This is a genomic window from Butyricicoccus sp. AM27-36 (assembly GCF_003480945.1).
GTDB lineage: Bacteria > Bacillota > Clostridia > Oscillospirales > Butyricicoccaceae > Agathobaculum > Agathobaculum butyriciproducens.
Window position 1 is genome coordinate 114,668 of record NZ_QUJR01000003.1, and the last position, 56,648, is coordinate 171,315.

Genomic DNA, 56,648 nt, shown 5'->3' on the forward strand with positions numbered 1-56,648 from the left:
TACCACACAATCATGGAATTGCAAGAAGAAAAATCTTACAGGGACACAGGCTGCATGCCGATGTCCCTGTTTGTTTATTGTTTGACAGGAGGAGAATTGCTGCACAAGCTTCTCACTCCTACCGCCTCACTGTTTCTCGTACCGAGCAACAATCAGGCTGGAATTCTGTCCGCCGAAGCCGAGCGAATTGCTCATTGCAGCGTTGATTTCCGCCTTGCGCGCGGTATTCGGCACATAATCCAGATCGCATTCCGGATCGGGCTTTGCCAGGTGCAGGGTGGGCGGCAGAACGCCTTCCTCGATGGCCTTGATGCAGGCGATGGCTTCGGTCAGGCCGCCGGCGCCCATGAGGTGGCCGGTCGCGGACTTGGTGGAGCTCATCGGCGGTGCGCTTTCGCGGCCGCCGAACACGGTCTTGACCGCCAGCGTTTCGGCTTTGTCGCCGAGCGGCGTGGACGTGCCGTGCGCGTTGATATAGCCAATGTCGGACGGCTGCATGCCAGCCTTCTTGAGCGCCAGCTTCATGCAGCGGGAAGCGCCTTCGCCGTCCGGGCAGGGCGCAGTAACGTGGTGTGCATCCGAGGTGTTCGCGTAACCGGCGAGTACGGCGTGGATTTTTGCGCCGCGGGCGAGTGCATGCTCCTCGGTCTCGATCAGGAGAGCGCCGCCGCCTTCACCGATAACGAAGCCATCGCGGTCAATGTCGAACGGGCGGCACGCCTGCTCGGGGGCATCGTTTCGGCGGGAAAGCGCCTTTGCCTGCGACAGACCGGAAACCACGATCGGGCACAGAATGCTCTCGCCGCCGACTGCCAGAACCGCGTCTGCCTCGCCGGAGCGGAGCAGCATCGCTGCGGTCATGATGGCGTCGCCGCCTGCTGAGCATGCCGTATTGAGTGTCAGACTCGGGCCGTGAATGCCGTGAGCAATCGCGATCTGGGCGGCAGCGATGTTGCCGATGGTCATCGGCACAAAGCGAGGGCCGACGCGCTTGCCTGCGTCGAACGCAGCCTGCGTCTGTGCAACGGTGGTAACGCCGTCCATTGCAGTGCCCATGACGATGCCGATACGGTCGCTTTCGCTCTCGATGGACAGCTCACTGTCCTTGAGAGCCTCCTCGGCCGCAACAAAGGCAAACTGCATGAACGGGTCCATCGTGCGGGCCAGCGTTTTCGGCATGTAGGCAGCGGGATCGAAGTCCTTCAGCTCTGCCGCGATCTGCACGGGCAGTTCGGATGCATCAAAGCGGGTAATTTTTCCTACACCGCATTGTCCCTCCACCAGTGCGGACCAGTATGCGTCCACACCAATACCGATCGGCGTAACAGCGCCCATACCGGTGATGACCAATTTCTGTTCTTTCATGCTTGTTCCCCTACTTACTGAAATTTATGCGAAGGCCTGTCCGATAGTGATCAGGCAAATATATAATATGCGCTACTTAATAGCATTATAGCAGAAATGCACGGAAAAGAAAAGTCACTTTACACAGTAAAGTGTTCAAATTTGTTTTGCACAGTGACCCGGATTGATGCAGTATTTGCACAAAAAAGGAGACGGTCAGGGACCATCTCCTTGCAAATGCGTTATTTCTCTTTGGGCCGGATGTCGATGGACGGGTTATAGGCATAGTAGTTCTTGGCATCCAGATTATCCTGCACAACGCGCAGCGCGTCTCCGAACCGCTGGAAATGCACGACTTCTCGTTCTCGCAGGAATTTGAGCGGCTCGCGAACATCCGGGTCGTCGATCAGGCGGAGAAGGTTGTCATAGGTTATTCTGGCTTTTTGCTCTGGTACGATGGGATAAGAACAACTTTTGAGGGGAATTTGTACAAGCCTTTTCATGCTGCGGTGTGACAAGAACAACAAAATTACCGTAAAATGACAAAAATAAAGCAGGACAAGCTGTTTCCTAAAATACAAACCATATTACGCCAAAAACTGGTAAAGCGAAAGCCGTTCTCAAAGAAGGACGGCTTTTTCATTACCCGAAAAAGGAAAAGATCATGCTTACTCAATATAAAATCTATTGTTTGTTTGCCAGACCGCCGCCGTTCAGCGTACAGATAGTATGACAATTCATGTAATAGCAGGAGGGATACTCATGTACTACAACACCTGTCCGCACTGCGGGGCACACTTGGACCCGGACGAGCACTGCGACTGCCTTGCCCGTGTGCGCGGCAAGAAAATCCGCACCGGCAACTGTCGTATCCACGGCACGATGGGCCGCACGAGGTATGCGCGTGACCGTACTTAAACTCGGCAGCCTGTTTGATGGAATCGGCGTGTTTCCGCTGGCGGCGATGCACTGCGGCATGGAACCTGTGTGGGCGAGCGAGATTGAAGCACGCCCGATCTCCATCACCAAACGGCATTTCCCGGATATGCTGCACTTGGGTGACATTACGAAGATCAGCGGTGCAGAGATACCGCCGGTCGATGTGATTACATTCGGTTCGCCCTGTCAGGACTTGTCGCAGATTGGCACGAGAAACGGTTTCGCGGGCAAAAAATCCAGCCTGTTCTATCAGGCCATGCGAATTATCGAGGAGATGAGATATGCAACCAATGGTTGGTATCCAGCTTTCTGTATTTGGGAAAACGTTGCGGGAGCGTTTTCTTCAAATGACAGGCTGGATTTTGCAGCCATGCTCCGTGCGTTCACAGGTGCCGAGGTTTCAGTGCCTTCTCGTGGATGGGCACACGCCGGAATGGTGCGAGGGGGATGCGCTGATACCGCTTGGCGACTGCTGGACGCCCAGTATTGGGGAGAACCCGCCCTCGTACAGCGCCGCAAGCGCGTGTTCGTCGTGGCGGATTTTGCAGGCCAGCGTGCCGGAGAAGTATTATTTAAGCCCCGGACTATGTTCCCGTTTTCTTCGATTGGCGGTCCGGGCGGGCTGTCCGCCACCCAAAGAGGTGGAGTACCTGCTGCTCAAACAGGGCGGCAGGTACCCATCGTCAGACCGTTTTCCCTTCGGCGGATGCGAACTATGGCACAGGTCGGAGATCGGAAAGGGTTCTGTGCCAGCTTCGGACGAGGAGGAGAACCATTCCCAACTTTGCTTGCGAGTGTAACGGCGCCGTTTTCGTTTTGGTACGAGGGTGAGGAACAAGACGGATTCCTGCGTGTGCTGACACCGCTGGAATGTGAGCGGCTGATGGGTCTGCCCGAAAACTGGACAAAATACGGCTGCATGAATGAAGAAATCAGCGATCATGCCCGTTATCGAGCACTTGGCAACTCGATTGCCCTGCCGTGCGCAGAATATGTGATGGCGGGTATCGCGGAAGTAATGAAGTAGAATTTGGAGGTCTTTATATGGAATTGAAATTTGTGATCCCTAACATGGCGAAGTCGCTCGGCAATCTGGAATTTGGCGGTCCGGCCGAGGTAAAGCGCGGCGATACCCGCCGCAACGGCACCCAGACCAAGGTGCTGTACCGCCGCTACAAGCTGTTCAGCGATGTGCAGCGTGCGGATGATATTGAGGTCGTGATCGACGGTGCGGCTGGTCAGAAACAGTTCGCATACATGGAGCCGGTCAAGCTCAAGAACCCGTCGGTGACAGCTGAGGGCTATGTGATCAACGGCCGCGCGTTCGTGGACTACATTCTACACGCGGAAGATATGGAAAAGGCGTAAACGAGAAAGGACGGTACGATTTATGAGATTCAGCAATGGTTTTTTCGGTGAAAATGAAGCAACGCTCGGCACGCTGCGTTTTTCGGCAATGCGCCGCGAGGTGTTCGAGGAAAACGCAGACGGCACGCCGTCCGAGGTGGTCAAGGAGCGCACCTACGATCTGAAAAGCGACAAGCAGGGGCGCATGATTCAGGTCAGTATTCCGGCAACCGTTCCGGTGCGCGATTTTGCGTACAACGCGGAAGTGAAGTTGGTCAACCCGATGTTCGGTGCGATCGCCCATGTGACGTTCGGCAACAGCGCCGAGGTGGACTGGTACATCAAGGCGGACGATCTGGTGCTCAAAACGCCCGCACAGAACAGCCAGCCTCACAAGGATGTTCCGGCAGATAAGAAATCGTAATGCACAGGCTGTGTAGAAATCGCGGCAGGCGGATTCGCCCGAGCGATAAAGATTTGGTGTTCCGAACGGTGTTTTTCCTGCTGTTCGCGGTGTTTGCTGTGACATTTGTATTGCTGAATATCCGCACGGACTGGCGCAATCCATCCGTGCCCTATCTGCTGTTCAGCGCGGCGATGGGCGGGAAAGTGTGTACCGTGACGGTATGGCTGCTGTACCGCCGATTTCCGGACACGCTGCACGAAATGCAGCACCGGCAAAAGCTGGCGCGTATGATACTGGAAAACCAATGGTATGAGCAGAACGATGTAAAGCAAGCGGAAGGATTTTTCAAGGACCTGCCCGCAAGTTCAAAACCGAAGATCGCCCGTTTTCCGCGCATTTATTACCGCATGGAAAACGGGCTTTTGCATATCACGGTGGAGATCACACTCGGAAAGTTTCAAGAACCGCTGCTGCGCTTGGAAAACAAGCTGGAAAGCGGTCTGTACTGTGAGCTTGTCAGCAGAGAATTGCTGGATGGATTTATAGAGTACACGCTGCTGTATGACATGATTGCTAACCGTATCCCAATCTCTGAGGTGCGTGTGGAGCATGGCAAAATGCGGCTCATGCAGAACACCTATTGGGAGTTTGACAGCCTGCCGCATATGCTCATCGCAGGCGGTACAGGCGGCGGTAAAACGTACTTTATCCTGACGCTGATTCGGGCATTGTTGGAAACCAATGCAGCTTTATACATCCTTGACCCGAAAAACGCAGACTTAGCGGATTTGTCTGCCGTCCTGCCGAACGTATGCAGCCGCAAAGAGGAGATCGTGCAGTGTATCACCGAGTTCTGCACGGCAATGCACGAACGCAGTGCGGATATGAAGCGCATGGAAAATTACAAAACCGGCGAAAACTATGCATATCTCGGACTTTCACCGCATTTTCTCGTGTTTGACGAGTACGTTGCGTTCATGGAAATGCTGACAAGCAGGGAGCGCGAAGATGTGTTGAATAAGCTGCGGCAGATTGTCATGCTGGGACGGCAGGCGGGATTCTTCCTGATTCTCGCCTGTCAGCGCCCGGATGCTAAATATCTCGGTGACGGTACCCGCGACCAGTTTAACTTCCGAGTTGCGCTCGGCAGAATGTCCGAACTCGGATACAGCATGATGTTTGGCGAAACGAAAAAGGAGTTCTTTTTCAAGAATATCAAGGGCAGAGGTTATGCCGATACCGGAAAGGGGGTGATTACGGAGTTTTATACTCCGATTGTGCCGAAAGGATACGACTTTTTGCAGGAGATTGGGAGGTGTGCAAAATAATTATGTAGCAACAATGTAGCTACATAATTGACGCATAGAATACGATGTGTTATACTAAATTTGAAAAGGAGGTCTGCAAGATGGATAATGTTATTTCTTCTGCAAAAACAGATATGTTCCGTATTCGCATGAATCCTGAAATTCGTGAAGAATTGGAGCAGATTTATGCAAAAACGGGGTTGACACTCACGGACGCAATCAATGTGTTTTTTCAGCAGTCATTAAATGCAGGCGGTTTCCCCTTTGCAGTGACAGGAGATAATGCGGAAATTGTTAAGGCAAAGGCTCTGGCACGGTTGGTGAAAGAACTGAAAAAGGGCGATGATTGCACCGAAAGCTATTCTGCCGAGCAGGCCCGGGCTATGTTGGGTATTGCTGAATGAGAATTAAATTTAAGAAAACTGCTGTTGAAGATATGCGGGCAACGAAACGATATATTAGGGAGCAGCTTAACAATCCGTCAGCAGCAGCAAAATTAACTCGTCGGGTGTATGACGCGATTATGCTGTTAGAGGATAATCCGTTTATGGGCACAGAATTGTGCAGTCGCTATGCGGTAGATACGGACATTCGGTTTTTAGTAGTAGCAAAGCAGATTGTGTTCTATCGTGTTGTGGGCAACGAATATGTAGAAGTTACCCGTGTACTTGATGGGCGTCAGGATTATATGGCGCTGCTTTTTTGAAATTAAATATGTACACGCAAAACGCGCAGAGGAAAGAACTCTGCGCGTTTTTCTATGCCCTCGCGCCGTCCGTGCGGCGGCGTGCAGCGCGAAAGCCGACGGCACGGAACGGTGCGTTGGGCGCGGCATCAGCCGCGCCCGAACGTCGGAACCCCCTTTATCTAACAGGGGGGTACAAATCGGACAAGATAGGCGAACTACGCAAAACTTTGTACAAAATCAACAGGAAACGGAGGTAAAATTGCAAAACAGGACTTGGATAACGGAGTTTCGGGCAAAACGGATGCAAATTGGCATATCCGAACAGGATATGGCAGTTGAAGCCGGACTGACAACGGAATATTACCGCCGATTGGAGCAGGAAAACCAATCCGTGCCGCAAAAGGTACGCAAGCGGCTGAAAGACGCGCTCATTCGGCTGCACCCTGAGCCGCTGACACTGCTGTTCGACTATGTGCGTATCCGCTTTCCAACAATGGATGTGAAGCATATCATCGAAGATGTTCTTCGGCTGAAAATGAAATATCTGGTGCAGGAGCCGCGTGGAATGTACGGCTACACGAGCACTTACCGGATTGGTGACGTGATGGTGCTGACCTCGCCGTTGGAAGAAATGGGCGTGCTGCTCGAACTGCGCGGCAAAGGCTGTCGGCAGTTTGAAGCGTATCTGGACGGACAAAAGCGGACTTGGTACGAATTTTTCCGCAAGTGCATGAAAGAAAAGGCGGTGTTCAAACGGGTAGACCTCGCGGTGAATGACTTGGTGGGTATGCTGGATATTCCGCTTCTCATCAGTAAATGCCGCAAGGAGGAATGCGTTTCGGTGTTCCGCAGTTTTCGGGCGTTTCGCTCGGGCGGGCTGGTCAGTCGGCAGGAGCAGGACAGCGCCCACATGGGCGCAACGCTGTACATCGGCTCGATGCAGTCCGATTTGTACTTTTGCCTTTACGAGAAAGCGTATGAGCAGCTTGTGAAAAACGGTACGCCGCTCGAACAGGCGGACATTCAGAACCGCTTTGAAATCCGGCTGAAAAATGAGCGGGCGGACAACGCCGTGTACGATCTCGTGTCAAACGAGAATCCGGAACAAACGGCGTTCGGCATTATCAACCGTTATGTGCGCTTTGTGGATAAGGAGAGCGGCAAATCGCGTGAGGAGTGGCCGTTGAATCCCGTGTGGGAAACCTTTATCGGCAAGCACCGCAATATGCTCAAACTGACAACTGCACCCGAGCCGTACACGCTGGAACGGACGCTGAACTGGTTTTCGCATCAGGTGGCACCAACGGCGAAAATGCTCATGCTGATTGACGAAAAGTGCGGGACGTCCCATGTAAAGGATATTCTGGACAACACGGAACTGCGGGACAAGCACCGAAAAATCATTCAGCAGAAGATGCGAACTGTTAATGAAATGATTCAGATGGAGGATAACTAATGAATTTTGGCGTAAATCTGTATAACTGGCTGCTGTCGAACGCCCAGCCGCTGGTGCTGGTTGCTATCGTGGTGATCGGCCTGTATCTCGGCTTCAAGCGTGAGTTTACCAAGCTGATCGGTTTTCTTGTGGTGGCCATGCTGTCGGTTGGTCTGGTGTTCAACGCGGCAGGCGTGAAGGATGTTCTGCTGAGTCTGTTCAATCAGATTCTCGGTGCGTAAGGCTGGCTGAAAAGTCAGCCTTTTCTTATGGAATGAGGTGAAATTATGGAAGAAATGCGCGTTTATATTGCCAATCTCGGCAAATACAACGAGGGCGAACTCGTTGGCGCGTGGTTTGAACCTCCTATCGACATGGACGAAGTGAGAGAGCGTATCGGTCTGAATGAACAGTACGAGGAATACGCCATCCACGATTATGAACTGCCGTTCGCAATCGGGGAGTATACGCCTATCGAGGAGATCAACCGACTGTGCGAAATGGTGGAGGACCTGCCGGACTACATTCGGGACAACATGGGTTCTCTGCTCAGTTATTACAGCGGCGTGGAGGATTTCTGCGAACACGCGGACGATATTATCCTGTGGAGCGGCTGTGACACAACAGCCGATGTAGCGGAACAGATGTTAGATGATGGTCTGATTTCAGATGAAACGCTACGACGGTATTTTGACAGTGCGCAGTACGGGCGCGACCTCTCGATGGAGGGCGATTTTGTGGAAACCAAAGACGGTGTATTTGAACTGATTCGATAAAAGGAGGGCCGCTGCGAGAATGGTGAGGGGGTGAAGCACGGCTGTGTGTAACTGCCGACAGGGAGTTATACATCAACCGTGCAGGGGGAGAGGAAAGACGCCTGCGGCTGGAACTCGTTCCTCTCCCCCTATACCCATAGGCAATACAACACAATTAAAGCTGCGGCGCTTTACGGAAATTTTGCGTCCTGACTTTGTTGCGATTTCACGGTAATACATCAAGTATTACCGCAAAAACGCGCCGCGTCAGTACGCAAAATTTACTCGTAAATCGCTCTTGTTCAATTATGTTGTATTGCCTTATATAATGTAGAAAAGTGAAAAGGAGTTGCAATTTGAAAAAACTAAGAAGTTACAGCAGTGTATGGAAAGTCGAACAGGTAATATACTCGTTCGGTGACGCAAAACTGCCGACACCTGTCACCGTGACCCAGCTGCTTTGGCTGGCGGCAAGCGGTGTGCTGGTGTTCATGCTCCGCAGAGTGCCGCCGCTGGCGTTTATTCATAATCCGCTGATTTTGTGCTGTATTCCGTTCGGTGTGACGTGGTTTATGAGCAAAAAGACCTTTGACGGCAAGAAACCGTACAGTTTTCTGCGCTCGGTGATCGCCTATGCGCTGCGCCCGAAAGTCACCTTTGCCGGAAAGCCTGTCCGGCTGAAAAAGCACCGCGAGAACGCGGATATTACCGTAGTGAGGAGTGAGATTATCCGTGCCGTATCCGATTAAATATATTGAAAATAACCTTGTTTGGAACATTGAGGGCGAGTGTTTTGCCTATTACGAACTGATTCCGTTCAACTATTCGTTCCTGTCGCTGGAACAGAAAGACGCGGTGCATGATGCTTTCCGGCAGTTGATCGCGCAGAACCGTGATGGCAAGATTCACGCTTTGCAGATCAGTACGGAAAGCAGTATCCGCGCCGCACAGGAGCGTTCCAAGAAAAGCGTGACCGGACGGCTGAAAGAGATCGCTTGCGCCGAGATTGACGAGCAGACGGAAAATCTGATTGCTTCTCTCGGTGATACACAGGTCGATTACCGCTTTTTCCTCGGCTTTAAGCTGGTTGTGACGGATAAGGAGTTGTCCGTGAAAGATGTGGGAAAACAGGTCAAGAATGTGCTGTTCGATGCGGCAAACGCTATCAGCAGTTCTTTCATGGGTGATTTCGTGAGTATGCCAAACGACGAAATCCGCCGTTATTCCCGCATGGAAAAGCTGATGGAAAACAAGCTGTCCCGCCGCTTCAAGGTGCGTCGGCTAAATAAGAATGACTTCGGCTATCTGCTGGAGCATATCTACGGCAGGACCGGCACGGCCTATGAAGATTTTGCGTTTACGCTGCCACTTAAAAAACGCAAGCGTGATACACTGGTGAAAAAGTACGATCTTATCAAGCCTGCCCGTTGTCTGATTGAGGAAAAACAGCGGTATTTACACATGAAGTCCGAGGATTCGGAAAGCTACGTTGCGTACTTTACGATTTCGGATGTAGTCGGTGAGCTGGATTTCCCGTCCAGTGAGATTTTCTACTATCAGGAGCAGCAGTTTGACTTTGCGATTGATACGTCAATGAATGTTGAGATTATCACGAACAAAGCTGCTCTTCATACGGTTCGCAACAAGAAAAAGGAGCTGAAAGACCTCGATAACCATGCGTGGGAAAACAACTCGGAAACCACCAATCAGGTGGCAGAAGCGCTGGACAGCGTAGACGAACTGGAAACCGTTCTCGATCAGAGCAAGGAAAGTATGTACAAGCTGTCCTATGTGGTGCGCGTTACCGCGCCGGATGTGGAAGAACTCAAACGCCGCTGTAATCAGGTGCGCGACTTCTACGATGACGCAAGCATTAAGCTGGTGCGGCCTATCGGTGATATGATGGGACTACATAACGAATTTATCCCGTCCAGTAAGCGGTATATGAACGATTATGTGCAGTATGTCACCAGTGATTTTCTTGCCGGTCTGGGTTTCGGTGCAACGCAAATGCTCGGTGAGCGTGATGGTATCTATCTCGGCTACAATGTCGATACAGACCAGAATGTGTATGTGCAGCCTGCAAGGGCGGCACAGGGCGTTAAGGGTTCTGTTACCAATGCGCTGTCCGGCGCGTTCCTCGGCTCTCTGGGCGGCGGTAAATCGTTGTCGTTCAACCTGCTTACTTACTACGCTGTTCTGAACGGCGCGCAGGCTCTTATCCTTGACCCGAAATCCGAGCGCGGACAGTGGAAAGAAAAGCTGCCGGAGATCGCGGACGAGATTAACATTGTAAATCTGACCTCGGACGAGGAAAACAAGGGTATGCTTGACCCGTATATCATCATGCGGAAAACCAAGGACGCAGAAAGCCTTGCGCTTGATGTGCTGACTTTCCTCACGGGCATTTCCTCACGTGATGGCAAACTGTTTCCTGTCCTGCGACGGGCGGTGCGTGCTGTCACGAACAGCGAAACGCGCGGACTGCTCCGCGTCATTGACGCGCTGCGGGACGATGGCTCGGAAACTGCGCTTGCGATTGCCGATCATATCGAATCCTTTACGGACTATGACTTTGCGCACCTGTTGTTCTCAAATGGCAAGGTGCAGCAGACCATCAGCCTTGAAAAGCAGCTGAATATCATTCAAGTAGCCGATCTGGTTCTGCCGGACAAGGATACCGCGCCTGCGAACTACACCACCATTGAAATGCTGTCTATCTCCATGCTGATCGTCATTTCCACCTTTGCGCTGGACTTTATCCATTCGGACAGAAGTATCTTCAAGATGGTCGGTCTTGATGAAGCATGGGCGTTCCTCAATGTGGCACAGGGCAAAACGCTGGCAAACAAGCTGGTTCGCGCCGGTCGTTCGATGAACGCTGCCGTTTACTTTGTCACCCAGAACGCCGGTGATGTGGCAGACGAGAATATCAAGAACAACATCGGCATGAAGTTCGCGTTCCGCTCTACGGATATGAACGAGATCAAGAAAACACTCGAATTTTTCGGTCTGGATTCCGAGGATGAAAACAATCAGAAGCGGCTTCGCAATCTGGAAAACGGTCAGTGTCTTTCCCAAGACCTGTACGGTCGTGTCGGCGTGATCAAGTTCCATGTCATGTTTGATTACCTGTTCCATGCGTTTGATACTCGCCCGCCGGTTACAGGGAACGAGGTGTAACGTGTGACAAATGCCTTGAAAGTTCAGAAATTAGCCATTACAGCCTTTGTTGCGGTTGTGATGGCTTTTCTATTTCTCAATCTGTTCACGGTGCAGGCGCACGCCGCCGGACTGCTGGACGAAACCATTGATACGGCGCACGAGTTCAGCAGGTATCCGATTGATAACTACCAGCTTGATTTTTATGTTGATTCTTCGTGGGATTGGCTGCCGTGGAACTGGCTGGATGGTATCGGCAAAACAGCACAGTATGCAATTTACCTGTTCACGAATTTTCTGTGGACACTGAATCTTTATATCAGCAATGCTGTCGGCTACCTGATTCAGCAGGCATATGACCTCGACTTCATCAGCAGCGCTGCAAGTGCAATCGGCAAAAATATTCAGTTGATTGCGGGCGTGTCAGCCAGCGGATTGGACAGCATGGGCCTGTTTCCAGGCATGATGGCGATTGTCACGCTACTGGTCGGCGTGTACTGCACTTATGCTGGTTTAATCAAACGCGAAACAACGAAAGCGTTTCATGTAGCGCTGAATTTCGTCGTTGTGTTTGTGGTGTCGGTCGGGCTGATTGCCTATGCGCCGTCCGCGATTAGCGGAGTCAACGAGTTTTCGAGCGACATTAGCAATGGGATTGTCGATGTGAGCGCGAAAATCCTTGCGCCGGACACGGCAGGTGAGAACACCGGCGTTTCTGCGATTCGGGATTGTTTGTTCGGGATTCAAGTGAAACAGCCGTGGCTTATCATGCAGTTTGGCGATTCGGATGTGGAGAATATCGGAGAAGAACGGGTAAACAGCCTGCTCGGCACTTCGCCGGACGAAAACCGCGGCAAAGACCGAGAAGAGGTCGTAAAGTCGGAACTGGAAGATTACGACAACGGCAATTTGACTGTAACCGAGGTGACAAGCCGTTTCGGCCTGTCTGTGTTCTTCCTGATTTTCAACCTGATTGTGTCGGCGTTTGCAATTATGCTGACAGGAAGTATGCTCCTGTCACAGATTTTGTTTATCATCAGCGCCATGTTTCTGCCGGTGAGCCTGTTAATCGGCATGATTCCGGCGTTTGCCGGAACGAGCAGGCGGGCGGTGATTTCGCTGTTCAACACCATTATGCTGCGCGTAGGAACAACGCTGCTGACCACGTTTGTGCTGGTGCTGTCCTCGCTGGCATACACGATTGCTAACGGCAAGCCGTTCGTGGTGGTCGTGTTGCTGCAGGTAATTGTGTTTGCGGGCGTGTATATGGAGCGCGACAAACTGCTCGGCATGATCGGTCTGCGTGATGAGGGCACGGGTCGTGTCGGTCGAGCCATGACAAACCGGCCGCGCCGGACGATCTCTCGTGCTGTGAGAAAGGCATTGCCGTTTGCGGCAGGAGTCGGAGTGGGAAAACGTTCTGCACAGCGTCGCGCCGTGCAGAGCACCCAGCGGACGGCTTCGACCTCTGCTAACCGTGAAAGTGCAAGCCGTGAAACCGTTCAGCCGGAAAAGAAGAATCTCGGTCAGAGAGTAGGGGAAACGGCAGGCAAGATTGCAGATACGCCATCTCGTGTGCGGGATAAGGCGGCAGAAACCGTGCAAAAGGTCAAGGACGCACCGACTAATGCGGAATATGCTGTCCGCAGCAATGTGGAATCTGCACGGGAAAGTGTGCGGGAAACCATGCAGAAACGTCGAGAAGCGCGTGCTGCACAGATGGAATCTCGTAGAACTACCACTGCAAGCCGCCGGGAGCAGTTATCTCAGCGAAAAAGAGAACGCAATGAGGGTAATACGGAGAAGCCCAGAACGGAAAGCACTCGTGTTGCACCAAAGGAGCGCCCAACTGTTCCCAAACAGCAGAAAACCGAACCGGAAAAGCCGTCTGTACCGCAGAATCGACCTCGGTCGGAACGGATTGAACCGACACCCAGACAGCGGGAAGATCGTCCGGCGGTCAAGGACAAGCCGCAGACTGTGGTTGCAGACCGCAAGCCGGAACGCCCGGCAGAACGTCCAACTGTACCAGATAAGCCGAAAGCACGATATACACCGACTATGCCGAAAGGACTGGATGAAGAAACCTTTGGTGCGGAGTTCAAGCAACGGAAAACCAGAAAAATCATGCGCAAACAGCGGCGTTCGGAGAGCCGAGGTGAGCGCAAGTGATGAAAAAGGCGGCAATGGCAGGTGCCCTGGGCTGCGGACTGCTGATTGCTTTACTTCTGTCGATGTTTCTGATTATTGCTTCGGATGATGAGAGCGGCGGAAGCGGTTCGGGTTTGTACATCGGCGTGAATCTCTCAGCAGAAGTGCTCGCGCATCAACCCATGGTAGAGAAATATGCGCGGCAAAACGGTATCAGCGATTATGTCTATGTCCTGCTTGCTATTATTCAGGTGGAAAGCGAGGGCAAGCTGGAGGACGTTATGCAGTCCTCGGAATCTGCCGGATTGCCGGTGAATACGCTCGGCACAGAGGACAGTATCAAACAGGGCTGCAAGTATTTTGCGGAACTGGTAGCGAAAGCAGACCGGCTCAGTTGTGATATGGACGCCATCATTCAAGCGTACAATTACGGCAGTGGCTTTCTGGATTTCGTTGCGAAAAACGGCAAACGATACACTTTTGAACTGGCACAGGAGTTTTCTCGTCAGCACTCCGGCGGCGTAAAAGTTACTTATAAAAACGAGATTTCTACGCCGATCAACGGCGGCTGGCGGTATAACTACGGCAATATGTTCTATGTCAAGTTGGTAAAACAATATCTGACACTTACAGGCGGTGATGCGCTCGGAACGGACGCACAGAATCGCATTGTCGAGGTGGCGCGAAATTCAGAAAAGTACGGTATTTCGGCTGCTGGCGGATATTGTGAAGCATGGGCGGAAGAAGTTTACCGAAAAGCGGGTGTATCCATCGACAAGCATTGCTGTGCAGGCAAAAATCGTGCGCTGTACACGGTCGGAAAGTCCAGCAAGAATATTCCGCTCGGTGCGATGGTTTACAATGACCCGGCGGTATACCAGTCCCGAACGAACGACACTTGCGGACGAAATGCGGGTCACGTCGGCATTTACATTGGCAACGGTCAGATTATTTCCAACATCGGCGGCACTACTATCGACACCGTAGAGGGTTGGACGGCGTACTATGGTTTCGGCGGCTGGGGCTGGGGCGGTGCTGTGGTTGCACAGAAATAAGACAAAGGAGAACAAATTATGTTTCAGAAAAAGACAGAAAAACAGCAGAAACCAAGGAAGTTGTGTATCTACACGGCAAACAGCCGCAAGCCGGCGGTGATTGCACTGTGGCTGCTGTTCGTCTGCGGATTTGCGTTTGCGGTATATAAGAATTTTACCGCAATCGACACACATACCGTTCACGAAAAGGAAATTGTTGAGCGCCGTGTGGAGGATACCAGCGGCGTGGAAGCGTTTGTGCGGAACTTTGCGAAAACCTACTATTCATGGAGCGGTAACAAGGATTCCGTGGCACAGCGGACTGACACGTTGACCGGCTATCTGACCGAGGACCTGCAGCGATTAACGGCTGACACCGTGAAAAGTGACGTTGCGGTTTCTTCGTCCGTACAAGACGTGCAGATTTGGTCGGTGGAGCAGAATGGCAGTGAAAACGATTTTGCGGTCGTGTTCACGGTAGCGCAGACGATCTCGGACGGCAAGAAAAAAGACACTGTATCCAGCGTGTACAAAACAGCCGTCCACAAGGACGATAATGGAGATATGGTCATTACGCAAGCGCCGACGATCACCGGCAAGCCTGCAAAATCTAACTACACGCCAAAAGCCGCAGAACCCGACGGAACGATTTCTGCGGCTGAGAGCGAAGATATTGCGGATTTTCTGATTACCTTTTTCACGCTGTATCCAACGGCGACAGAAAAAGAGCTGTCTTACTATGTCAGTGGTGGTTCTATGCCGTCGGTAAAGTGCGCGGACTATGCGTTCAATCAACTTAAAAGCACGGTGCTGAACAAGGACGGCGATACCGTAACGGCAACTGTGGCGGTGGAATATCTGGATACCATCACGAAAATGACGCAGATTTCGCAGTTTGAGCTTGCACTGAAACGGGGGGATGGGAATTGGAAAATCGTCGGGTGATGTATGCGTTTGTACGGGGAAAAGTAGCAAGTAACGAAGTGTGAAAATCGAATACCGAAGAGGAAAAAGGCTCGTCGCAGAATGTTTCGATTCTGAGACGAGCCTTCTATTCTCGCGGTGGCGAGCGCAGAAATTTTATGATGAACTTGATATTTTTATACATGGATACTTAGTTTCTTGCGTTTGTGTATTTGTTTCACACCAAACCAGATAATCTTCATCAAAAGGATATAATACATAATCAATTAGCCCAGAAACATTTTCGGACAAATCCAATACTTTATTGGTTGTTATATCCCACACATAAAGTGCATTTCCAGTAATCGGACGCCATGTTATAAAATCGTTTGAAGATTGCAGTTCAGCAAATTCTAAGGTGCTGTCAATATTGTTTGGATATAATTTCGTGGTGGCGTCTATCTGTTTTGACCATTTCTTATGAGCGAAGTCATAACAGTATAACGATTCTGATTTTTGCGGCTGCCACTCCGAAACGCCTACGATAAAAGAGTTTGTGATGCATATTTCCTGCAACGGTTCGGGCGGCTCGATACACATACGTTTATGTTTTTCTATGTCATATGTCCAAAGGGAACTGCCATTAGAATCAAATTTTAGATAAACAACATTTTTGTCATTCACAGACGATGAACCAAAAGTGGTTTGCATGGAATCTGCTGTATCTGCAATTTCCAATTTATGATTGTTCAAATCATAAATTTTTATTGCAGGGTAAATACCATCTTTATTAGCTGTATAGCTGGCGTAAACAACAAAGCTGCCATTTACCGAAAGCGACCACGGGTGCGGGTCAAAATTCCGTGTTTTAGGGAAGAAATCGTTTTCGCCGTCTACGAATATGATTTCTCCTGTACGCAGGTCAGCCGCGTATACAGCCCAATTTTCACCAATAGAACTTCCTACACGCAGTTCGGCGTCTTGGCTCTCGGACCAGACAAACCAATTATCCTTATAATCAAAGGTTGTCATGGTGCCGTTTGTTTGCGTGTCCAATTTAATAAGTTCCTGTTGCTCTTGGGTATTTAAGTCAACCGACCTGATATAGTTATCAGTGTAATTTTTATATAATATCTCATGGTCGGATTTGTGACCGATATAAATGCTTTTTTCAAAATCGATATAATCTGATAAGATTACTGCGGTTTCGGTGTATGGTTCAATGGAAGCAGGTAAACTTTTGGTTTCGCGCTCTTGATAAAAATACAGACTGAATATAGTTACTACAGCTAATAGAATACATGAAATGGAAAGGTTCTTTTTCATTACTTTTCTCCTGTAATAGCCATTATAATTTATCACAAATATAGCGGGTAAGACTATAAAATGCTTTACAGTTATTGTGAAAGATAATCGAGTATGTAAATTGTTTATTTCATATTTGCATTATACCATTAAAAGTGGAATTTGTACTGAAAATGCAAAGTTCAGTATGATTTTTGCAGTAAAATGCACAGATGACGAATGGCGTTTTGGAAAGCTGTTGTCTGTTGTTTTACATTTTTAAAATAATCGCTACGGTATATTGATTATTATTCGTTGCGTGTTATGGATTTCTTGATTATCTTTTTCATATTATAGCCGACGGCAACCTAAAGGACTATCTTACTATGTTAGCAATGATTCCATGCTTACATATATAGTCAGCCAGCTTAAAAGTATAATGTTGAACAGGCATAGCGATACTGTAATGGTAACTGTGACAGTAGAATACTGGATAATGTTATGAAAATGACGCAGATTTCGCAGTTTGAACTTGCGCTGAAACTGGTAGATGGGAATTGGGAAATTGTCGGATAGATAAAAAGCTGAGGTAATCCTCAGCTTTTTATGGTCTTGGTTTGCATTAAAAAAGTCTATCCATGTTCTGCCGCAGCATACGAACCATGCGTTCGCAGTCCAGCATAGTATTATCAGCGCCGAACATGACAGCGGTCTGGTCGACCACGCTCGTATCCGGATTGCTGCTGCCGAGCACGACCCGCCCGTTCTTCACGCGGTCCATCACGGCGTCCGCGTTATCGATGAGGAAATCCAGTTCGTTCATCAGGCTGCTGTTGTAGTAGCGGATCGGATTCTCCTGCTCGGTCATGCCGCTGCGGATGGTCTGCGCTTTGCGCTTGATGGAGTCCAGCGCCGCCATGGCGGTTGCCTTATCGGTAACTACATAGTCGGTATAGCCGCCGTTTTTCACCGCAGACGCACAATTCTTGATCTTCTGCGTATCCGTCCGCATATCAAGCAGCTGCTTCATGAGATTTGTCGCGTAGGTTTCCATTTCGGCACGCTTGCTGTCACTCAGCGGCATGCGCAGGAAGATGGCGTTCACGTCATTCTCCGCCTTGGCACTGTACCACGTTACGTCCATGCCGGTCAGCTCACCGATGTTGCGCAGCGGCAGATAGATGGAATTCTGGTAAAACAGCGGATAAATGGTCACGCCCTTCTGGTTTTTGAAGGTCTGCTGTTTGCCGTCCACGAGCACCTTCACGCCCTTATCGAGCGTAGCCGTGCCGGTCGCACCGACATATTTCACGCCTTCCTTGTGGTACGCATCGTCATCCGCACACGGATACGACTTTTCCGTAGTACCCGACAGGAACACCGTGCGCGATGCACCGTCCCACGAGATATTTTTGCCCATCCAGCGGCCAACCGTGCGCAGCGGCATGTAGGTTGAGCCGTTGTAGCTCAGCGCCGTGTAAACCGTCTTGCCGTCCTCGCTCGGGAAGGCAGCCGGAATGCCCTCTGCATAAATGTCCGCGCTCTGTGGATTGGTTTTTACGGCGGTGCGAACCTGTGCCGCAGTCTGCGCTGCAGCCTGCACCCCCGCCTTGGAAATCACGGTGGTCTGCACATTTGCTGCGCCTGCGCTCATCATCAGTGCGGACGCCATCAGGCAGCCTGCAAGTGTGCCGCTCATCATTTTTTGAAACTTATTCATCATCGTATTTTATCCCTCCATATGCAAGTGCACTCTCGATGATTGTCACCGAGTTGGTGTGACAACCATTTCTTCCTTTTATTATCTGGTGTATGAATGATGGTTTAGAAACCGCTTGCAAATTCATCAATCAAGAACTGGCTGCCGACTTTTTTGACATAAATCAAGCAGGTTGTGTTGGTTTGATTAGGGTCATACACCGAGTTTGCGGCGGGTTTCATTGCAAAAGAACACTCAAAAACGAGTTTCTTTTCTCTTGCGGAGTAATCACCGTTGTAGGTGCAGGATTTCAACTTTGCCTCTTTCATACCGAATACGCCGGAGCTGTAATCAAAACCTGCGGCATCGCCGGTACACAACGCAGCCATCTTCTGATATTGCTTATCGCCGAACAGTGTAAAGAACTCGCTGATTACATTTTCAGCAGCTGCAACTTCGTTGTCCGAAAAGACAGAATCGTTGATGAAAACCGAACTTGTGCTGCCCTGCCATGTAACCGTCTTACCCAGCCATTCGCTGACGGCACGTATCGGCACATAAGTCGTACCCTGATAGATCAACGGTTCTACCACCTTGCCATTTACATCGGTAGCTACCTGTTTCTGGCCGTTCAGGTAAATGGTGATACCTCCATAGGTTGCAGTGATCTTGCGGCCATTGACTGCGAAAGCAATCGTACCCAGCAACAGGCAGCAAATCAGGCCGATAATCGGGATGCGAAAACGCTTTTTCATATGAACTACCTCCTTAAACGATTTGTGTATCTGTATTATACATCGTGCAGAAAAGCACGCAATAGGAGTGCAGAGTTTGGTAGGTCTGGTGCAGTAAAATGCACAAAGAAAGGACGACAGCTTTTAAAACCGTCGTCCATGATTTTACAAATTCAAAATAATCTCTACAGTATATAGATTATTCTCTTGATTGATTTGCATCGTGCCGCCAATTTGTTCTACTGTGGAACTGACGTTTTTCAGCCCATAACCATGAATACCCTCGCGTTTCTTAGAAGAAAATTCTGGGTCATAGGGATTGGAAATGCGGTAATACAGAATACTGTCCTTTTGTCTTAAAGTTAAACTTACGATTTTAGGCGTATCGGCAGATACACCGCTGCACGCACGAATTGCGTTATCCAATGTATTTCCGAGAATAACACTTAAAACCAGCGGGGACAAGGCAAGCTGAGGGGAAACAAAAACGTCGATTTTTAAAGTAATACCAGAAAGCGAGGATTTTCCCAGTGCATCATTCAAAATTGCGTTAATAACCGGATGGTCTACATCAACGATTTTGCTAAGCGAATTAAATGATTTGGTAATGGTTTCGAGATATAACTCTGCTTGTGATACATCACTGTCCTTGACTAATGCAGTAACAGCAGTTAATTGCTTTTTTATATCATGCCACAGGCTTCGCGTTTGCTCGTTAGCGGATTTCATCTGTTCGTAATAAGACAGCTGAGTTTCGAGTTGCTGTTCAGCCAAACGCCGCTGCTGCTCGTTTTCGTAATTTGTACGAATAGATCGCATATATACGAAGAATACAATGTTGATGTACAAAATTCCGGCAATAGAAAGTGTTAATAATATTAAAAGAAAGTGCGATACGGTTCCGACCAATTCCAATGATACAATGCAGATAAATACACTGACGAGCTGGCAGGTCGTCAGTGGGAGCAATTCTTTGAATGGAATATCAAGTAAACCTTTTTTGCCGAACAGTGTGACAATAAAAAGAATGAGCAGCAAGTTTATCAGCTTTGCAAAGATGATAAATATGCAGCGTGCTAACCCCTGTCCGAGGATAACCGTTCGTGAAATGCCGGAGAGATAAAAAGGATATTCACATATTACGTCAACCAACACACTGAGGGTTATAAATGCTGTTGAAGTTAAAAGTGCCTTGCGAACAGTGGATTCAAAAATCGCATATGTTGATACACTGATAATGCTCCAGCTAAGTAGGATACGAAGTATACCCGGCATAGGGATACAGCTCATCACGATAATAAAAATACCTACAAGCAAGTATAAATGTCCTTTGTATTTAGTGCTGCGATATTTTGAGTAAAATCCAGATGCAAAAAGATAGAGTAGAAAGGTGTCTAATACACCACTGAGGGCTTCAATTAGCAAAGTCATATGTTTTCCCTCGCAAACTTTGTAAAAGCTGCAATGACCTCTTTCTTTCGGTTTCTGCTGATTTTGATCAGTTGATGGTTCTGCATTTCTACATCGTCTTTTGTTATGCGAACTACATGATGCAGATTGATTAGGAAACTGGCATGAATACGAAGAAAATTTGCAGATGATAATTGTGGTTCAACCTCTTTTAAGCTCAATCGAGTTTTATAAATCTGCTGCTGTGTATGAATGAAAAGCATATAATTACGGGACTCGAAATACAGAATTTCTTGTGCAGGGATACGATACAGTTCGCCATTCGAGGAGAATGAAAAATACTGCGGAATGATCAGACGCAAAGCGCGCTTGAGAACCTCATAGAACTTTTCCTCATTAAGAGGTTTTACAAGATAATGAAAAGCCACGTCATAACCACGAATCGTATATTCGGTGCTCTTGGTTACAAAAACAATAAGCGGTTTTGCGCTTCCTGACATAAGTTCTTCTGCAGCATCAAAGCCATTTGTATCATCCATTTCAATATCCAGAAAAATCAATGGGAAAAATGTCGTTTTTGCTGCTGTCAACAGTTCGTCTGCTGACGAAAAAAGGACAATAGATAATTCGGGGGCATATCGTTTGACTAATGCTTCGATATTGAGCCGTTCCTGATCTTCATCATCACAAATTGCAATTCGCATAAATACTCCTGTTAAAAATCACATCTCGAAATAAGTTTTAACATTCCAAGGGCTAATTGTTGCTGTTTCTTTGAGAGTTTGGAATAGAGTTGTGCGTATTCTTGCTTCAGTTTTGCGCTTTCTTCGAGTGTTGATGTGCAGAATAAAGATTGTACATCAAGCTCTAATGTTTCAATCAACTGTAATAAAACCGGATAAGATGGATAACTGAGCCCGCGTTCAATTTGGCCGATGTATCCAGCGGTTTTCCCGATTTTTTTCAGCAAGACGTTCTTGCGTCAATCCTAACTCTTTACGTTTGACTTGAATAATTTCTCCAAGACCTATCATCTATAATCACCTCAGGTATAGCGATACTATTATTTTAAGTAGTATAGATACCAATTAGAAGCGATTTATACTATTATTTTATAATAGTTATACTATCTTTTCAACTAATTACTGCAAAAACGGGACTAAACTCTGCAAGGACATTGAAATACATCAAGGGCTCGATATAATAAGGAATATCAGGTATAGTGAAGTGAATAAGCGAGAATAGAGTATTTTTATGAAGAAGTTTGTCGATTCTTATTGTAATTATCTCAAAAAGAAGGGGATTATTGTATCGGATGAACAATTGGAAATCTGTGCGTACGGTTTAGAATTGATCGTTTCGGCAATTCTGAATATTGTAATTTTGGTAATGTGCTCATTTGTACTACATGAAGAAAGGTACGCGGATCGCGGTCAACAATGTATCCTAATTGCTCCTGTGTCATTCCGCTGGCTTCTCTTGCCCGCTTAATGGCAAGGCCGATCCCGTGAAAGTTAAATCTGCGTTCGTCCCGTTCAATTTTCATAGCATCACCACCTAATGTAATTTTACATTTCGGGTGTTATTATTTGAACAATGTATAATTTCATTTGCCTGACTATCTGATTTCGCTCTCTTTGCTGCTTGTACCTTTGGGCGAAAAAGATTATAATATAATTGATTTGTAAAATTCAAAGATAATAGTGGAGAACCATCATAATGAGTAAAATATTATTAGTAGAGGATAATCCAGATGCAGTAAAAAGGATAATCCGATATATCAATAAAATATTCGCTGAATTGGACGTGGTTTCTTTTCCCGAAGCAGGCGATGCCCTGCAATATGCAAAAGCGAACGATGTTTCCCTTTTTATCCTTGATATTCAGTTAGAGGACTATAAAGGAACCAGCTTAGCAAAGCAGCTCCGCGAATTGCCTGAATATAAATATACGCCGATTATTTTTGAAACGGCATTGGCAGGAGAAGAACTTTCAGCTTATCGAGATGTGAAGTGTTACAGTTTTCTTGTAAAGCCATTTGGCGAAGAAGAATTTGTAACGGCATTTCGTGACGCGTTGGGATTGTCTAAACAGATGAGCCAACAAGCAAAAACCATTCAGATTGAGCAAAAGCAATTTATCTTAGAATATGTTACACAGGATATTGCCTATATCGAAGCCTTTGGAAAAAAACTTGTGATCCATACCAGTAGCCGTCTGTCCGGCATCAAAGAAGATACGATTTCCGGGTACACTTTGTCTGGTTTATTGGCGTTGCTTGATGATCCAGCATTTGTTCAGTGCCATAAGAGTTATGTCGTGAACAAATCCCATATTGAGAAAATTGACAAATCCGAGCGGAAGATTTTTCTGAAAGGATTTACAGATACAATCCCCATCGGAAATAAATATCAGGCCGAATTATGGGGGTAAACATGAACTTTCTAATGAATCTGATACAGTTAGGATTGGATGTGGGAATACTGGCTCTCTGCTGTGAAGCCGTTTTCCGGCAAAAATCAGAAATAAAGGCAAAAGATTTTTTCATTTTTCCCATTCTTCTTGTTCTTTGTGTTGTACCGAGAGTGGATTTTTCTGTCGGAGCAAATATGACGGCATCTTTCCGCAGTGAAGGCTTTGAAATACTACCAGCAGACAATATTGTTGGATTGCTGTTTTTGATTTTTGCAGTATTGTTGTTGAGCAGTATTTTCTTCGGCTCCAAATCCAGCGGAACGGTTTTCTGCGGCACAATGGCGGCCTTCTCCATTTTCCTGTTCGTCAAATGCCTGTGCGCGGTTCTTTTTGCTGTCTGCGGAGCTACGGATATTTTACTCCTGTTGGGCAGCCGTATAGCGGCGTTGTGCCTTATAGTCGTACTGGAGTTCACGCCACTTTTCGGCTTGATCCATCAGCTCGTCCAAAGAAGCGATTTCACAGTTCTGATCGTATCTGCCAATATCGCTGTCCTTCTCATGGCAGTGCTTTCTATCCTCTCTTTTGATGTGGATAGAATTCTTTCCCATCTGTGGGTGATTATAATTCTGATCCTTGCGGTGTTGCTGCTGGACAGTATATTGCTGTTCCTACATCAGCGTCGGACGCAGGAGCAAAAGCGAATCCACATGATTGAGCAGTATGTGCCTATTGTAGAAGAATTGATCTCACAGGTTAGGGCAAGACAGCATGAATTTAATAACCGGATGATGGCGATTGAAGCTGTCGTTACCTCTGCTGATACTTTAGAAGAAGCCCGGAAAGAAGTGACGGCTCTCACGGGAAGCATTGGAATCAGTCTTAATGACCGGGAACTGCTCTCATGCGACAGCAAAATGATTGCCGGGATGCTGTTTGGAAAAATAAAGCAGGCAGAAGTGGCAAATCTTCACATAGAATTATCCTTACACGGTCTTTTCAAGAAAACCGTCACCCCGGAAACAGAATGGATCGAGGCCATTGGAATTTTATTGGATAATGCAATCGAAGCTTCACCGAAAGGAAGTACAATTTTTTTATCCAGTAAGAAACAGGGCGACTTTCTGGAATTGACAGTTTCCAATCCAGCTCCGCCGCTGTCAAATACTGAATTTATGGCCTTGTTTGGAAAAGGCGTAACAACAAAGGTAAGTCGGGACGGCCACGGATTTGGCCTGTATAATATCCTGCGCATGACGGAACGGTATCATGGGAAAATCCTGGCCCGCAATGAATCCATTTTGAATGAAAATTATGTTGTCTTTGGCATACTCATGCCATGAGAAAAGGGTATGAACGAGGGTTTTAAGGGAACGAAATTTATCTTGTTCCCTTAAAACCCTCTCTTGTTTCCGGCCTATTGAAGCGCCCGAAAGAGTTCGATATACTGGGAAAAACAAAGAAAGGGATGAATGAAATATGATAGGCCTTGTGAGAAATGAGTGGAAAAAAGTTTTTCTGCCGGTGCTATTGACAACGGTTCTTCTGGCAATCGCCATGAGTGTGTTGTCCTGCACAATTTACCAAAATTATGTACTGCACTACGATTTAGAGGCATGGGAAGTTGGAACAGAACTGTTTTCTCTGCTTTATCCGCTATTTGTTGTGGTGCCGCTATGCTGGAATTTGTATTACGAGCGCAAAAACAACTTCCTGCTCTATGTCATGCCGCGAGTGAAAATTAAGAAGTATCTGACTGCCAAATGGATTGCGTATGCGCTGGGAACCCTTTGTATTATTGTGATTCCTTATATACTATCGGCGGTGTTTGCCCTCTATGTAAAAACGCCCGTGGTTCCTTTCGTTGAAAATCCGTTTAGCCATATATTTGAAAACGCATTTATAAAGGCCCCGCTGTTATATGCAGTTGCCCTATCCCTTTGGAGGGGCATAGTCAGCCTTTTTGTAATGACCTTCGGATTTGTCCTCGCTTTATACTGCAAGAACATTTTTGTAATCCTTACCGGACCGTTTATGTATTCCATTTTAGAAAATTTTGTCCTGGCTATTCTCCGCTTGGAGAGACTGCGACTGGTCGTAGCTTTTGATCCCGCAACAGTCGATACAAAGGTCGTATCGATCTCCTCTTTCCTCTTTGGCCCGATTGTTTTAAGCATTGTGATTGGCCTGACAGCGTTTCTTCTTTCTAAGAAAAATGCTGTCGTAACCATTTAGGAATCCGTTATGATTACACTTATCAGAAAAAATCTCCGCTTGTGGGGATATGGAAAGTCGCTTGCCCTATTTGCCGGATGTATACTTTTTTCCATCAGCGGGAGGTTAAACGGAGGTATTGCATACGAGCGGCACATCTTGTCGGCGGTATCAGACCATTACTATCTGACCTATTTTGTGCTGCCGATTGTACTGTTAAGCTGCTTTTCCTTTATTGATGACGACGGAGAGCCAGTAATCTTACGGTTTCAAAGTTACCATTCTTATTTTCTGAAAAAATGGATTGGGGTCGGTTTGATTGCAGTCATTCTGACGGCTGTTCAAACTGGGGCAATTCTTCTGTCTGGTATAGGATTACCTTTAGGCAACGAATGGAACCTTGCTGCGGGTGCAACGGAAGCCGAGTTATTTTCCACTCTGGAACAGCTTTTTGCCAGTCCCTTGCAGGCGTTTGTCTGTTTTACCCTCTATCAGCTTATTGGAAGTTGGCTGATATTTGGAATCTGTATGTGGATTGGACATTTCACTGGGAGAAAGTGGACGATTCGAATTGTAATCGTTCTTTATGTCCTCTCGGCTGTGTGGATCAAGCTTCCGGCAATTCAAAATATTCCGCTGACGAGTTTTAATCATTTGCTGATTTTACACCACAATTTGGTCGTGCTCCATCGTTTTGAGATAACCGCCTGTACCTTGCTGCTCCTTGTTTTGATAATTGCTATATCTATTCGGTTTGCGTGGCGGGGGCAGTTGCCGCATATACCGTTGTCCCGCCGTGATATAGCTGGCTACTATTTTCACGCGCTCATGATCCCTCGCAATCTGCTGATTCTTTTAGGTGTTGTGTTGGGAGTTTCGATTTACAAGGCGATGGGTAATGGTGCCGCCATATCAGGCGTAGAATGGATATATTCGCTGTTTGCGGGACACGGAACAGGATATTTTCAGGTGTTCCCATTTCTGGAACTGCTGATTACCAGCGGTGTACCGCTATACCTGCTGGCAGCTTTTGTGGAACATACGGTAAACGGACAATCTATTTTTATTTCTGTGCGTGCAAAAAGCCGTAGACATTTAGTGAAGGGGATCTTATCAGTCAGTACAAAATTTCTCATAATATATGCATTCTTTTGGCTTATGGCTGGCCTTATAGGGGCATCCCTATTCAGCACTGGATTAACAATCGTTTCTTTCAGGCTTATGCTCTATGCGGTTTTAATGAAGTGCCTTGATATATTGGCGCAATATCTGATTGTGCTCGACATCTACATTGCCACAAGACAGGTTACAATCGGTTTCCTTGTGGTAGTGGCGGGAAATCTGCTCTGTATCCTTCCGGGGAATTGGGTAGCTTATTCGCCCTTTGGCCTTTCCAGCCTGACAAGAATTTCTGTTGTGGAACCGGGAATTGGAATTTCCGCTGTGTCCGCCTTTGGTATAGAGGCCGCCATTTTAACGCTGATGATTGCAGGAATTCTTATGTGGGGCTACAAGAAAATATTGAATTAGGAGGACAGAATATGAGTTCATATATTGAAGTGAAAAATGTATCAAAAAGTTTTAGCGGCAGGGCAATTCTTCAGAATATTTCCCTGCCTGTAGAACAGGGAACAACTGTTGGTTTGGTTGGCGCTAACGGCAGCGGAAAGTCGGTGCTGTTCAAGATTATATGCGGCTTTGAGAAGCCAGATCAGGGCAGCGTATATGTGCGCGGAAACCAGCTTGGTAAAAATGGCTGCGACTTCCCCGAAAGTTTGGGAGTATTTATCAATTCCCCTGGCTTTATCGGTATTTACAATGGTTTTCAAAATCTGAAATTCCTTGCGGACATTCAAGGGAAAATTGGAGAAAAAGAAATCCGACAGGCCATGAGCAAAGTGGGGCTTGACCCTGATAATAAAACGAAAGTAGACAATTATTCTCTTGGCATGAAGCAGAAATTGGGGCTTGCACAGGCGATTATGGAGGGGCAGGATATTCTGATTTTGGATGAGCCTTTTAATGCATTGGACTACAAAACCTATGAGGATGTAAAGGCCATCATCCGTATGCTGAAAGCGGAAGGCAAGACCATTTTTCTGACTTCACACCATTATAAGGATATTGAGCAGTTATGCGATCAGGTGTATTCGATTGAAGATTGTCAGCTACTGCCGATTACAGAAGAAATCGCGGCGCGGTATCGAGAAATGGAGTAGCTTGCAAAAGTATATAGAACATAACTGCCGCACGACAGCAAAAGAAAAAAGCCGTCGTAACGTAGATGCATTTTCACGCGCCCATGAAGCGGCGGCTTTGATTTTCAGAGCCGCCGTTTCTTTTCGTCTATCCTAAACCGGCGAAGCCCCGACACCGTGTAACTCCACGGCGGCACATAGGGGGATTGCCGCCGTGTCCATTTTCCTTTTTCGTAGCGTCCATGATCTGCACCAGCTAAAAAAAGCGTAGCCCCTCCATCGGAGCAGTTCGGCCTTAAAAGTGAAATTGAACATCATGTAACACGAATTTCGTTTACTTACGCCCGCATAGCGTCATGCTGTGCGGGCGTTTTTGTATGCCCCTGCTTCTGGTCACGGTGGCCAGAGGCTCCAAGGTGCCGTGGGCCACCTGTTCTCCATTTCAATCCGCACTCACCAACCACCTTTTGAAACGGAGGACAATTATGACGACTATCAATCTGAAACGGTATTACCCCTATATGACCGAAAATGTGATGCTGGAAGTTTCGGACGAGATCGCCGCCACCCTCTCGATGGGAGGCCGCCTGTGCGACAGCTACAAACGACAGAAGCGCAGAAATGGCGAGTGCTCGCTGGACACCGATCTCGGCTTTGAGGCCGACGTGCTCCGCCAGCCCATGCCCCCAGACGAGTACATTGAGGCACGGGAAACCACCTTTGCCCTCTATGACGCGCTGGCCCAGCTCCCGCCTACGCAGGTCCGGCGTGTGTACCAGCACTATCTTCTCGGCATGAGCAAGGCCGAGATCGCGACAGCCGAGGGCGTTGGCCGGAGCCGCATCTGCTGCTCCATTGAGCGCGGGCTGGCCGCTATGAAAAATATTTTGAAAAAATCTCTGTAAGAGGGAGTACATTTGCCCTCGAAACCTCCTGATAGGTGAGAGGAGTTTTCTTCCTCACCTTGAAAACTGAATAGACAGTATTCCCGATACGAAATCCGCGTGATAGCGACGTAAGGTGCGCCGCCACGACAGCCAGTTCAGGAGGTGATGGACAAGCTGGCCGAGCGATCAACGCAGCCTTTGACCCGGCGCTGGCAAACCGGGCGCGAGGACAGCGCGGAGGATAATGAAACTTGCTCACGCCCTCCCACAGACTTGAGGGGGAGTCCCTGCGGTATGCGCCAGCCCTCCACGGGCAGCGATGCTGTGGGGCTATGCAGCCGAGGCCATCGGCGGTCTGGAATACTCCCCGTGCCGGGGATGCGTGGCAAATACGGCACACAACGATCATACAGGGAGCCATCAAACCGGGCCTTTCTGTCTTATGACAGCCCAAACCATTCCGGCGCGGCGGCTCCCTCTTTTGTGGATTGAAACGGAAAACAACTGTCCCGCTGCTTCTGGTCATCGTGGCCAGAGGTGGGGCAAGGTCAAAGGACGGCGCTTTTGTGCCGTCCTTTCACGTTTCCCCACGGACGACGGGAAACCATCAAATCTATTCACACCGCTGATTTTTATAGGAGGTTTTCAGATGACGGAGGCAAGAGTCGGCTATCACAAGGAAGTCAAAACCGCATCTTTTCAGGGCAAATCCATCACCGTGGAAAACCTGACCCCGATGCTCTCTCCCCGAGCACGGGACAAGCGCAAGCGTGAGATTGAAAGCTGTCTGTATGAGGTCTTTGTGAAGTATGCGCCGGGACGGGCGCAGATGCACTAATGCGGGACATCCTTGAGATGCGGGGCTACCAGAGATATAATATAGGTGTAAGGTTTGGTAGCTCCTACACGGAAAGGAGCACCAAATGATTATTCGTGAAGATGCCATTTATGGCAGACAGTCCGTTGACCGCAAGGACAGTATCAGCATTGAAAGCCAGATCGAGTTCTGCAAGTATGAATTGAGAGGAGGCAATTTCCGCAAGTACACCGACAAGGGCTATTCCGGCAAGAACACCGACAGGCCCAAGTTCCAAGAAATGATGGCCGATATTCGCCGGGGCCTGATCAAGCGCGTGGTGGTCTACAAGCTGGATCGTATTAGCCGTTCCATTCTGGACTTCGCAACCATGATGGAAACTTTTCAGGAATACAATGTCGAGTTCGTATCCTCTACGGAAAAGTTTGACACGTCCACCCCGATGGGGCGGGCCATGCTGAATATCTGCATCGTGTTTGCCCAGCTTGAACGTGAAACCATCCAGAAGCGCGTGACCGACGCCTACTATTCCCGCTGCCAACACGGTTTTCACATGAGCGGCGCGGCCCCCTATGGCTTCCAACTGGAGCCGACCACCATTGAGGGCATCCGCACAAAAATGATGAAGCCTGACCCGGAAACGGCAGATATTGCAAAGTTGATGTTTGAAATGTACTCCCAGCCCGGAACCTCTTTCGGGGACATCGCCCGCTACTTTGCCGACGAGGGCATCCTGATCTACGGTAAGGAAATGAAACGGGGCTTTATATCCCAGCTTTTGAGAAACCCCATTTACGCACAGGCTGATCTCGATATGTACGAGTTCTTCAAAAGCCAGGGTACGGTAGTAGTCAATGAAGCGACGGATTTTGCCGGGACAAACGGCTGCTATCTCTACCAGGGCCGGGACATGCAAGAAAGAAAAAACAAGCACCTGAAAGATCAGATACTTGTTCTGGCTCCCAGCGAGGGGCTGGTATCGTCTGATACATGGCTGCGCTGCCGGAAAAAGCTCATGGCAAACAGGACGTTCCAAGGCGGGCGCAAGGCAAAGAACACATGGCTTGCCGGAAAGGTCAAGTGTGGCCGCTGTGGGTACGCGCTTATGAGCGTCGGCAATCCTACAGGTGTTCAGTATCTCCGCTGCTCCAAGCGGGCCGACAGTAAAAGCTGTGACGGCTGCGGGACGCTCCGCACACGGGAATTTGAAAGATTTCTATACGGCGAGATGGTCAAAAAGCTGTCCGAGTTCCAGACGCTGACGGCAAAGCGGGAAACGGTCAATCCCCAATTGACCGCGCTGAACATGGAGCTTGCCCGCGTGGAGGACGAGATTGAAAAGCTGCTGAATACTCTGACCGGGGCTAATGCGGTGCTGTTGTCCTATGCCAACAGCAAAATTGAGGAGCTGGACACACGCCGCCAAGCTCTGACAAAAGAGATCGCGGCGCTGTCGGCGGAAACCATGTCCCCGGAGCAGATTGAGCGGTTGTCGGTCTACCTCAACCAATGGGAAGAAATTGACTTCGAGGACAGGCGGCAGGTTGCCGACGGCCTGATCTCACAGATCCGCGCAACCGACGAACACGTTTCGATTGAGTGGAAAATTTGACTTTTACTTATCTATCGCACACGACAAAGGGCTGTGTGCCCTTGTCAAGCGATGTAAGCAAAGCCGTTTGTATAGCTTAATAGCTGTGCGAAAGGCTTTATTTTTTTGCCCTAAAATCCCAAAGTGCAGGGGGTTTCGCTCTTTTTCAGACTGCTGGCAAGCTAATATTGCCCGCTATCCATAAGTTCCAATCTTAAACAAAAACTTTGAGATTGGAGCTTGAAAATGATAAACTGGCAGAAAAACCGCAACTACAAGCGGGTTAGGGATAAGGACGGCAACGTGGTTGCAAACATCATCACTGTGTTCGGACAGGATGTAGAGGTTTCAGACGAGATATTTGATACATACTCGCAGATGGACCGGCGTGCAAGATATATCGGAGAGGATATTCCCGCAGAGAGCGAAATATCGCTGGAACGCACGATTGAGGATGGTATACATATCGAAACGTTGGAAAACGCAGAACTGAGTGCGGAGGAATATTGCTTGCTTGAGGAAGAAGCAGAACATGAAGCAAAAATGCTGGATGAGTTGCCTAAAGTTATTGAATCTCTGCCGGAAAGTGACAAAAAGCTGATTAAAACGCTGTACTATGACGGCTATTCGACCCGAGAATATGCACAAAAATTGGGTATTACGCAGACTGCAATGCTTAAGCGCCGAAATCGTATTTTGAAGTATCTGAAAAAATATTTTGAAAAATTCTGATTTTCAGGGTGTTCAGTAGGCGCTTTTCTTGGGGGTACAGTGAGGGGATAAATATTCTCTCGCTGCTCCTTGGCAACTAAACATCAAACATCAGGTACAAATTCTGTGCGGAGAGCTGCGGCGTAAAGCCGCGAACTGTCGGGCGGCTCCCGACAAGGCGATGACCCACATAGATGATAATGATACTCCCGATCAGTCACAGTCCGAGCGTTAAAAGCGTCACAGGCCATGAGATCGGACAACAAGATAGGTGCAATGCCTGTGAGGTCGGTACGCCGCCGGCCGCCTGATGTTTCCCGGCAGCCGGGGGTGAGGACGAATAGGCTGCCAGAGAAATGCGAGGTGATGATATATATGATAGTGTAAAAATCCGGACAACAGAATAATCACAAACCGGAAGAATCGCATGGATTCCTCCGGTTTTGCTTTTGGAGGTTATCTATGGAATGGAAAAACGCAAATAAGATACTGCCGGAGCGCGGTCATCGGGTTCTGTGCCTGTATCCGAACGGCAAAATGGACGTACAGCTTTACTTAGGCCGTGAGAGTTTCGTTCACGATCTGTACGGCCGCTGTATTTTCTGGACGGAACTGCCGGAACGCCCGAAAGCCTACTTCAAGCTGATGGGGCGCAATGAATAAGGAACAGCAGGCAATCGCTCGTCTGGCAGCGCGGGGAAGAAGTGCTGCACTGGTGGCTGCAGGACGGCGTGCTGCCGGGGCAGTTGAGCATTTCAGATTACTTATCAGAAACGGAGTGAAACAATGTCGATTATAAAGCGAATCACCTCAGTGGGACTGGCGTTGGCGATGGCGGCAACGATTATCCCAAGTTCGTTTGCCGCCAGCACGAAATCTGCAAGCACGCTGTCCTCGGTGACGGCAAAATATCTTGACGCAGAAAACGGCAAGGAGATTGCCAAAAAGCAGACATACAGCGTCACACACGAGGAAAAGTCCCCGCAGACGATCACAAACTACACCTACGCAGATTATACCGAAAGTGTTGAGTATGTGTATTCGCATAAGGACTTGACCTACATCATCGGTTATCCCGACAAGGGCGTACACCCGAACGGTGATCTGACCCGCGCCGAAGCTGCTATGATCTTCTACCGCCTGTATGACGGTGATTATCCCAGCTTTACGCGGTGTATGTCAAACGGCACTTTCAAGGATGTCAGCGCAAAGAACTGGTTCTATGAGCCGGTCGAAACGTTGTACAACATCGGGCTGCTGGAAGGCAAGCCCAAGGACAGCTTTGCACCGAACGCACCCATCAGTCGTGCGGAGTTTGCTGTACTGGCGGCGCGTTTCCAGAACCTCAAATACACCAGCGGCAAGGTTTTCTCGGATGTGGAGAAAGGTCACTGGGCGTACAGCTATATCAATGCTGCCAGCGAAGCAGGCTGGATTCAGGGCTACCCGGACGGCACTTTCCGTCCCGACAAGGAGATTACCCGAACCGAAACCGTAACGCTGGTAAACAGCATGATTAACCGCACTGTTACCTGCGAAAAGCTAAAGGCACTGCATGTGCGAAATCCGTACAACGATCTTGCAGAATCGTTCTGGGGCTATACAGACCTCATGGAAGCAACGGTATCCCATACCGCCGAAGAATGGCATGACGCGAAGTACAACGATGGCAAGTACAACATCATTGTCGAGAAATTCGTAGACACGAGCGGCAAGGAGATCGCAAAGTCTGTCACTACGGCGGGCAAGGCAGAATCTGCGCCCAAGTCCATTCCGGCGTATGAGTATCGCGGCTATATCCGCACGATCACTTATAAGTACAGCACCGGTGACGCGCTCCCGTCCATCGAAAAGACGGCAAGCGTCAAGGACGCTAAGGTAGGTGACGAGATCACCTACACGATCAAGCTGTCGAACGATAAGAAAGCAAGTTCCGCATGGAAAAGTGTCGTGCTGACCGATAAAATCCCGTCCGGCATGACCTTTATCGAGGGCAGCGTCTATGTGAACAATGCAGCGGCTACCCATACCGTCAAGAACGGTACGCTGATCGTAAACCTTGGTGATATTGCTGCCGGTAAGACCGTAACTGTCACTTTCAAGGCAAAGATCAATGGCGATATGTACAATCAGACGATCTACAACACCGCTGTTGCCAAGGGTACGAACGGTTATGTGACTGCTGCGGATGGCAAGAAAACCAATATTTACGAGGACAAGGACGATGGCGTGTATGTCAAAAAGGGCGATACCGCGCCGTATGTGACCAAGACTGCGGATAAGGCAACCGCGAATGTCGGTGACAAGATCACCTACACCGTTAAAGTTGGCAACGGTGACGGTGCTGTTTACGAGATCGAAAACGCTAAAATGGCAGATACCATTCCGGCTGAATTTGACTTCGTAGACGGCAGCGTGCAGGTGGATGGCAAGTCCTATCCATACAGCTACGACAACACCAGCCGTAAGCTGTCTGTGCAGATCGGCAATTTGAAGCCGAACGCTGCCCGCACCGTAACTTTCGCTGTGACCGTCAATAAGTCGGCTTACGGCAAGACCGTACACAACACCGCTGTCCTCTCCGGCGATAACATCAAGGACACCGAGGGCAAGGACAAGGGCGTTGAGATCGGTGACGGCAAGACCAAGCCGGAAGTCACCAAGACTGCGGACAAGTCCGCTGCCAATGTTGGCGATAAGGTGACTTACACCATCAAGCTGGCAAACGGCGAGTTCGCAAGTGTAGCAATCAAGGACGCTGTGCTGACCGATACCATTCCGAACGGACTGGATATTCAGTACGGCTCGGTTACGCTGAACGGCAAGCTGACCAACGATTACAGCTACGATGAAGCGTCCCGCGTTCTGACTGTCAAGGTCGGTGATCTCGGTATTGAGAAAAGCGCGACGGTAACTTTCGTTGCGGTAGTGAATACCGCCGCTTACGGCAAGACTATCTACAACACCGCTGTTATGAAGTCCGACAACATGCCGGACACCAGTGGCAAGGACAACGGCGTAACCGTTGGTGACGGCAAGGCCAAGCCACAGATCGACAAGACTGCAAACAAGTCCTCTGCCCGCGTGGGCGATAAGATCGCATACACGCTGACCGTCAAGGATGATGATACCGCAACTGTTCCGGTTGAGAACGGCGTTATCACCGATGTTCTTCCGGCTGGACTGACTTTTGAATATGGTTCTGTCACGCTGAACGGCAAGAACACGAACGATTACACCTACGATGAGAATACCCGCCTGCTGACCGTCAATGTCGGCACGATTGAGCCGGACGCAAAGCAGGTTATCGGTTTCACTGCAACGGTAAACGAATCCGCATACAACACCACCATCCAGAACCTTGCAACGCTGACCTCTGATAATGCAGACCCGGTGCAGGACAAGGACGATGGCGTAGCAATCGCGGACGGTGATGTGCTGCTGACCGTTTCCAAGTCCGCAGACAAAACCACTGCCAAGATTGGCGATACGATCACCTACACCGTAAACGCAGCGAATGCGACCGGTGCGGATGTGAATATCCGCGACGCGGTTATGACCGATGCCATTCCGAACGGACTGACTTTCCGCGGCAATGTAACCGTAGACGGCTACTCCGCAGAATATCAGTACGACAATACCGGCAAGACCCTGACCGTATCGCTCGGTGAGATCGCGCCGAACCAGACCAAGGCGATTTGCTTTGATGTAACCGTCAACAGCGACGCTTACGGTATGCACATTGAAAATACCGCCCTCGTCAGCGGCAGCAATACGCCGGACAAGAGCGGTACAGATAACGGTGTGGACATTGAAGATGGTAAGACAGACGGTCATGCGGGCAATAAGACCGCAAACAAGACCACCGCAGCAGTTGGCGATACGATTACCTACTCCATTCGCCTTTCCAATGGTACAGCAGCTACCGCTGATTGGGAAAACATGAAAGTGATTGACGTTCTGCCTGACGGCGTAAGTTTTGCAGGAAACGTGCAGGAGAATGGTTCGGCAACGGTAAACTACTCCTACAACGCCGACACTAAGACGATCACCTTCACGCCGGATGCTATCGCAGCAGGCGCACAGATCGTTCTTAGCTTCGATGTAACCGTAGATGATGGTTCGCAGGGCAAGTTCATTGTCAATACCGCTATCCTCGATGATAATGGCAAGGAAACGCCCATGCCGGACGGCGGCGTTCAGATTGACGAGGGCGAAGATGCTCCGATTGTCAACAAGTCCGCAAGCGTCACGACTGCTAATGTAGGCGATACCTTCACCTACACGATCACTGCAAAGAACGGCAACAAGGCAACTGCCGCATGGAAGAATGTCGTAATGACCGATACGCTCCCGACTGGTGTTAAGCTGGTAGGCGGCGTGTATATCAACAACGAATTTGCGCTGTATCATTTGAGCGGCAATGCGCTGTCTGTGCTCGTAGGTGATCTCGAACCGGGTGAATCGGCTGAAATCACTTTTGACGTGCAGGTGCTTGAAAGTGCGGCTGGCACAACGATTACCAACACTGCTTCGCTTGATGGCGATAACGGTCACGGCACTGCAACGGACAAGGGTGTAACGATTCCTGACACGGCAGAACAGCCGGACAACACCACAGCGTTTTATGTAACCAAAGAGGTTGATAAAACTGTGGTGAATGTAGGCTCCGGCGTTCCAGCAGACTGCAAGCGTGCTATATTCACTATCACGATTGGCAACGATTCCAACCAGATGTGGAAACGGGTTATTCTCAAAGACACGCTGGATACCACACTGGTAACGCCGGTTTTGAAGAACAACGTCTATATGGACGGTGTTTTGAACAGCAAATGGAGTTTTCGGAGCAAAGTGTTTACTCTGGAGCTCGGTGACATTGCGCCGAACGAAAAGCGCGTGGTGAAAATCACGGTTGAGTTCAAGACCGATGCGGGCGGCAAGACGTACACCAATCTTGCCGCGGCTACGGGTGACAATGGTTCGGCTTCGGGCCGTTCGCCGGAGATTGAAGTCGTTTCGTCTGGTTCGTCCGGTACACCGGTGCTGACGGATATTCACTATCAGCTGTTCGGTGGTTACGCGGACGGTCTGTGGCGGCCGAATGATCGCGTATCCCTGCAGGAAGCCTGCACGGTTGTATATCGTCTGATTGCTAACGGCGGCAACACTTGGCTGCCGCGCGGCACGACTACCGTTCCGAAATACCAGTATGATATTCCGGAAGAAGCAAAGTATTTTGTTTCTATCGGCGTTCTGCCTGCGTCCGCATTTGATACCGCTCGCATGGATGAGGGCGATGATTACGAGATCAACTATACGATCTCGAAGAATGGCTATCTGCGTATTTGGGCTGCATCTGGTCAGCTGAATTCGCTGGTTTCGTATGTGACCAAAACGAATGCGGGTTTGAGTGGTGATGTATCCCGTCTGACGTTTGCAAAGGCAATCTGCCAGATTACCGGCCGCGACACCTCGCCGGATGTTTCCGATTACAGCGGCAATCTCCGCACATGGGCGGACGCGCCCTCGTCTGTTGTGACCGAGGTTTCGCACGAACATGATTTCATCATGGACAGCGACCGCAACGAATATTGGATTTGAGAGTAGAATGAGAAACCCCGCCTGTTTTGCAGCAGGCGGGTTTTACATTAGCAGAGAGCAACATAGGCTATTCTGAAAGGAAGGGTGAAGCCGTATGGCAAAACAGCAGATCAAAGCGGTTTGCACACACGTTTTTCAGAATGGAGGGGAAACCTGCGACCGGAAACGATTTACAGAGAAATGGGTAGAGATGATCAATCGTATCGAACGGACAGAAACGAAAATTACGGAGAAAAGGCAATGACAAAAGTGCAGTTATGCGTTACACTAAAAGTAGGAAACAGCTTGTTCTTATCTGAATGAGGGATAGAACATGAAAAAAGCAGCAATTTATTGCCGTTTATCCGAGGAAGATAAAAACAAGCTATGTGCGACCGATGATTCGGGCAGCATTCAGAATCAGAAAGCAATGCTGGTGCAGTATGCAGAAGAACAGGGGTGGGAAGTTTATCAGATTTACAGTGATGATGATTATACTGGTGCAGACAGGCGGCGGCCGCAGTTTAAGCGGCTGCTGAAAGACGCAGAACAGCACAAGTTCGATATTATCCTCTGCAAAACACAGTCACGTTTTACCCGTGAATTGGAACTGGTGGAAAAGTATATCCACGGTCTGTTTCCCATCTGGGGTATCCGTTTTGTCAGCATTGTAGATAATGCGGATACGGACAATAAGGGCAACAAGAAATCACGTCAGATCAACGGTCTTGTAAACGAATGGTATCTGGAAGATATGTCGGATAATATTCGCAGCGTACTGACCAACCGCCGTGTCAACGGTTTGCATATCGGTGCGTTTGCACTGTACGGCTACCGCAAAGACCCTGATCGCAAAGGGCATTTGCTGATAGACGAAGAAGCGGCAGCAGTAGTCCGTGAGGTGTTCAATCTATTTGCACAGGGATATGGGAAAACTTCGATCGCCCGTATTTTGAACACACGCGGGATTCCCAATCCCACCGAGTACAAACGACAGCATGGCTTACGCTACAAGCAGGCGGTGAGCAAAAACAGCACCTTGTGGAAATACTTTGCGGTTGCGGATATGCTGGAAAATGAAATTTACATCGGCAATATGGTGCAGGGCAAGTATGGCAGTGTGTCGTATAAAACCAAGCAGTGTAAGCCGCGTCCGAAAGATCAGTGGTATGTTGTGCGTGGTACGCACGAGCCGATTATTGACCAGGAACTGTGGAACAAGGTATGTCGGCGGCGAGCAGAGCGCAGCAGACCGTTCAGTGATGGAAAAATTGGTATTTTCGCACGCAAAGCACGGTGCGCATATTGCGGCTATACGCTTCGGTCCTCCAAGACGCAGGACCGGCACTATCTGCAATGTCCGAATCGGCATATCTCTGTGGAAGCCTGTCCCGGTGCGTTTATTGCGGTCAGCCATTTGGAGGAAGCTGTACTGGAAGAGCTGAACCGGATGGCGCAGGAATTTCTCGATAAGGATGAAGCGGCCGAGAGCGTAGCGTTCTGCAAGGATTTGCAGAAACAGAAGAAATGCCTGCAAAAGGAGATCAACACCTATCGTCAGAAGCAGGAGGAATATACAACAGGCATTCGCAATCTGTACCTCGACAAGGTAAAGGGACTGCTGACAGAGCAGGACTATCTTGCTATGTCGAAAGATTTTGCCGGAGAGCGTGATCGGCTGGAGCATGTGATCGAGGATGGCGAAAAGCAGATGCGAGAACTTGAGGAGCGAATCGCTATCGGAGATAACCGACGTGCACTGGTCGAGAAGTACATGAACATTGAGCACCTGAACCGTGAGATGGTCGATACGCTGATTGACTATGTGACTGTCGGTCGGCGCGCAAAGGGCACGAAAACGGTTCCCATAGAGATTCATTGGAATTTTTGATCAATTATCATTCAATGAGTATACCGCGTATGATAATATACAGAAATGTGGCGATATATACGCTAAAATGGTGCGAAAAGCCTAAAGGATTGTTCTTGTAAAGGTGTAGCTTCTGCTGCCATATCCTCAAACAGATCAGTGATCGGGTCTCCTTTGGACTGGAACGTTGCGGCGCTCCACGGCACACCGGAGGCCGACTGCGGGTAAATGCCGGTCGTGTGATCGACAAAGTAGGCGTCAAAGCCGCCTTCCTTGATCTGCTCAGGTGTGAGATTACGCGTCAGCTGGTACACGATAGCGGAGATCATCTCCATGTGCGCAAGTTCTTCCGTGCCGATGTCCGTCAAAATGCCCTTGCATTCCTTATACGGCATGGCGTACCGCTGGTTGAGATAGCGCATGGACGCACCCAGCTCGCCGTCCGGGCCGCCAAGCTGAGAGATAACAATTTTGGCGGTCTGCGGATTCGGATTCTTGATCTTTACCGGAAACTGCAATCGTTTATCGTATGACCACATCAGTCCTCAGCTCCTTCCCACGGCCACGGATCGTCGATCCACGTCCAATGTCCGCTGCAGGTATCCACCTCGCGGGCGGTCAGCGGACCGAATGCATCCTCGTACTCAGCGGCGGCCTTGTCAAACGCCGTGCGCATTTCGTTGTAGTATTTGAGCGCGGCAGCGTTGTCCGGATGGCCGTCGAGGTACTCGATCACCTCAACAAGCGCGAAATCGTACATGCGCACGCGCCCGAGCAGTTTGGCCTTGTCGGTCATTGCGGCACTGCCTCCTCTCCGAGAAACGGCTTGTCGAGTGCCGGGAAGATCGTGCCGCGCGAGAACGCCAGCACCGGATCATACGGCGTATCAAATTCCTGCGTCGGCACAAAGGCCATCGCAAGCGAAAGCAGACCGGCAGGAATACTCTCCTTGGTCTGTAAATGATTCTGCATGGTTATGCTCCCTTCGTATAAGGTAGGAGTTAGGAGATAGGAGTGGATAATGATTCACCCCGCCCTGCAATATCATCACGATACCTCCTAACTCCTCACTCTCAACATACGCCGTTGGGTCTTAACAAGTTCCGACATTTATGTTATACTAATAGTACTCTTATAAGGGGAGGCATGAAAAATGGAGCTTTCTGAAATCAGAGAACAAAGTGCGAAGGCGGCAGAGCAGGTTTGCGAGGCAGCCAAGCTGAAGATCGGCGACCTGTTTGTGGTCGGCTGCTCGTCAAGTGAGATCCTGGGCGAGAAGATCGGCACGCATTCCAGTGTAGAGGTAGCCGAAGCGGTATTCGAGGGCATTCACAGCGTACTGCATGAGCACGGCGTGGAACTGGCGGCACAGTGCTGTGAGCACCTCAACCGTGCGCTGATCGTGGAGCGTGCTGTGGCAGAGCAGTTCGGTCTGGAGGAGGTCAACGTCGTTCCGCAGCCCAAGGCAGGCGGTTCGTTCGGCACGACCGCGTACAAACGCTTTGATGATCCGGTGGCGGTTGAGTCGCTCAAGCAGAGTGCTTCTGCAGGCATGGACATTGGCGGAACGCTGATCGGCATGCACATCAAGCCGGTGGTCGTACCGCTGCGCATTGAGACCAAGAAGATCGGCGAAGCCGTTCTGCTGTGCGCACGCCGCCGTCCGAAGTTTGTAGGCGGCAGCCGCGCAGTCTATAACGAAAAACTTTTGTGAGGATTTTATGGGATTAAAAGCAGTTTTTTTCGATCTGGATGACACGTTATACACCAGCTTTCAGGCCGGGGACGCCTACGCCTACGAAAAGCTGGAGGAGTGGGCCATCAGCACGTTTGGAGACAAAGGCAAGGGGTTCGCGGACGCATTCCGCGTCAACCGCAAGCGTCTGGCACGGCAGCAGCCTGCCATGCCGCCTACGCATGACCGTGTGCTGTTTGCACAGGGTGCACTCGAGCGCATGGGCCTGAACGCCGTTCGCTATTCGCGCGAGGCATTCCGCGTGTACTGGAATGCGGTGTTCGCTAAGATGACCTTGCGCCCGGGCGTGGCTGAGTTTTTGGACGAGCTGCGTGCGGTGGGCGTTAAGGTGGCCATCTGCACCAATATGCTGGCGGATATCCAGATGGAAAAGCTGGAGTACCTCGGCATTGCCGACAAGGTGGACTGCCTTGTTACGAGTGAGGAAGCCGGTGTGGATAAGCCGGGTTCGGCGATTTTCTGGCTGGCGATGCACAAATGCCGCTGTCTGCCGGAGGAGACCGTCATGGTCGGCGACAACTTCACGCACGATATTCAGGGCGCACTCGATGTTGGCATTGACGGCGTGTGGCTCAACTGGACGGACAAGCCGAAACCGGTCGGTGAGCTGTCCTACACCGAGGTAAGCACATTCGAGCAGGCAGCGGCGCATATCCGCACTTTGCTCTGATAAGTTAGGGAGGACAAGGAAAGACATGCAGCATTTTGACTACAAGCCGCACGGCGTATGTCCGATGAACATCTCGTTCGATCTGGACGGCGATACCGTGCACAACGTATCCTTCAAGGGCGGCTGCAACGGCAATCTGCAGGCAATCAGCCGCGTGGTCGAGGGCATGACCGTGGAGCAGATTGAAGGCTACTTCAAGGGCATTTCGTGCAGCGGACGCGGCACAAGCTGCTCGGATCAGTTGGCAACAGCGGTCCGTAAGGCGAAAGACGCGGAATAACATAAAAAGAACCGATATCCTGCGATATCGGTTCTTTGAGACTGTCGAAAAACTAACGTTTTCCGAGCAGTCTCTCGCTCGAAACCACGCTTTCAAGCGAAATCGAAGAAAAACCGCGCCCTGACGGGCACATTTTTTCTTCCCTTGTATAAATTCCGAGATACACAAGGTGAATTGCCGCATAGCGGCAAGAGAGGGTGGTCTGGACCATGCTCCCGGAATTTATGAATTTGCTTCGCAAATTCTATTTTATGCGTGCTGCCGCACGAAGCGTAAAAATTAAAATAATACTTTTTTGACAGACTGAAAGAACCGATATCCTGCGATATCGGTTCTTTTTTACGCTTTACTCGGCGGAAATATTCCGCAGAACGGTCAGCTTGGGCGCTTCTGCGCCGGTTTCGCGCACGCATACGCCGAGCCTGTAGGCGGGATCGGGGAAATCCGGCACAAAGAGGGAGCCGGGTGCGCCGATGGTGATTGCTGGCGGCTGACAGGCGATATCTACGCAGAACTGCCGCAGCAGCCGCAGACCGCGGCCGTCAGCCTTGACGTAGCTTTCCTTGAGCGCCCACAGTGTGTAGAACGCGTTTTCGCGCTCGGCAGGCGAGAGCGAGGACAGGTACCGTACCTCATCAGGGTGGAAGAAGCGGTCGGCAATATTGGGTTTGAAGGAGCGGCATTGCTGAATGTCTATGCCGACCGGATGGTCGCTCACCGCACAGACTGCCCATGCAGCGGAATGCGACAGGCTGAAATGAACAGCCGGCACGGCGGTTAGATACGGCTTGCCGTTCTCGTTCGCGGCAATGTCGAGCGGGCGCGGCACGGACGGGAAACAGCGGCGCACCGCCTCGTCCAGCAGCAGGGAAGCGGTGAAGCTCTGCTGACGGGAGGCGCCGTGCAGGCTGTCGATATACGTCAGCCGCGCGGCGGACAGGCGGGAACGAAGCGAAATGCTCATAATATCGGTGGTCGCCGCGGACAGGGCAAAAAGATGGGTCAAAGTAATGCTCCTCTTGTAACATTCATGTAATTCGCTGTCTGATTAACGAATAAATGCATCAGTTCGGTATTTATAATACCGGTTTGCGTCTGGTTTCTGTGTAAACCAATATACATCCAACCGGTTTTGCTGTCAACAAGTTTCGGCGTTACTTTGTATCGCGTCTGCCTTTTCGTCATCCAGTCCGACCAGCGGGGCAACGCCAAGACTGCCGTGATGGATTCCCTCGTTTTGAATACCTGAAAGGCTTCGTAGAGGATGGCTGCACCGCCTTGCATTACAGTTCAAGACGGCAGCAAAGCGAGCGCTTTCTCAATCTTTTCAATCAGCCCTGAATCAGCCGGCAGCCAATCCACGCTTTTCAGTGTTTCCTTGGTCAGCCATCGCGCTTCGGCGGCCTCTAACAGTTCAAGATTACCGCGAATCAGCTGACACCAGAAGCAATCCATTGAAAGGTGAAAGGTCGGATAATCAAATTCAACGGTATCAATCAACTCGCCAACCGAAATCTCGGAGGCCAGTTCTTCCCGGATTTCTCTTTTTAAGGCCTCCTGCGGTGTTTCGCCGGGCTCGATTTTTCCGCCGGGGAACTCCCACAGTCCCTTAAAGTCACCGTAGCCGCGCATGGTGGCAAAGATTTTTTCGCCATCACGAATGACTGCGGCGACGACTCGAATTGTTTTCATAAAATGCCTTCCTTATCCAACTACCAGCTTGTTCGTCTTGCGAAGATACTTCGCCGGAATCGGCTGGTCCAGATGCCATGTAATATTCATTGGCTTGCTGCCGGTGTGCTTCACATAGACTGCCGTTCCAAGACAGGTATACGGTGCAGCGCCAATGCTGTCCTGCTTGAACTCCCGCACAAAGAGAACGACCTTGCTGCCGCGCTGCCGGTGGTTGATATAACGCTGACCGGTGCCTGCCGTATCGGAGGTCATGCTTTGACTTTGCCAATGGAACAGGCTTTCGTTGATCGAATAGTCGTTGTACATGGTAGTCGGGGAGTAGTCCTTGTCCGCCTTGTTGAGCGTGATAAAGAACACATCGACCTGCTTGTCCGGCAGCCATTTGACACCTTCCCGTACATTTTTCGGCGTCATATAGTCCATTGCAATCAGAATTTGATCTCTGGTATAGGTGCAATGCAGGTCCAGCGGACAATCAAAGCCAAGCGGGACAGGCTGATCGATAAAGTCAATACGTTCCAGATTGAACGACAGAAGCTCGTTCAGTTCGTGCATCATGATCGGACTGTCCGCGAGCAGCTGCATGTTGGCTTGCGTAGTATGGGAACGCCAGTCTGCCGCCTCCTGAAATACGGTGATGTAGAACATTTGAAGCATACGTTTTTCAAAATCGGAAAGCGAAGCCGCAAGTTCACAGGAGAAGCGAGGAAGAATATCCATCAGGAACGTAATCCAGCGCCGGGAATCCACGGCAACCAGCTTGCTGAATGCCTTTGTCAGAATGCTTTCGGCAGGTTCGATAAAATCATCAAGGACGCCTGCATCTGCACAGAGACGGGAGAAAGAGAATTTACCGTAGATAGACCGCGGGTCGAGGTGATAGTAGCCGATGAAATTCTTCAAGGAAAGGGAAAGGCCGCTGTCCTGTGTGAAGCTTTCGATACGCGCAATCAGACCGGCACGGTCACCGAAGGAGCGGCGAATATTCGCCAGAATGACTTCGGAAGCCTTCTTTTCCAGCTGGATATAGCAGCCCTTTGGCAGTGATACAAAGCTCTTTTTCACCTCGTACTGCATGCTGTGATTGCTGTGAGAGAGCAGTGCAGCAAACTTTTCTTCAAAATTGTATTTCTTGTTTGCCTGACCGATAAAGTCCAAAACGGTCAGGCAGTCTTTTCCTTCCGAGAGACGCAGACCGCGGCCGAGCTGCTGTAGGAAAATCGTGAGCGACTCGGTAGGGCGCAGAAAGAGAATGGTGTCAATTTCGGGAATATCAACGCCCTCGTTATACAAATCTACAACAAAGATAAAGCGGATTTCACCGGAGACCAGACGCTGTCTGGCTTCAGTTCGTTCCTTATCGCTGGAATTAGCGGTAAGCGACATGCAGGGAATACCCTTTGATAGAAAATACGATTCCATGAATTTAGCATGCTCGACAGAGACGCAAAACCCAAGACCACGAACCGTATTGATGTCGGTTACATACCGGTAGAGAGAATTGACAATATGGCCGGCGCGCTTTTCAGCGACAGCACGGTTCAGAGAAAATACGTTGTTAAGCTCAGCTTTATCATAACCGCCGCGCGTCCAGCGAATATTGGACAGGTCAACATCATCGGAAACGCCGAAATATTGAAATGGGCAGAGCAGCTTGCGCTCGATCGCCTCCGGCAGTCGGATTTCAGATGCAATGCGGCCATTGAAGTAATCCAGAACGTTTTTTCCATCCATGCGTTCCGGCGTTGCGGTCAGACCCAATAAGATTTTCGGCTTGAAGTGGTTCAGCAGTCCTTGATAGGTAGGTGCTGCTGCATGATGGAACTCGTCCACAATGATGAAATCGTAATAGTCCTCCGGGAGAAAGTCATACAGCTTCTGAGAAGCTAATGTCTGCACTGAAATAAATAGATGCTCCAGACTGCCCGGCTTGAAGCTGCCCACAAAAAGCTCTCCGAAATTGGGGTCCTTTAATACAGCGCGGAAGGCACTTCGGCTCTGTTTCAGAATTTCCTCTCGATGAACGACAAACAGCAAACGGGGCTTCGAACCGGAGAAGGCTTTGCAGAACCGTCGGTAATCAAAGGCAGAGATTAAGGTTTTTCCGGTGCCGGTTGCTGCAACGACAAGATTGCGGTAATAGCCGCGAACCTCGCGCTCTGCCTGCAGGCGATCCAAAATCTCCTGCTGGTATGGGTAGGGTTGAATATCGAAAACGAACTGCATCTCGCTTGTCGGATTGGCATTTCCGTTTGTTGACAGTGCACGCTCCAGTCTTTCCCTGCACCCGTCCTCATAGACTTCAAAACTGGCGGTGTTCCAATAACTATCGAAGGTTGCTTCCATCTTCTGAATGGTTGGCAGCATATCCTTGGTTGTCAGCTTAACATTCCATTCCAGTCCGCTGGACATAGCCGGATTGGAGAGGTTGGAAGAACCGACATACGCCGTAGTAAAGCCGGTTTCACGATAGAACATATACGCCTTTGCATGAAGTCTGGTACGCTCGGTATCGTAAGATACACGGATTTCTGTGTTGGGGAGCTTGCGAAGCGCCTCCACCGCTTTCACATCCGTTGCGCCCATATATGTTGTCGTAATAACGCGGAGCCTGCCGCTGCGTTCCGCAAAATGCTGAAGATCATCGATGATTAAACGAAGACCGCTCCATTTGACAAACGAAACCAGCATATCAATGCGGTCTGCGGAGGCGATTTCTTTCTTCAGCTCGGAAAACATCTGCGGCTCATGAACTGCTCCGGTAAATAAGCTGCTTTGCGCAATCGATGTTTCGGGGCGAGGGAGGTCCTTTGCTTTTTTCTGGCCGATGCGCATCATAGGATCATCGCGGGACAGCAATGCGAATAACTGCTCGCCCTCATCGTCCACAGTAAAATCGCGCAGGTCGTCCTGCGCTGTCTCCTGCGAAATCAGATCAACAATTTTGTTGACCAGATTTAGCTGCGCAGAAATATCGTCACCCGCAATGCGGTCAAGACCTTTGTGAACGACTTCGGACAGGTACTGCGTTAAGACCGCGGAGGACTCGGCAGCATCGATTTTCTCGATATGCTTGCTGCCTTCCGGAAGCTGACGCAGCTCATCTTTGATTTCGGTATTCACTACTTGCTCGTAAAGGCCTTGTTTAAGCATGAAAGCAGTCTCCTGTGCGATAGCGTAATTCGTAATAGGTGTTATTCCTTGAACTGTTTTGAGTAATTTCGACAATTTTATTGTACTCTAAACCGCAAGGAAAATCAATCCATTCATCAGCGTCCAACCTTCAAGCTCTCTGTGGCAGCACTGTGTTCGCTGACACGGTGTTCCAAATCTTCAAGGGAATAAATGCCGTTTGCCCGGAGATAATTGAAGGTATCGTTCAGCTCCTTTAGGTTGCTGATTTTGCCTTTCTGGGAATACGCCCTGGCTTTGCGCTGGGTGTAATAGGCGTTCAGCAGAGAAACAAGGTCGGGTGCCTGCGGCTTGGCAAGCTCTGCTTTCATATCCGCTATCCAGCCCATAAGCGAAGTGATTTTCTTCTTGATGTCTCGAATAACGGCGTTGGTGGCTTTGATTCAGCGGTTGAACTCGCCCTTTCCGGTGCGTATGCCTTTCTTCTCCATCGCCCGGACGGTTGCGCCCTCATGGACGGTGGAAAGTAAATCCACGCCTTGCTGACCGTAAAAATAATCAAAACTCACACGGCTTCACCACCTTCTTTCTACGGAAAACTTTCTGTTGTCAGCGGAATGCTGCGGAAAGCCATATCCGTCTTTTCGTCAGGACATCGGGCAAAATAGCAGAAGCGGCATTCTTGTTCATACGCATCCATATCAACGAAGCCCCACTTTACGCATAACCTTCTTCGTACACCAACCAATGCACGGGTGATCTCGCCCATACCGTTTTCTGCTAAACATTAGCTGGCGTTTTTGACTTATAACAACCGTTCGATTCTGGAGGGGTTGTCAAAAATCAAATTTTGGAGTAGAATTTTATCCCATACAGTGAAAGAACTTTTTCACAGCTTTTTATATAAGAAAAGCCGAAAACCCTTGAAAACAAAGGCTTTCGGCGTTGTTAGCTGGCGTCCCAGAGAGGATTTGAACCTCCGGCCCCATGCTTAGGAGTATGGCTTACCATGTGATACACGGTTCGGATGTAACTTCCAATATCATCCCTTACGCAGAATGACTTGTAGTAAACGAACTTTATGGTGCAAAACACCTATTCTGACGCAGTTTTATGTGTCCGTTGGGTGGTCCTATTAGCAAATTCTTAGCAAGAGGACACCCAGCCAAAGCCGATTGCTACTGCCATTCTTCACTCCCTTAGTCAAAATGACAAGGCAAATACATGGAGGTTACTATGGACAAGAAAGAGAAAAAGTCACTGCCGGAACCGCGCACATATACCGTGGAACAGATTGCGGCCATGCTCAACATTGGCCGCACAACCGCATATCAGCTCGTCAAGCAGGAGGAGTTCAGAATCGTCCGCATAGGAAATGCGATCCGCGTCTCCAAAAAATCTTTTGACGAGTGGCTGGAAAGTTTGGAATTGTGAATATCGCAAGAAACGCTGTAGGCTCAAAAAACCTATGGCGTTTTTTTATACCCATTTTGAAGGAGGCTGGCAATGAAATTGACAGAAGCAGAAATGAGGATGGTGCTTCAGATTGAAAGTACCAATCAGAACGCTGCCCTGAATGAGATTTACATGACATGGCGCTATGCGCCGAACCAGGCAGTAAAAGAAACGGCAGAAAGCCTTCTGGACAAGCTCCGCCCACTGTCGGATCAGGAGTGCATGGATTTAATCCGCAAGGTGCAGGCCGAATACCGTCTGCCGGAGAAAGCCCGCACCATCGGAGAAATGCTGGCAGAGGCCAGACAGCAATCCGGGGCGCAGAAGTTATCCGGCCATGACATTATGGCTTTGGAGCGTTTCGACCCGGCGACCAGACACATGATCGTCTTTGATGTTCTTACCCATGACTCGCCTGTTGGCTGGAAGGGTGAGAAAATGCGCCTGTTCCTGACTGACGCCGGATACAGCAAGGCTTTGGAGAATCAGGAAAAGGGTCATATCAAAATCCGTAACCATGCGAAGGTGCTTTCTGGCGATCTCCACTATGACCATAAAGGCCGTGAGAGGTAGCCGACTGAAAACTGTATCAAAATCAGTGGGATATCTTCTGTTTCTTCCTCTGTGGCTTGCGTTCTGAACAGGGCGTGGATGTTTTCCTATGTAGAAGGTAACGGAGGCATACAGACGGATAAACCGCTTAAAATCAACACTTTTTATTTTCACAGGAAGGAGGTGCGAAGATGGCTGTTTTTCGTATTGAAAAGACCCGTGATTATACGGTCATGTCGAACCATCACTTGAAAGATCGGACGCTGACCCTGAAATCCAAAGGGCTGCTGTCCATGATGTTGTCGCTCCCTGACGAGTGGAATTACACCACCAGAGGTCTTGCGGCGATCTGCCGGGAAGGTGTGGACAGCATCGGTGCGGCATTGAAGGAGCTGGAAAACCACGGGTATATCCGGCGCACCCAGCTTCGGGATGAAAAAGGCAAGATCACGGATACCGAGTATGTGATTTACGAAATGCCTCAGTGCGAACCGCCGTCAAGCCCAGGTACGCCTTTGCCGGGTACGGCAAAGCCATATACGGAAAACCCGGATATGGGTGTCCCGGATACGGCAGAACCGTGTACGGAAAACCCCGCACAATTAAATACTAATCAAACAAAGACTGATTTATCAAGTACGGAGATATCAAATCCTATCCAATCAAATCCCCCTACCCCCGCAGGGGCAAGGATGGGAACGGATCGGATGGGAGCCAGAGAATGTTATCGTGAAGTGATTTTGGATAACATCGAGTACAGCTATCTGGTGCAGGACAGCCACATCGACCGTGAGCAGCTTGACGAGATCGTTGACCTGATCGTGGATACCGTGTGTTCTGCCCGCAAAGTCATCCGCATTGCCGGAGACGATTATCCGGCGGAGGTGGTAAAGTCCCGGTTTATGAAGCTGGACAGTTCCCATGTTCAGTATGTTATGGACTGCATGAAGGACAACACCACCTATGTCCGCAATATCAAGAAATACCTTCTGGCGGCGCTGTATAACGCTCCGACCACCATCAACAGCTACTATTCTTCCCTGGTGCAGCACGATATGTACGGGGACGGGCAAAGGGGGCGAGGCTAAATGCAGGAGGAAGTAACGCGGGGCGCCGTAACACTCATTGTTGACGGAGCCAAGTTAAGCGAACAGGTCTTTGAAAAGGCCGTTAAAAAATTTCTGGAGGAAATTCAGAAAAGCCAGAAGCCAAAAATCTATCGCGGCAGGCAGAGCCTTAAACAGCTTGCCAGCCAGAACGCCGGTCTTGCCAATATCGAGATCAGCGACAAGAATATCAAGGCTTTCTCCCGTGTGGCGAAGAAATACCATGTGGATTTTGCCTTGAAGAAGGACACCGCCGCAGAGCAGCCCCGTTACCTGGTCTTTTTCAAAAGCCGGGATGCAGACGCCATCACAGCGGCATTTCAGGAGTTTGCCAGCCGGAAAATAAGCCGTGAGGAAAAGCCCTCCATTCGGGAGCGGCTGACCCAGGCGAAGGAACAGGCCGCGGAGAAAACGGAACACCGCACCATTGACCGGGAGAAAGTAAAGGTCAAAGATCGGAGCGTGCAGAGATGAACATGAAAAAACTGTTTTTGCTGAATCTCCCGTATCTTCTGTTCGTGTATCCCTTCGATAAGCTGGCACAGGCTTTCCGGCTTGCGCCCGGTGCTGACCTTTCCGGCAAGCTGCTCTCCATTGGGGACGGCTTCACGGCAGCCCTTTCCTCCCCGTGGCTCAGTTTCCATCCCACGGACCTGCTGATCGGCATAGCCGGTGCGGTGATCCTTCGCATGGCGGTCTACCTGAAAGGCAAGAACGCTAAGAAGTATCGCCACGGGATCGAGTATGGTTCTGCCCGCTGGGGTACGGCGGCAGATATCGCTCCCTACATGGACAAGGACTTTTTCCAGAACATCCCCATGACGCAGACGGAACGGATTACGATGGCGAGCCGTCCAAAGCAGCCGAAGTATGCCAGAAATAAAAACATTCTGGTGATCGGCGGTTCCGGCAGCGGCAAGACGCGGTTCTTCTGTAAGCCGTCGCTGCTGCAAGCTCATTCGTCCTATGTCTGCACTGATCCGAAAGGAACCTTGCTGCCGGAGATCGGCGCTTTCCTGGAACGGAAGAAATACCGTATCAAGTGCCTCAACCTGATAAACTTCCGAAAATCCATGAAATACAATCCGCTGGCTTATATCCGATCAGAGAAAGATATCTTAAAGCTGGTGAACGCCCTGATTATGAACACGAAGGGCGAAGGCGAAAAATCTTCGGAAGATTTCTGGGTCAAAGCAGAACGCCTCTATTATTCCGCACTGATCGGCTACATCTGGTATGAGGCCACGGAGGAAGAAAAGAACTTCATCACACTTCTGGACCTTATCAATGCCAGTGAAGCCAGAGAGGATGACGAAACTTATCAAAGCCCGGTGGACCTGCTCTTTTCTCAGTTGGAGGAACGGGAGCCGGACCACTTCGCCGTCAAGCAGTACCGCAAATTCAAGATGGCGGCGGGCAAAACCTTAAAATCCATCCTCATTTCCTGCGGTGCCCGGCTTGCTCCCTTCGATATCAAGGAGCTGCGGGACCTGATGGAATATGACGAACTGGAACTGGATACCCTGGGCGACCAAAAGACGGCGCTGTTTGTGATCCTGTCAGATACGGACAGCACTTTCAATTTCGTGGCCGCCCTCATGTATAGTCAGCTTTTCAATCTGCTCTGCGACAAGGCGGATGACTTCTACGGCGGGCGGCTGCCTGTCCATGTCCGTCTGATCCTGGACGAGTTTGCCAACATCGGCCAGATACCGAACTTCGATAAGCTGATCGCCACCATCCGAAGCCGTGAGATATCGGCTTCTATTATTTTGCAGTCGCAGAGCCAGTTAAAGACCATCTACAAGGATGCGGCGGATACCATCGTCGGTAACTGTGACAGCACTTTGTTTTTGGGAGGCAAGGAGAAATCCACGCTCAAGGAAATTTCGGAGCTGCTGGGGAAAGAGACCATTGATCTCTATAACCAGTCCGAAAACCGGGGCAGCCAGGTTTCCCACGGCCTCAGTTATCAGAAATTAGGAAAGGAGTTGATGACCCAGGACGAATTGGCAGTGATGGACGGCGGCAAGTGTATCTTCATGCTGCGGGGCGTGCGCCCGTTCCTTTCGGACAAGTACGACCTCACCCGACACCCGAATTACAGATACACGGCCGACGCCGACCCTAAAAATGTCTTTGACATGGAACGGTACATGAAGAAGCAGCGTACCGTGGTAAAACCCACGGACACCTTCGATGTGTACGAGATTGACGCAACAACTTAACCCAAAATCAAAAACATTTTTTAGGAGGATTATTTTATGGCATTTTTCAACAGTGCAGTTGGTGTTTTGCAGACTCTCGTAGTGGCCCTGGGCGCAGGTCTTGGTATCTGGGGCGTTATCAACCTTCTGGAAGGTTATGGCCAGGACAACCCTGCTTCCAAAAGCCAGGGTATGAAACAGTTCATGGCTAATTAAAGGGAACAAAAAGAAAGGAAAAACACAATCCAGACGGTATCAGCGGCAGGATGCAAGAATAAATTGTGATTTCACAAGATTGGTGCTATAATAAGAGAAAAGTTCCTGCCGGGGCAGCCGCCCCGGTGGTATGGATAGAAAGGCAGGAAAGCAATATGCACATCAGCTATAAACCACTCTGGCACACACTGTTAGAGCGTGATATGAGGAAAGAGGATTTAAGGCTTGCCGCTGGTATGACAACGAATATGATTGCCAACATGAGCAAAGAGGGAAAGCACATCAGCATGGACACATTAGCCCGTATCTGTGAAACGCTGAATTGTGAGATTACCGATGTGATTGAGTTAGTACCAGACGAGCCTGCTTCCACAGGAGGTAAGGAACATGAGAGAATTGAAACCAAGAATAACGGAAAACGGAATTGATTATATCCTTGTCGGAGATTACTACATCCCGGACTTGAAACTGCCGGAGGAACACCGCCCTATCGGAAAGTACGGACGGATGCACCGGGAATATTTAAGGGAAGTCCACCCAGCCAGATTGAATACATTGATACTGACCGGAGAATTGTGGACATATCTTGCAGACCTGAACGAACAGGCACAGGAACGGTTAGACACTATCATGGAGCAGATGAAAGCCACCGAGGGCGTGACAGAGGAATTGAAGCGAACTCAACAAATGGAATGGGTGCAGCGTTGTAATAACATTCACAACCGGGCAGAAGAAATTGTTTTGCATGATATAATTTATTCATACGGGAGTAATTAAATCGGAGGTATATAAGATGATTGAAATTGTATTTGGTGAAAGTGCCTGTGGAAGTTTGAAAATTGCCCAAACTTACGGTAAGGGAAAGTATAGAGGAAGTGCAGTTTCGGTCTTTATGAGGCACGAAGATGGGAGTGTTCCATCTTCAGATGAAATGAAAGAAGCACAAATTCAAGCACAGGAACAAGAACATATTGCTTGGGAGAATGCTATTCCATTGGGAGGCAAGAGCAGTGATGTTTATTGTTTTGATATGGCTCTTAGTGTGGGAGATATTTCTGATAATGGAATTGGCGAACAGCGGAAAAATGTTCTCAAGAAAATGCTGTCTGTCTGGTTTGTAGAGGATTTAGACTATCAGGTTGAAGAAAAAATACAGAAAATTAAAACTACATTGTCTTCGGTTATTGAACGATATGTAGCTGGGGAAGAAGTTCGTATTTGGTATAGCTATAATCCGGATGAACTTTGCGGTATGTACTGGCTTATGAAACAACTTCGACCATTAAACTGTCAGACAACAATTTATTTGGTTAAGTTACCTGCCTGGGAATATGGAAAAGAAAATACTATGACATCCAAAATAGCATGGGGTGAGGTTTCTCCTGGCGAATGGGGAAAATATATAACTCTACAAGAAAAAGCTAAGCCTGTATTTCTTTCAGCTTGTGCTATGAAATGGAATCAACTTCAAAATGAAAATGCACCTTTGCGTGCAATGCTAAATGGTAAATTGCAAAGTGTTTCAGAAGATATATATGATAGTTTCATTCTTCGTGAAATTGCGGAACAGCCAGAGCAATTCAAAATGGCTATTGTTATAGGTAATGTTTTAGGAAAATATCAACTTGGAATTAGTGATGTATGGATTTCTAATCGCATTGATAAAATGCTTGAAGATGGTGTGTTGGAAATTATACAGGACGCACCAAAGGGAGAAACAAATTATCGCCGGATATTAAGAAAACGAATGAAATAATAACCACAGCAAAAACCGCTGCTACATGGAAGCTAACAAACCATGCAACAGCGGTTTTTCTTTATCGTTTTTTCCTCTGGCTGATAGGCGTTCCCATTTTCTTTGATTTTTTGAGAATCCGAATCAGCCAGCGAAATTCTTCGTCTGACAGATTTTTATAGTTGATACCAAGCTGCTTGCAGTAAAGGACAACCAGCTTTTCATCCCGGCTGCCCTTGAAATTTTCGACTGCTTCGAGATTTTCTTTCAATTCATCGGCAACGGTGGTCTGGGGCGCACTCTCACTGTCCTTTTTGTGGGCTTCCCGAATATCCCGGATAATCAGGTTGAGGTCATCCAGAACCATGTGACTGAAATACTCATCATCACTGATATAGGCGGCTTGCAGCACTTTCAAATGCGGGTCATCTTCGCCTGGGCGATACCGTTCAATGATTTCATGCCGGACGGTATCGACAAGTGCATTGAGGTTTTGAATCTGCATGGTAGCAATCCCGTCCACATAAATCTCAATGTCTGCAAGAAACTTGATGAAATCTTTATGTGTAGCAAGCTCACAGAGCAGACGGTTGTTAATCCGACCGCTTTTCAGCAGTGCCACCATCTCATCATTCAAATGCAGCTCCGTCAATGGTGTGTTGATCTGCTCCCTGTTCTCTGTCCGGCACAGTAGATAATCAACAGAGACCCCATAGAAGTCTGCCAGCGTGATAAGGTTGCCATGATTGATTTCCTTAAAATCCTCTTTTTCATAACTTCCAAGAGCTGATTTGGAAATGCCTGTCAGCTTTGATAGTTCTTCCAGATTTAAGCCTTTGTCCTTGCGGAGTTCCCAAAGGCGTTCCTGTATGCTTGTTGCTCCTTTCATGGGCGCGCGCTCCTTTCCAATGGTTTCATTGCTGCCGCTTATCTGGATTATATCACACTTTCCGCAATCGTGGAAATTTCTGATTTTTACCCCTAATTCCTACTTTGTGGACATACGGCACAGGGCACAAAAATGTTCTATGATACAGGTAGTTCATCGATGGATTATTCCAATCGAATGACCAGCCTGTGTGGGATATGCTTCCCCGGCGATGTAGTGCCATGACTTTTGGCAGGGATGTGGAGGAACCCTGACCGAAACGAGCGTACCAAAGGGAGCGATACGCCGCTGTGAGATTCAGGGGAGGAACGACACCGGGGAGAACTGGCGAACTGACACCGAAATGATACCGAAACACGACAATCTGATAGGGGGATAGTCTACCCTATCGCTGATACTTCGGGAGATTTTAATCGGCTCTATGGCTGTAATTTTGCCGAAAATCGCCCCGAAACCATACACTAAAACGGGAGGAAACACAATATGCCGAGAATGAGTAAAAAGAGGAAGCATGAGCTTTCCTTTTACCTCAATGACCGGGGGCGTGTCACTTACAACGAATTATGCCGGAAATGCCAGCATGGGTGCAGGCAGAGCTTCCGGGCGGTTGTGATTGACTGCCCCCGTTATTTATCCAAACGAGCAAAGAAAAAGGAGGAGCACACCGAATGAATTTTGAATTTATGACGATAGACACACCATTGCCGCCCTGTATGCCCTTTCCCAGAGCGTTGACAGGATTTCCAGTCAGCAGCACCGCAAAGGTCATGTACTGCCGGATGCTGGACGCTATGCTCTCCAAAGGTCAGGAGGACGAGAACGGAATCCTGTTTGTCTGCTTCCCTGTCACAGCCATTGCCGCAGTCCTGTCCCGCAGTCCCATGACGGTCAAGCGTTCTCTGAATGAACTGGAAACCGCCGGACTTATCATGCGGGTGCGTCAGGGCGTTGGAGAACCAAACAGGATTTATGTGCTGATACCGGGAAAGGAGGACGCTGCCCTTGCCTGATACCTCAAAGCTGGAAAAGATAAACCGGGAGCTGGAGAAAAGCGAAAAGAAACTGCGGAAAGCCATCAATGATGAAAAGGCATTGCAGCACCAGTTAAAGCAGCTTACCCGAAAGGAACGGACGCACCGGCTCTGTACTCGTGGCGGTATGCTGGAAAGTTTTCTGCAAGAGCCGGAACGCCTGACAGATGATGATGTCATGCTGTTGTTGAAACTCATTTTTCACAGGCAGGACACGCAGGAACTATTGAAAAAACTGTTGGAACGGGAGAAGCTGGAAACCCCTTAGTTTACTAAGGGCGCAATTATACACCACCCAGAGGTTGGTGCATTGCGTTCTCCGAAGGCTCCTAGCCGGAGGGCTGTGATTTTCCGCAGTCATGGTCTGCTCCAAATCATACAGGGGACGCTACGCTTCCCCTGCGCTGGCTGCCGCCAGCTACCCTTTTGTGGACTTGCCATCTGGGGACACCTTGCGTTGCAAGCTGTTCCCAGCCGACAAGTTTCATAAAATATGCTATCTTTTCGATAGGCAATGAAGTATAATGAAGTCAGCAATAAATCAGGAATTTGAGGTCAAGGCTTAAACGGGAGGTTTATATGAAAAAATACCAATGTCCTTGCTGCGGATATTTTACCTATAATGTTCCGGCAAATGAAGATTGTGGGTATATCTGTCCCGTTTGTTTTTGGGAGAATGACCCGTTCATTGCTTCTGATAACGAACCAAGCGACTCTAATCATGGAATAACACTAAAAGAAGCGAAATCCAATTTCTCAAAATTTGGTGCTTGTGAAAAAGAAATGTTATGTTATGTCCGACCACCGAGAGATGATGAAAAGAAAATTTCATAGCAACAATGTCGAAGTTATGGAGGGAATAAAAGTGAAGGACACTGCTAAGAGAGCAATAGTTACAGTTATTGTGTTTGTTATAATTTATGTTTTATCTGGTCCAATTATCGGATATACAAACTACGATATGTATTTGAAAGGAATTGAATTTTTATCAGCGGTAATCGGAGCAGGATGTTACTGGATAGGAAGCAATAAAAAATAGTTCT

The 56,648-nt window shown here is 49.1% G+C and carries 60 protein-coding genes and 3 pseudogenes; 46 read left to right on the forward strand and 17 right to left on the reverse strand.

Annotation, left to right across the window (positions count from 1 at the left end; translation table 11 throughout):
• Positions 1-126 precede the first annotated feature (126 nt).
• Positions 127-1,365 carry a beta-ketoacyl-ACP synthase II gene (gene fabF / locus DW724_RS05680; protein WP_118760927.1) on the reverse strand — a complete coding sequence of 413 codons (1,239 nt, stop codon included), beginning with the start codon at positions 1,363-1,365 and terminating at the stop codon, positions 127-129.
• A 221-nt stretch (positions 1,366-1,586) separates the two neighbouring features.
• Positions 1,587-1,847 (reverse strand): manganese catalase family protein, encoded by a 261-nt coding sequence (locus tag DW724_RS05685; RefSeq protein WP_442861254.1) that lies wholly within the window; start codon positions 1,845-1,847, stop codon positions 1,587-1,589.
• Positions 1,848-2,106: 259 nt separating this feature from the next.
• Here DW724_RS05685 and DW724_RS15565 point away from each other — a divergent pair, with 259 nt between their 5' ends.
• The 15 genes from DW724_RS15565 (at position 2,107) to DW724_RS05755 (ending at position 15,513) form a co-directional block, all read left to right on the forward strand.
• The gene (locus tag DW724_RS15565) at positions 2,107-2,262 is read left to right on the forward strand and encodes a hypothetical protein (protein WP_158557278.1); all 156 of its coding nucleotides are present in this window, start codon (positions 2,107-2,109) and stop codon (positions 2,260-2,262) included.
• A complete protein-coding gene (locus DW724_RS05690) occupies positions 2,249-3,310 on the forward strand; it encodes a DNA cytosine methyltransferase (RefSeq protein ID WP_118760928.1) in 1,062 nt (353 codons plus the stop codon). Before DW724_RS15565 ends, DW724_RS05690 begins: the two co-directional genes overlap by 14 nt.
• A gap of 17 nt (positions 3,311-3,327) precedes the next feature.
• The gene (locus tag DW724_RS05695) at positions 3,328-3,651 is read left to right on the forward strand and encodes a YdcP family protein (protein ID WP_116704820.1); all 324 of its coding nucleotides are present in this window, start codon (positions 3,328-3,330) and stop codon (positions 3,649-3,651) included.
• 22 nt (positions 3,652-3,673) lie between these two features.
• On the forward strand, positions 3,674-4,054 hold the full coding sequence (locus DW724_RS05700) for a YdcP family protein (RefSeq protein WP_116704821.1): 381 nt from the start codon (positions 3,674-3,676) through the stop codon (positions 4,052-4,054).
• On the forward strand, positions 4,054-5,364 hold the full coding sequence (locus DW724_RS05705) for an FtsK/SpoIIIE domain-containing protein (RefSeq protein ID WP_118760929.1): 1,311 nt from the start codon (positions 4,054-4,056) through the stop codon (positions 5,362-5,364). Before DW724_RS05700 ends, DW724_RS05705 begins: the two co-directional genes overlap by 1 nt.
• An 80-nt stretch (positions 5,365-5,444) precedes the next feature.
• Entirely contained in the window at positions 5,445-5,747 is a 303-nt protein-coding gene (locus DW724_RS05710) for a type II toxin-antitoxin system RelB/DinJ family antitoxin (RefSeq protein WP_110437267.1), read from the forward strand.
• The gene (locus tag DW724_RS05715; RefSeq protein WP_116704823.1) at positions 5,744-6,049 is read left to right on the forward strand and encodes a type II toxin-antitoxin system RelE/ParE family toxin; all 306 of its coding nucleotides are present in this window, start codon (positions 5,744-5,746) and stop codon (positions 6,047-6,049) included. The genes DW724_RS05710 and DW724_RS05715 overlap by 4 nt, the downstream gene beginning before the upstream one ends.
• A 283-nt stretch (positions 6,050-6,332) precedes the next feature.
• Entirely contained in the window at positions 6,333-7,487 is a 1,155-nt protein-coding gene (locus DW724_RS05720; protein ID WP_243105695.1) for a replication initiation factor domain-containing protein, read from the forward strand.
• Complete coding sequence (locus DW724_RS05725; RefSeq protein WP_117491625.1) at positions 7,487-7,708, forward strand: hypothetical protein; 222 nt, start codon at positions 7,487-7,489, stop codon at positions 7,706-7,708. Before DW724_RS05720 ends, DW724_RS05725 begins: the two co-directional genes overlap by 1 nt.
• 42 nt (positions 7,709-7,750) lie before the next feature.
• Positions 7,751-8,242, forward strand: a complete 492-nt coding sequence (locus DW724_RS05730; RefSeq protein ID WP_442861263.1) for an antirestriction protein ArdA — start codon at positions 7,751-7,753, stop codon at positions 8,240-8,242.
• A gap of 335 nt (positions 8,243-8,577) precedes the next feature.
• The gene (locus tag DW724_RS05735) at positions 8,578-8,970 is read left to right on the forward strand and encodes a conjugal transfer protein (protein ID WP_118760931.1); all 393 of its coding nucleotides are present in this window, start codon (positions 8,578-8,580) and stop codon (positions 8,968-8,970) included.
• Positions 8,954-11,404, forward strand: coding sequence for an ATP-binding protein (locus DW724_RS05740; RefSeq protein ID WP_118760932.1), 2,451 nt, complete (start codon positions 8,954-8,956; stop codon positions 11,402-11,404). The genes DW724_RS05735 and DW724_RS05740 overlap by 17 nt, the downstream gene beginning before the upstream one ends.
• 15 nt (positions 11,405-11,419) lie before the next feature.
• Positions 11,420-13,555, forward strand: a complete 2,136-nt coding sequence (locus DW724_RS05745) for a CD3337/EF1877 family mobilome membrane protein (RefSeq protein WP_158580225.1) — start codon at positions 11,420-11,422, stop codon at positions 13,553-13,555.
• On the forward strand, positions 13,555-14,589 hold the full coding sequence (locus DW724_RS16375; RefSeq protein WP_118760934.1) for a lysozyme family protein: 1,035 nt from the start codon (positions 13,555-13,557) through the stop codon (positions 14,587-14,589). Before DW724_RS05745 ends, DW724_RS16375 begins: the two co-directional genes overlap by 1 nt.
• 18 nt (positions 14,590-14,607) lie before the next feature.
• Positions 14,608-15,513 (forward strand): conjugal transfer protein, encoded by a 906-nt coding sequence (locus tag DW724_RS05755; protein ID WP_118760935.1) that lies wholly within the window; start codon positions 14,608-14,610, stop codon positions 15,511-15,513.
• 135 nt (positions 15,514-15,648) lie between these two features.
• Here DW724_RS05755 and DW724_RS05760 read toward each other — a convergent pair whose 3' ends face one another.
• From DW724_RS05760 to DW724_RS15425, 6 genes are all read right to left on the reverse strand, one after another.
• Complete coding sequence (locus DW724_RS05760; RefSeq protein WP_118760936.1) at positions 15,649-16,797, reverse strand: hypothetical protein; 1,149 nt, start codon at positions 16,795-16,797, stop codon at positions 15,649-15,651.
• Between the two features lie 580 nt (positions 16,798-17,377).
• Positions 17,378-18,478, reverse strand: a complete 1,101-nt coding sequence (locus DW724_RS05765; RefSeq protein WP_118760937.1) for a stalk domain-containing protein — start codon at positions 18,476-18,478, stop codon at positions 17,378-17,380.
• A gap of 101 nt (positions 18,479-18,579) precedes the next feature.
• Positions 18,580-19,209, reverse strand: coding sequence for a copper amine oxidase N-terminal domain-containing protein (locus DW724_RS05770; protein ID WP_118667912.1), 630 nt, complete (start codon positions 19,207-19,209; stop codon positions 18,580-18,582).
• Positions 19,210-19,353: 144 nt separating this feature from the next.
• Positions 19,354-20,619: a sensor histidine kinase gene (locus DW724_RS05775; RefSeq protein WP_118760938.1), complete on the reverse strand. Its 1,266-nt coding sequence runs from the start codon at positions 20,617-20,619 to the stop codon at positions 19,354-19,356.
• Entirely contained in the window at positions 20,616-21,302 is a 687-nt protein-coding gene (locus tag DW724_RS05780; RefSeq protein WP_118760939.1) for a LytR/AlgR family response regulator transcription factor, read from the reverse strand. Before DW724_RS05780 ends, DW724_RS05775 begins: the two co-directional genes overlap by 4 nt.
• Positions 21,303-21,313: 11 nt before the next feature.
• On the reverse strand, positions 21,314-21,568 hold the full coding sequence (locus tag DW724_RS15425) for a helix-turn-helix domain-containing protein (RefSeq protein ID WP_147358643.1): 255 nt from the start codon (positions 21,566-21,568) through the stop codon (positions 21,314-21,316).
• Positions 21,569-21,852: 284 nt separating this feature from the next.
• Between DW724_RS15425 and DW724_RS16380 the strand changes: the two genes are divergently transcribed.
• The 14 genes from DW724_RS16380 (at position 21,853) to DW724_RS05850 (ending at position 38,902) form a co-directional block, all read left to right on the forward strand.
• Positions 21,853-22,089, forward strand: coding sequence for an accessory gene regulator B family protein (locus DW724_RS16380; RefSeq protein WP_118760940.1), 237 nt, complete (start codon positions 21,853-21,855; stop codon positions 22,087-22,089).
• Between the two features lie 228 nt (positions 22,090-22,317).
• A complete protein-coding gene (locus DW724_RS05790) occupies positions 22,318-23,031 on the forward strand; it encodes a LytR/AlgR family response regulator transcription factor (protein WP_118760941.1) in 714 nt (237 codons plus the stop codon).
• 2 nt (positions 23,032-23,033) lie between these two features.
• Positions 23,034-24,356, forward strand: a complete 1,323-nt coding sequence (locus DW724_RS05795) for a sensor histidine kinase (RefSeq protein WP_243105696.1) — start codon at positions 23,034-23,036, stop codon at positions 24,354-24,356.
• Between the two features lie 136 nt (positions 24,357-24,492).
• Positions 24,493-25,248, forward strand: a complete 756-nt coding sequence (locus DW724_RS05800) for a hypothetical protein (protein WP_118760943.1) — start codon at positions 24,493-24,495, stop codon at positions 25,246-25,248.
• Between the two features lie 9 nt (positions 25,249-25,257).
• The gene (locus DW724_RS05805; RefSeq protein WP_118760944.1) at positions 25,258-26,757 is read left to right on the forward strand and encodes a hypothetical protein; all 1,500 of its coding nucleotides are present in this window, start codon (positions 25,258-25,260) and stop codon (positions 26,755-26,757) included.
• Positions 26,758-26,768: 11 nt separating this feature from the next.
• Positions 26,769-27,446 carry an ABC transporter ATP-binding protein gene (locus DW724_RS05810; RefSeq protein WP_118760945.1) on the forward strand — a complete coding sequence of 226 codons (678 nt, stop codon included), beginning with the start codon at positions 26,769-26,771 and terminating at the stop codon, positions 27,444-27,446.
• A 464-nt stretch (positions 27,447-27,910) separates the two neighbouring features.
• Positions 27,911-28,330 (forward strand): sigma-70 family RNA polymerase sigma factor, encoded by a 420-nt coding sequence (locus tag DW724_RS05815; protein ID WP_118760946.1) that lies wholly within the window; start codon positions 27,911-27,913, stop codon positions 28,328-28,330.
• A gap of 631 nt (positions 28,331-28,961) precedes the next feature.
• Positions 28,962-29,150, forward strand: a complete 189-nt coding sequence (locus tag DW724_RS05820; protein WP_021886981.1) for a hypothetical protein — start codon at positions 28,962-28,964, stop codon at positions 29,148-29,150.
• Positions 29,151-29,235: 85 nt separating this feature from the next.
• On the forward strand, positions 29,236-30,741 hold the full coding sequence (locus DW724_RS05825) for a recombinase family protein (protein WP_118760947.1): 1,506 nt from the start codon (positions 29,236-29,238) through the stop codon (positions 30,739-30,741).
• Between the two features lie 282 nt (positions 30,742-31,023).
• Positions 31,024-31,452, forward strand: a complete 429-nt coding sequence (locus tag DW724_RS05830) for a sigma-70 family RNA polymerase sigma factor (RefSeq protein WP_158580226.1) — start codon at positions 31,024-31,026, stop codon at positions 31,450-31,452.
• Positions 31,453-31,893: 441 nt separating this feature from the next.
• The gene (locus DW724_RS05840; protein WP_118760949.1) at positions 31,894-32,094 is read left to right on the forward strand and encodes a hypothetical protein; all 201 of its coding nucleotides are present in this window, start codon (positions 31,894-31,896) and stop codon (positions 32,092-32,094) included.
• A gap of 123 nt (positions 32,095-32,217) precedes the next feature.
• Entirely contained in the window at positions 32,218-37,032 is a 4,815-nt protein-coding gene (locus DW724_RS05845; protein WP_118760950.1) for an isopeptide-forming domain-containing fimbrial protein, read from the forward strand.
• Positions 37,033-37,126: 94 nt separating this feature from the next.
• Entirely contained in the window at positions 37,127-37,276 is a 150-nt protein-coding gene (locus tag DW724_RS15775; protein WP_188885711.1) for a hypothetical protein, read from the forward strand.
• 69 nt (positions 37,277-37,345) lie between these two features.
• Positions 37,346-38,902, forward strand: coding sequence for a recombinase family protein (locus DW724_RS05850; RefSeq protein ID WP_118760951.1), 1,557 nt, complete (start codon positions 37,346-37,348; stop codon positions 38,900-38,902).
• 110 nt (positions 38,903-39,012) lie between these two features.
• Here the strand turns inward: DW724_RS05850 and DW724_RS05855 are convergent.
• From DW724_RS05855 to DW724_RS05865, 3 genes and pseudogenes are all read right to left on the reverse strand, one after another.
• Positions 39,013-39,420, reverse strand: a pseudogene (locus DW724_RS05855) (manganese catalase family protein); the annotation flags it as partial.
• Positions 39,420-39,677: a spore coat protein CotJB gene (locus tag DW724_RS05860; RefSeq protein WP_118285050.1), complete on the reverse strand. Its 258-nt coding sequence runs from the start codon at positions 39,675-39,677 to the stop codon at positions 39,420-39,422. The pseudogene DW724_RS05855 and the gene DW724_RS05860, both read right to left, overlap by 1 nt.
• Positions 39,674-39,853: a spore coat associated protein CotJA gene (locus tag DW724_RS05865; RefSeq protein ID WP_117491585.1), complete on the reverse strand. Its 180-nt coding sequence runs from the start codon at positions 39,851-39,853 to the stop codon at positions 39,674-39,676. Before DW724_RS05865 ends, DW724_RS05860 begins: the two co-directional genes overlap by 4 nt.
• A gap of 181 nt (positions 39,854-40,034) precedes the next feature.
• Here DW724_RS05865 and DW724_RS05870 point away from each other — a divergent pair, with 181 nt between their 5' ends.
• Genes DW724_RS05870 through DW724_RS05880 form a run of 3 tightly spaced genes read left to right on the forward strand, consistent with a single transcriptional unit; the run spans position 40,035 to position 41,587 of the window.
• A complete protein-coding gene (locus DW724_RS05870; RefSeq protein WP_117491574.1) occupies positions 40,035-40,595 on the forward strand; it encodes a TIGR01440 family protein in 561 nt (186 codons plus the stop codon).
• A gap of 7 nt (positions 40,596-40,602) precedes the next feature.
• Complete coding sequence (locus DW724_RS05875; protein WP_118285047.1) at positions 40,603-41,307, forward strand: HAD family hydrolase; 705 nt, start codon at positions 40,603-40,605, stop codon at positions 41,305-41,307.
• A 25-nt stretch (positions 41,308-41,332) separates the two neighbouring features.
• Positions 41,333-41,587 carry a TIGR03905 family TSCPD domain-containing protein gene (locus tag DW724_RS05880; protein ID WP_118760952.1) on the forward strand — a complete coding sequence of 85 codons (255 nt, stop codon included), beginning with the start codon at positions 41,333-41,335 and terminating at the stop codon, positions 41,585-41,587.
• 346 nt (positions 41,588-41,933) lie between these two features.
• Here the strand turns inward: DW724_RS05880 and DW724_RS05885 are convergent, their stop codons facing one another.
• The 5 genes and pseudogenes from DW724_RS05885 to DW724_RS05910 form a co-directional block, all read right to left on the reverse strand.
• Positions 41,934-42,593, reverse strand: a complete 660-nt coding sequence (locus tag DW724_RS05885; protein WP_118760953.1) for a 4'-phosphopantetheinyl transferase family protein — start codon at positions 42,591-42,593, stop codon at positions 41,934-41,936.
• Positions 42,594-42,877: 284 nt separating this feature from the next.
• On the reverse strand, positions 42,878-43,279 hold the full coding sequence (locus tag DW724_RS05895) for a (deoxy)nucleoside triphosphate pyrophosphohydrolase (protein ID WP_118760955.1): 402 nt from the start codon (positions 43,277-43,279) through the stop codon (positions 42,878-42,880).
• A gap of 12 nt (positions 43,280-43,291) precedes the next feature.
• The gene (locus tag DW724_RS05900) at positions 43,292-46,435 is read right to left on the reverse strand and encodes a DUF3427 domain-containing protein (RefSeq protein WP_118760956.1); all 3,144 of its coding nucleotides are present in this window, start codon (positions 46,433-46,435) and stop codon (positions 43,292-43,294) included.
• A 128-nt stretch (positions 46,436-46,563) separates the two neighbouring features.
• A pseudogene (locus tag DW724_RS05905) lies at positions 46,564-46,965 on the reverse strand (MobQ family relaxase); the annotation flags it as partial.
• 38 nt (positions 46,966-47,003) lie between these two features.
• Entirely contained in the window at positions 47,004-47,183 is a 180-nt protein-coding gene (locus DW724_RS05910; protein WP_118360171.1) for a hypothetical protein, read from the reverse strand.
• A 467-nt stretch (positions 47,184-47,650) separates the two neighbouring features.
• On the opposite strand from DW724_RS05910, the gene DW724_RS05915 reads away from it, so the two are divergent.
• The 9 genes and pseudogenes from DW724_RS05915 to DW724_RS05955 all read left to right on the forward strand — a co-directional run bounded on the left by DW724_RS05915 (position 47,651) and on the right by DW724_RS05955 (position 53,706).
• A complete protein-coding gene (locus DW724_RS05915; RefSeq protein ID WP_114000934.1) occupies positions 47,651-47,848 on the forward strand; it encodes a helix-turn-helix domain-containing protein in 198 nt (65 codons plus the stop codon).
• Positions 47,849-48,127: 279 nt separating this feature from the next.
• Positions 48,128-48,442: a DUF5720 family protein gene (locus DW724_RS16385; protein ID WP_442861264.1), complete on the forward strand. Its 315-nt coding sequence runs from the start codon at positions 48,128-48,130 to the stop codon at positions 48,440-48,442.
• 170 nt (positions 48,443-48,612) lie between these two features.
• Positions 48,613-49,509 (forward strand): DUF6017 domain-containing protein, encoded by an 897-nt coding sequence (locus DW724_RS05925; RefSeq protein ID WP_118760958.1) that lies wholly within the window; start codon positions 48,613-48,615, stop codon positions 49,507-49,509.
• Positions 49,510-50,001, forward strand: coding sequence for a PcfB family protein (locus DW724_RS05930; protein ID WP_118760959.1), 492 nt, complete (start codon positions 49,510-49,512; stop codon positions 49,999-50,001). It begins immediately after the preceding gene.
• Entirely contained in the window at positions 49,998-51,755 is a 1,758-nt protein-coding gene (locus DW724_RS05935) for a VirD4-like conjugal transfer protein, CD1115 family (RefSeq protein ID WP_118760960.1), read from the forward strand. Before DW724_RS05930 ends, DW724_RS05935 begins: the two co-directional genes overlap by 4 nt.
• A 36-nt stretch (positions 51,756-51,791) precedes the next feature.
• Positions 51,792-51,944 (forward strand): annotated as a pseudogene (locus DW724_RS05940) (Maff2 family mobile element protein); the annotation flags it as partial.
• A 71-nt stretch (positions 51,945-52,015) separates the two neighbouring features.
• A complete protein-coding gene (locus tag DW724_RS05945; RefSeq protein ID WP_330426315.1) occupies positions 52,016-52,378 on the forward strand; it encodes a helix-turn-helix domain-containing protein in 363 nt (120 codons plus the stop codon).
• Positions 52,338-52,727 (forward strand): TnpV protein, encoded by a 390-nt coding sequence (locus DW724_RS05950; protein ID WP_009296082.1) that lies wholly within the window; start codon positions 52,338-52,340, stop codon positions 52,725-52,727. The genes DW724_RS05945 and DW724_RS05950 overlap by 41 nt, the downstream gene beginning before the upstream one ends.
• Positions 52,728-52,743: 16 nt before the next feature.
• Positions 52,744-53,706 (forward strand): DUF3658 domain-containing protein, encoded by a 963-nt coding sequence (locus DW724_RS05955; protein ID WP_014078537.1) that lies wholly within the window; start codon positions 52,744-52,746, stop codon positions 53,704-53,706.
• Between the two features lie 61 nt (positions 53,707-53,767).
• On the opposite strand, the gene DW724_RS05960 is transcribed toward DW724_RS05955, so the two are convergent.
• The gene (locus DW724_RS05960) at positions 53,768-54,574 is read right to left on the reverse strand and encodes a helix-turn-helix domain-containing protein (RefSeq protein WP_118760962.1); all 807 of its coding nucleotides are present in this window, start codon (positions 54,572-54,574) and stop codon (positions 53,768-53,770) included.
• Between the two features lie 483 nt (positions 54,575-55,057).
• On the opposite strand from DW724_RS05960, the gene DW724_RS05970 reads away from it, so the two are divergent.
• The 5 genes from DW724_RS05970 (at position 55,058) to DW724_RS05990 (ending at position 56,644) form a co-directional block, all read left to right on the forward strand.
• A complete protein-coding gene (locus tag DW724_RS05970; RefSeq protein ID WP_005930722.1) occupies positions 55,058-55,246 on the forward strand; it encodes a hypothetical protein in 189 nt (62 codons plus the stop codon).
• Positions 55,243-55,584, forward strand: a complete 342-nt coding sequence (locus DW724_RS05975) for a DeoR family transcriptional regulator (protein ID WP_003020305.1) — start codon at positions 55,243-55,245, stop codon at positions 55,582-55,584. The genes DW724_RS05970 and DW724_RS05975 overlap by 4 nt, the downstream gene beginning before the upstream one ends.
• On the forward strand, positions 55,577-55,873 hold the full coding sequence (locus DW724_RS05980) for a DUF3847 domain-containing protein (protein WP_117517545.1): 297 nt from the start codon (positions 55,577-55,579) through the stop codon (positions 55,871-55,873). Before DW724_RS05975 ends, DW724_RS05980 begins: the two co-directional genes overlap by 8 nt.
• 311 nt (positions 55,874-56,184) lie before the next feature.
• The gene (locus DW724_RS05985; protein ID WP_117541237.1) at positions 56,185-56,439 is read left to right on the forward strand and encodes a CPCC family cysteine-rich protein; all 255 of its coding nucleotides are present in this window, start codon (positions 56,185-56,187) and stop codon (positions 56,437-56,439) included.
• Between the two features lie 31 nt (positions 56,440-56,470).
• Positions 56,471-56,644 carry a hypothetical protein gene (locus tag DW724_RS05990; protein WP_227093999.1) on the forward strand — a complete coding sequence of 58 codons (174 nt, stop codon included), beginning with the start codon at positions 56,471-56,473 and terminating at the stop codon, positions 56,642-56,644.
• Positions 56,645-56,648: the final 4 nt, after the last annotated feature.

What these genes read in the sequence shown, in the direction of transcription:
- DW724_RS05950 (WP_009296082.1), top strand. Translation starts at nt 52,338, where the DNA reads ATGAGAGAATTGAAACCAAGAATAACGGAAAACGGAATTGATTATATC.
- DW724_RS05875 (WP_118285047.1), top strand. Translation starts at nt 40,603, where the DNA reads ATGGGATTAAAAGCAGTTTTTTTCGATCTGGATGACACGTTATACACC.
- DW724_RS05820 (WP_021886981.1), top strand. Translation starts at nt 28,962, where the DNA reads ATGACGGAGGCAAGAGTCGGCTATCACAAGGAAGTCAAAACCGCATCT.
- DW724_RS05840 (WP_118760949.1), top strand. Translation starts at nt 31,894, where the DNA reads ATGGAATGGAAAAACGCAAATAAGATACTGCCGGAGCGCGGTCATCGG.
- DW724_RS05715 (WP_116704823.1), top strand. Translation starts at nt 5,744, where the DNA reads ATGAGAATTAAATTTAAGAAAACTGCTGTTGAAGATATGCGGGCAACG.
- DW724_RS05725 (WP_117491625.1), top strand. Translation starts at nt 7,487, where the DNA reads ATGAATTTTGGCGTAAATCTGTATAACTGGCTGCTGTCGAACGCCCAG.
- DW724_RS05825 (WP_118760947.1), top strand. Translation starts at nt 29,236, where the DNA reads ATGATTATTCGTGAAGATGCCATTTATGGCAGACAGTCCGTTGACCGC.
- DW724_RS15775 (WP_188885711.1), top strand. Translation starts at nt 37,127, where the DNA reads ATGGCAAAACAGCAGATCAAAGCGGTTTGCACACACGTTTTTCAGAAT.
- fabF (WP_118760927.1), bottom strand. Translation starts at nt 1,365, where the DNA reads ATGAAAGAACAGAAATTGGTCATCACCGGTATGGGCGCTGTTACGCCG.
- DW724_RS05915 (WP_114000934.1), top strand. Translation starts at nt 47,651, where the DNA reads ATGGACAAGAAAGAGAAAAAGTCACTGCCGGAACCGCGCACATATACC.
- DW724_RS05975 (WP_003020305.1), top strand. Translation starts at nt 55,243, where the DNA reads ATGAATTTTGAATTTATGACGATAGACACACCATTGCCGCCCTGTATG.
- DW724_RS16380 (WP_118760940.1), top strand. Translation starts at nt 21,853, where the DNA reads ATGAAGAAGTTTGTCGATTCTTATTGTAATTATCTCAAAAAGAAGGGG.
- DW724_RS05755 (WP_118760935.1), top strand. Translation starts at nt 14,608, where the DNA reads ATGTTTCAGAAAAAGACAGAAAAACAGCAGAAACCAAGGAAGTTGTGT.
- DW724_RS15565 (WP_158557278.1), top strand. Translation starts at nt 2,107, where the DNA reads ATGTACTACAACACCTGTCCGCACTGCGGGGCACACTTGGACCCGGAC.
- DW724_RS05815 (WP_118760946.1), top strand. Translation starts at nt 27,911, where the DNA reads ATGACGACTATCAATCTGAAACGGTATTACCCCTATATGACCGAAAAT.
- DW724_RS05850 (WP_118760951.1), top strand. Translation starts at nt 37,346, where the DNA reads ATGAAAAAAGCAGCAATTTATTGCCGTTTATCCGAGGAAGATAAAAAC.
- DW724_RS05770 (WP_118667912.1), bottom strand. Translation starts at nt 19,209, where the DNA reads ATGAAAAAGCGTTTTCGCATCCCGATTATCGGCCTGATTTGCTGCCTG.
- DW724_RS05790 (WP_118760941.1), top strand. Translation starts at nt 22,318, where the DNA reads ATGAGTAAAATATTATTAGTAGAGGATAATCCAGATGCAGTAAAAAGG.
- DW724_RS05925 (WP_118760958.1), top strand. Translation starts at nt 48,613, where the DNA reads ATGGCTGTTTTTCGTATTGAAAAGACCCGTGATTATACGGTCATGTCG.
- DW724_RS05860 (WP_118285050.1), bottom strand. Translation starts at nt 39,677, where the DNA reads ATGACCGACAAGGCCAAACTGCTCGGGCGCGTGCGCATGTACGATTTC.
- DW724_RS05900 (WP_118760956.1), bottom strand. Translation starts at nt 46,435, where the DNA reads ATGCTTAAACAAGGCCTTTACGAGCAAGTAGTGAATACCGAAATCAAA.
- DW724_RS05710 (WP_110437267.1), top strand. Translation starts at nt 5,445, where the DNA reads ATGGATAATGTTATTTCTTCTGCAAAAACAGATATGTTCCGTATTCGC.
- DW724_RS05775 (WP_118760938.1), bottom strand. Translation starts at nt 20,619, where the DNA reads ATGACTTTGCTAATTGAAGCCCTCAGTGGTGTATTAGACACCTTTCTA.
- DW724_RS05865 (WP_117491585.1), bottom strand. Translation starts at nt 39,853, where the DNA reads ATGCAGAATCATTTACAGACCAAGGAGAGTATTCCTGCCGGTCTGCTT.
- DW724_RS05955 (WP_014078537.1), top strand. Translation starts at nt 52,744, where the DNA reads ATGATTGAAATTGTATTTGGTGAAAGTGCCTGTGGAAGTTTGAAAATT.
- DW724_RS05930 (WP_118760959.1), top strand. Translation starts at nt 49,510, where the DNA reads ATGCAGGAGGAAGTAACGCGGGGCGCCGTAACACTCATTGTTGACGGA.
- DW724_RS05700 (WP_116704821.1), top strand. Translation starts at nt 3,674, where the DNA reads ATGAGATTCAGCAATGGTTTTTTCGGTGAAAATGAAGCAACGCTCGGC.
- DW724_RS05805 (WP_118760944.1), top strand. Translation starts at nt 25,258, where the DNA reads ATGATTACACTTATCAGAAAAAATCTCCGCTTGTGGGGATATGGAAAG.
- DW724_RS16375 (WP_118760934.1), top strand. Translation starts at nt 13,555, where the DNA reads ATGAAAAAGGCGGCAATGGCAGGTGCCCTGGGCTGCGGACTGCTGATT.
- DW724_RS05870 (WP_117491574.1), top strand. Translation starts at nt 40,035, where the DNA reads ATGGAGCTTTCTGAAATCAGAGAACAAAGTGCGAAGGCGGCAGAGCAG.
- DW724_RS05970 (WP_005930722.1), top strand. Translation starts at nt 55,058, where the DNA reads ATGCCGAGAATGAGTAAAAAGAGGAAGCATGAGCTTTCCTTTTACCTC.
- DW724_RS05705 (WP_118760929.1), top strand. Translation starts at nt 4,054, where the DNA reads ATGCACAGGCTGTGTAGAAATCGCGGCAGGCGGATTCGCCCGAGCGAT.
- DW724_RS05695 (WP_116704820.1), top strand. Translation starts at nt 3,328, where the DNA reads ATGGAATTGAAATTTGTGATCCCTAACATGGCGAAGTCGCTCGGCAAT.
- DW724_RS05765 (WP_118760937.1), bottom strand. Translation starts at nt 18,478, where the DNA reads ATGATGAATAAGTTTCAAAAAATGATGAGCGGCACACTTGCAGGCTGC.
- DW724_RS05795 (WP_243105696.1), top strand. Translation starts at nt 23,034, where the DNA reads ATGAACTTTCTAATGAATCTGATACAGTTAGGATTGGATGTGGGAATA.
- DW724_RS05985 (WP_117541237.1), top strand. Translation starts at nt 56,185, where the DNA reads ATGAAAAAATACCAATGTCCTTGCTGCGGATATTTTACCTATAATGTT.
- DW724_RS05800 (WP_118760943.1), top strand. Translation starts at nt 24,493, where the DNA reads ATGATAGGCCTTGTGAGAAATGAGTGGAAAAAAGTTTTTCTGCCGGTG.
- DW724_RS05720 (WP_243105695.1), top strand. Translation starts at nt 6,333, where the DNA reads ATGCAAATTGGCATATCCGAACAGGATATGGCAGTTGAAGCCGGACTG.
- DW724_RS05960 (WP_118760962.1), bottom strand. Translation starts at nt 54,574, where the DNA reads ATGAAAGGAGCAACAAGCATACAGGAACGCCTTTGGGAACTCCGCAAG.
- DW724_RS05935 (WP_118760960.1), top strand. Translation starts at nt 49,998, where the DNA reads ATGAACATGAAAAAACTGTTTTTGCTGAATCTCCCGTATCTTCTGTTC.
- DW724_RS05780 (WP_118760939.1), bottom strand. Translation starts at nt 21,302, where the DNA reads ATGCGAATTGCAATTTGTGATGATGAAGATCAGGAACGGCTCAATATC.
- DW724_RS05760 (WP_118760936.1), bottom strand. Translation starts at nt 16,797, where the DNA reads ATGAAAAAGAACCTTTCCATTTCATGTATTCTATTAGCTGTAGTAACT.
- DW724_RS05845 (WP_118760950.1), top strand. Translation starts at nt 32,218, where the DNA reads ATGTCGATTATAAAGCGAATCACCTCAGTGGGACTGGCGTTGGCGATG.
- DW724_RS05685 (WP_442861254.1), bottom strand. Translation starts at nt 1,847, where the DNA reads ATGAAAAGGCTTGTACAAATTCCCCTCAAAAGTTGTTCTTATCCCATC.
- DW724_RS05880 (WP_118760952.1), top strand. Translation starts at nt 41,333, where the DNA reads ATGCAGCATTTTGACTACAAGCCGCACGGCGTATGTCCGATGAACATC.
- DW724_RS05895 (WP_118760955.1), bottom strand. Translation starts at nt 43,279, where the DNA reads ATGAAAACAATTCGAGTCGTCGCCGCAGTCATTCGTGATGGCGAAAAA.
- DW724_RS05910 (WP_118360171.1), bottom strand. Translation starts at nt 47,183, where the DNA reads ATGGGCGAGATCACCCGTGCATTGGTTGGTGTACGAAGAAGGTTATGC.
- DW724_RS05810 (WP_118760945.1), top strand. Translation starts at nt 26,769, where the DNA reads ATGAGTTCATATATTGAAGTGAAAAATGTATCAAAAAGTTTTAGCGGC.